Genomic DNA, 55445 nt, shown 5'->3' with positions numbered 1-55445 from the left:
TACACGCGTAAGATCGTCGGCAGCGTCAGATGTCTATAAGAGACAGCCCCAGGCGCCCCCCACCGAAGCGCCGACGCGGCTGCCCACCGAGCACCACGTTCAGTTCCCAGTGGGTCAGTCGACGCTCTCCGACTCGGAGCGTCGGAACCTGGACGCCATCGCGGACTACCTGAAGGCCAACCCGGGCGTGTCCCTGCGCATCGAAGGACACACGGACAACACCGGCCCCGAGGAGCTCAATCGCACACTGAGCCAGGACCGCGCGGACGCAGTGCGGCAATATCTCATCCAGCAAGGAGTTGAGAGCTCGCGTCTGACTGCAAAGGGTTACGGCCCCGCCCAACCCATTGCGTCCAATGACACGCCCGAGGGACGGAGCGCCAACCGCCGCGTGGAGTTCGTCACCAGCCCTACTGGTGAATGAGAACACGGCTTATCGCGGAGGAATGACGGCGCACGGATGGAGCTAAATCCGTGCGCCAGCAGGCAAATCGCGACTTCACCTGAGAATCTTTTATGTAAGAAACACTTGGATAAGTGTTCAGTGCCTAACTATAACGCCCCCCTGAGTTCAACGAGGGGCGTCCATGAGTACGGCGAAAAACAAGCAGCCATTCGAACTGCCAGACTTCTACGTTCCCTGGCCGGCGCGCTTGAATCCGAACCTCGAAGGCGCCCGGGTGCATTCGAAGGCCTGGGCACGCGAGCTGGGAATCATTGGCCGCCCGAAGGATGGCAGCGCTCCGGAAATCTGGAGCGAGGCGAAGTTCGATGCCATGGACTACGCCCTGCTCTGCGCCTACACGCATCCGGAGGCGCCGGGCCCGGAGCTGGACCTCGTCACCGACTGGTACGTCTGGGTCTTCTACTTCGATGACCACTTCCTGGAGCTCTACAAGCGCCCCCAGGACCAGGTCGGCGCGAAGGCATACCTGGACCGTCTGCCATTGTTCATGCCGGTGGACCCGGCGGCCACGCCTCCGCCGCCGACCAACCCGGTCGAGGCCGGGCTGCTGGATTTGTGGAACCGGACCGTCCCCAGCCGCTCCATGGCGTGGCGGCGCCGGTTCTTCGAGAGCACCAAGCACCTGCTGGACGAATCGAGCTGGGAGCTGTCCAACATCAGCGACCGCCGCGTCTCCAACCCCATCGAATACATCGAGATGCGCCGCAAGGTCGGCGGTGCGCCCTGGTCCGCGAACCTGGTGGAGCACGCCGTCTTCGCCGAAGTCCCGGACCGGGTCGCGGCCAGCCGCCCGATGCGGGTGCTGAAGGACACGTTCTCCGACGCGGTCCACCTGCGCAACGACCTGTTCTCCTACGAGCGGGAGATTCTGGAGGAAGGCGAGCTCTCCAACGGCGTCCTGGTGATGGAGAAGTTCCTGGACATCTCCCCGCCCAGCGCCGCGCACCTCGTCAACGAGGTCCTCACCTCGCGCCTGCAACAGTTCGAGAACACCGTCCTGACGGAGCTGCCGTCCCTGTTCGTCGAGTTCGGCCTGAACCCGGTGGAGCAGGCCCAGGTGCTCACGTACGTCCGGGGGCTCCAGGACTGGCAGTCCGGCGGCCACGAGTGGCACATGCGCTCCAGCCGCTACATGAACAAGGGCTCCGGCGGCGCGGGCGGCTTCTTCCTGGGCCCCAACGGCCTGGGCACCTCCGCGGCGCGGCTGCCGCAGTCGCCCACGGCCCTGGGGCTCACCCGCCTCAAGAACTTCTCCCACGTGCCGTACCAGCCCGTGGGCCCGGTGAAGCTGCCGAAGTTCTACATGCCGTACTCCACGAAGCCGAGCCCCCACCTGGACGCCGCGCGGCGCGACTCCAAGGCGTGGGCGCGGCGCATGGGCATGCTGGACGTGCTCCCCGGAGTGCCCGGCGGCTACATCTGGGATGACCACAAGTTCGACGTGGCGGACGTGGCGCTCTGCGGCGCGTTGATTCATCCCCACGCCACCGCCGCGCAGCTCAACCTGTCCTCCTGCTGGCTCGTCTGGGGCACCTACGCGGACGACTACTTCCCGACCTTCTACGGTCACACCAAGGACATGGCCGGCGCCAAGGTGTTCAACGCCCGGCTGGCGCTGTTCATGCCGGAGGACGCCGGCGCGGTGGTTCCGCCCCCCACCAACCCAGTGGAGCGCGGGCTGGCGGACCTGTGGGCCCGCACCACCGAAGGCGTGACGTCCGCCTCACGGAGCCTGTTCCGCAAGGCCATCCTGGACATGACGGAGAGCTGGCTGTGGGAGCTGGCCAACCAAATCCAGAACCGCATCCCGGACCCCATCGACTACGTGGAGATGCGGCGCCAGACGTTCGGCTCGGACCTCACCATGAGCCTGTCCCGCCTGGCCCATGGCGACGCGCTGCCGCCTGAGGTCTTCCACACCCGTCCCATCCGCAGCCTGGAGAACTCCGCGGCGGATTACGCCTGCCTCGTCAACGACGTCTTCTCCTACCAGAAGGAGATTGAGTTCGAAGGCGAGCTCAACAACGGCGTGTTGGTCGTCCAGCGCTTCCTGGACCTGGACCCGGCGCGGGCCGTCTCCGTCGTCAACGACTTGATGACCGCGCGGATGCAGCAGTTCGAATACATCATCGCCAACGAGCTGGAGCCGCTGGCGCGCAGCTTCAACCTGGACGGCAAGGCCCAGGACAAGCTGAAGCAGTACGTCCAGAAGCTGCAGTGGTGGATGAGCGGTGTGCTCATCTGGCACCAGACGGTGGACCGCTACAAGGAGTTCGAGCTGCGCGCGTCCCGCAAGCTGGCGCCGCGGCTCTCCTCGGGCCCCACCGGCCTGGGCACCTCCGCCGCACGCATCACCTCCCTGTTCGCCAACCTGCGCTCCGGCGCCTGATCTTCCATCTCAATCGAAAGGCCCATCATGTCGAACATCATCAAGCCGGGCAGTGACGCCGAGAAGTCCCAGTTGAGCCTGGGCACGGCCGCCGCGCGCCAGCTGGCCACGACGACCAAGTCCGTCCCGCAGATGCAGGGCATCTCCTCCCGGTGGCTGCTCAAGCTGCTGCCCTGGGTGCAGGTGTCCGGTGGCGTGTACCGCGTCAACCGCCGGCTGAGCTACGCGGTGGGCGATGGCCGCGTGACGTTCACCACCACCGGCGCCAAGGTGCAGGTCATCCCGCAGGAGCTGTGCGAGCTCCCCCTGCTGCGCAGCTACGACGACGTCGAGGTGCTGACGGCGCTGGCCAACCGCTTCGAGCAGAAGACGTACAAGGCCGGCGATGTCATCACCGAGGTGGGCAAGGAAGCGGACTGCATCGTCCTCATCGCCCACGGCAAGGTGAACAAGATTGGCGCCGGCAAGTACGGTGACGCCACCGTGCTCGGGGTGCTGGCGGACGGCGACCACTACAGCTACGAGGCGCTGCTGGAGTCGCAGGACTATTGGAAGTTCACGGCCAAGGCCGCCACGGCCTCCACCGTGCTGGTGCTGCAGCAGTCCGACTTCGAGGCCGTGATGGCCCAGTCGCCCTCGCTGCAAAAGCACGTCGAGCAGTTCAAGGCGCGCTCGAAGAAGAAGCAGGACACCACGGGCCAGGCCGAAATCGAGCTGGCCGCGGGCCACACCGGCGAGCCGGTGCTGCCGGGCACCTACGTGGACTACGAGACGTCGCCCCGCGAGTACGAGCTGAGCGTGGCGCAGACGGTGCTCCAGATTCACACCCGCGTGGCGGACCTCTTCAACGAGCCCATGAACCAGACGGAGCAGCAGCTCCGGCTGACGGTGGAGGCGCTGAAGGAGCGCAAGGAGCACGAGCTCATCAACAACCGCGAGTTCGGCCTGCTGCACAACGCCGACCTCAAGCAGCGCATCCACACCCGGCGCGGCCCGCCCACGCCCGACGACATGGACGAGCTGCTGGCCACCGTGTGGAAGGAGCCGTCCTTCTTCCTGGCCCACCCGCGCGCCATCGCCGCCTTCGGCCAGGAGTGCAGCCGCAAGGGCATCTACCCCACCAGCGTGGACTTCAACGGCAACATGGTGCCCGCCTGGCGCGGCGTCCCCATCTTCCCGTGCAGCAAGATTCCCGTCAGCGACTCGCGCACCACGTCCATCATGCTGATGCGCGCGGGTGAGAAGAACCAGGGCGTCATCGGCCTGCACCCGGGCACCATCCCCGACGAAATCGAGCCCGGCCTCAACGTCCGGTTCATGGGCATCAACGAGAAGGCCATCATCAACTACCTGGTCACCAGCTACTTCTCCGCGGCCGTCCTCGTGCCCGACGCGCTGGGCATCCTGGAGAGCGTCGAAATCGGCCGCGGCGACTAGCCCTCCTTCCGCTCGGATGACCTGAGGGAATCCACATGACGAAATTCGTGAAGACGGGCGGCGACGACACCCCGCGACTGAGCCTGGGCACAGCCGCGGCACGTCAACTCGCGACGACGACGAAGACCGTCCCGCAGATGCAGGGCATCACCCCGCGGTGGCTGCTGCGCATGCTGCCCTGGGTGGAGGTGACGGGCGGCACGTACCGGGTCAACCGCCGGCTGAGCTACGCGGTGGCGGATGACCGCCTCGTGTTCAGCAACATCGGCGCGAAGGTGCAGGTCATCCCACAGGAGCTGCTCAAGCTGCCGCTGCTGCGGGGCCTGAGCGGCAACGACGAGGTGATTGCGGCCCTGGCCAGCCAGTTCACCCAGGCGGAGTACAAGGCGGGCGACGTCATCGTCGAGGCGGGCGCTCCCGCCGAGCACGTGTTCCTGCTGGCCCACGGCAAGGCACGCAAGCTCCGCGCGGGCCCGTATGGCGAGCCCGTCATCCTGGATGTGCTGGCGGACGGCGACCACTTCGGTGACCAGGCCGTGGCGGAGTCGGATGACGTCTGGACCTTCACCGTCAAGGCCACCACGCCATGCACGGTGCTGTCCCTGCCGCAGCGGGCGTTCGAGGACCTGATTGCCCGGTCCGCCACGCTGCGCGCCCAGGTGGAGCAGTACCGGGAGCGCCTGAAGAAGCCCCAGGACAAGCTGGGGCAGGCCGCCATCCCCCTGGCCGCCGGTCACTCCGGTGAGCCGGACATCCAGGGCGGCTACGTGGACTACGAGCTCACGCCCCGCGAGTACGAGCTGAGCGTGGCCCAGACGGTGCTCCGGGTCCACACGCGCGTCTCCGACGTGTTCAGCGACCCCATGGACCAGACGGAGCAGCAGCTTCGGCTGACCATCGAAGCGCTGCGGGAGCGGCAAGAGTACGAGCTCATCAACAACCGGGACTTCGGCCTGCTCCACAACGCCGACCTCAAGCAGCGCGTCCACACCCGCAACGGGCCGCCCACGCCCGATGACCTGGACGAGCTGCTCAGCCGGCGCCGCAAGTCGCGCTTCTTCCTGGCGCACCCGCGCACCATCGCGGCGTTCGGCCGGGAGTGCACCCGCCGGGGCGTCTATCCGACGCCCGTCGAGGTCCAGGGCACGCCGTGCATGGCCTGGCGCGGGGTCCCCCTGCTGCCGTGTGACAAGATTCCCATCACCGAGCAGCGCACCAGCTCCATCCTCGTGCTGCGCACCGGCCAGGAGGACCAGGGCGTCATCGGCCTGCGCCGCACCGGCCTGCCGGACGAAGTCGAGCCCGGCCTCTCCGTGCGCCGCATGGATGTGACGGACAAGGCCATCACGAACTACCTGGTCAGCACCTACTTCTCCGCTGCGCTGCTCATCCCCGATGCGCTGGGCGTGCTGGAGAACGTGGAGCTTGGCGGCTGACGTTCCAGAACGTGACACGGCGGGTTCAGGCGCAATGCCTGGACCCGCTGTGCCGCCTGAAACGCTCGCGTGCCGCATCCGTCAACCGGCGGACCGGGTTGATTCGCTTTGCGTGACGGAGCATCGTCCGCGGCCATGAGTTCGAGCGAACAAACCCAGACAGTCATGGCCCTGGCCGAAATCTTCGTTCCGCTGGCCGTGGGCATCATCCAGGGCATCCTGGTGATGAAGTTCGTCAAGCCGCTGCTCATGGAACGGCTGGGCGGGCTCGCCGGACTGGTCCGCTCCCGGGCCAACACCTTCTTCGGCATCGTCCAGATGCTCCTGCTCCTGGGCGTGGTGGCGGCCTGCAACGCCGCCTACGCGCCGCAGACGCTCGCCTGGCTCCAGGAACGCGACATCCTCCCCTTCGAGCCCACGCTGCTCGTGCTGCGCATCACCGTCATCCTGGCCTCCTATCTGATCGGCACCAACCTGGTCCATCTGGCCTCGGCGCTCTCGGACGACACGGAGTCGAACACGCTGGAGCCGCTGCCGCTCAACGACCGGCGCCAGCGGTGACGCGCTCGATGAGCGCGAGCATCGCCGCGCGGTAGGCCTTCGCATCGCCGCCGGTGCTGATGGCCAGGGCCGCGCGGTCGAAGGCGGCGGATAGCAGGCTGGCGAGCGCCGGCACCAGCGGCCCATCCCCCAGCAAGGCGGCGAGCCCTTCTCGTAGCGAGCCCGCGGCGGAGGCCTCGTCGAGTGCCATCATCTCCGCATGGCCGAACACCGCCGGCCCATCCACGAGGAGCAGGCGCGTGCGGCCCGGGACGGCCATCGCGTCGAGGTAGGCCAGGCTTCCAGCGATGAGCGCCTCCCGCGCGCCCAGAGCCGGCGGCGTCGCCTGGTCGATGGCCCTGCGCAGCTCAGCGAATTCCCGCTCGAGCACCGCCCGCAGCAGCGCCTGCTTGTCCTCGAAGTGGTGGTAGAGCGCCCCGCGCGTCACGGCGGCGGCGGCCACCACCTCCGGCGTCGACGTCTGCGCATACCCCTTCTCCACGAACAGCGCCCGGCTCGCGCTCACGAGCGCCTGCCGCGTCGTCGCGCTGCGCTCATCGTTGCTTCTTCGCGCCCTCGATTGCATACATACAGCCTGTATGTTACTTCGGCGAAAGACAAGCCCGAAGGAGAGCGGAGCCCATGAAAATCACCAGTTACTACCCGGTCATCATGACGAACGACGTCGCAGGTACGGCGGCGTTCTACACAGCGCACTTCGGCTTCAGCCCGCGCTTCACCAGCGACTGGTACGTCCACCTCCAGTCGGACGATGCAGAGCATGTCGCGCTGGCCATCCTCGACGGCCGGCACGAAACGGTGCCGGCGGTGGCCCGGGGCACGGTGGCGGGGACCATCCTGAACTTCGAAGTGGAAGACCCGGACGCCGTCTACCGGGACGTGCAGGCCGCCGGCCTGCCCATCCACCTCCCGCTGCGGGACGAGGCGTTTGGCCAGCGGCACTTCATCACCGCGGACCCCAACGGGGTGCTCATCGACGTCATCAAGCCCATTCCGCCGAGCGAGGACTTCGCGAAGCAGTACGAGGCCAGCGCGCTTCCCGTCGGGTGACGGCCGGGGCCGGAAGCCGCCCGCGTAGAGGGGGCGGCCATTCCTGCCCACCGCCAGCAGTTCCTGGTCCGTGCCCAGCCGCTGGTTGTAGACGCGCATCTCGAGCCAATCGCTTTCACATCCCAGACAAAGACTCTCAAAACACGCTCACGAATTCGCGCCAACCCGTTCCGCACGCGCCAGCGCCACCTCGTCGCGCTCAGGCGCCAAAGCACTTCTCGCTCGCCGGTGGTTGAGGAGACTTCACCGGAGCGGGGCCGCGCCATCGGCGTCCAGGTCCCCAAGGGCCTCGGCGTTCCCATCCCCGTACCTGCCTGCTCATCCCCCCACTCCTGTTCACGGAGGTGGGAGTGGCCGGGTTCGCCTTGACGAGTCGCACGACCTGACGGGTACGCCCCAACGGCCAGCGGCATCCGCTTCGACCAGAGGCCCCCACTCCGCCATGCCGCAGGCACGACAGACACGGAAAGGCTGTGTTTCACGCAACCTCATCCAATGACTTCTCACAGCTTGAGAACGCCGATTGTTTCTCGAATTCGCCGCACCTGAGCAACCCCGAAACATCACACGGCGTATGAGACATTGGTAAAATGCGCCACGCTGGTTTCACCCTGAGCGCAGTGGCGAATCTCATCGAAAAGACACACGCGATTGTTTATAGATGCGTGCACTTTTCGACACGGCTCCGGAGTCTTCACTGAAGCGCTCGCACACCCGGGAATTCCCCACGCACGTCCTGTACTGGCTCGCCGCTGGCTTCGCCCTGATTTACGTGGTGGCCGCGGCGTTTCTCTCGTTCGGCAAGATTTACCTGCTCCCGCAGGACTTCATCAAAGGGATCCTCCGCTACGACTCCGCGCCCATCGTCCTGCTAGCGGGCGTCCCCTGCGGCCTCTATTTCATCTTCTGGCGGGCCAGCGACGTGTTCGCATGGCTGGCCGCGCCGCCGAAGCTGGTGGTGGATGAGGAGTGCCTGCGCGCGGGTGACACGCGCATCGCATGGCGGAACGTGAGCGCCATCATCACGGAGCAGAACCACGACCGGCTCGTCCTGCGCCACCGCGGAGGCACCTACCGGCTGAGGCTGAACCTGTGGAGCGACGCGGACGAGCTGTACGCCCACGTAGCGGACCATGTCGTTGATGCGCTGATTGACGGCGTGCACCGGCAGGTCAACGCCGGCAAGGCGGTGCAGTTCGGGCCCCTCACACTCAGTGACGCCGGGCTGACACACAAGAAGCGGCTGATGCGCTGGGACGACATCGAGAGCATCCGCTTCCAGGACGAGTTCGACTCAGGTGTCTCCACCCGCGAGCTGGTCATCGCCGCCCAGGGCAAGCCGCTCAAGATTGACGAGGCCCGCATCGTCAACGCGCCCGTCCTCCTGGCCTACCTGTCGCAACGGCTGGCCAGCTGACTCCCTTTCCCCTCACAGGTCGCACGTCATGGAAATCTACAGTTCCTCGCAGAACAAGCAGAAGACGCTGAAGCCGCGCGAGGTCTACTACTCGCGCACGAAGCTCATCCTCGGTGTAATCATCTGGACGGTGGCCTCGGGCCTCTGTGGCATCCTCACCTTCCGGCTGACGAACAGTCCCGGCGTGATGGCGCTGTGCGGGGCGGTCAACCTCTGCATGGTCTGGATGCTCTACGGCTGCATCAGGCCGCTGGGCAACCTGGACAAGCCCGCGCTGATTATCGGTCGGGATGGCATCCGCTTCGAGGATGGCCTGCTGATTGAATGGGCCGACATGACCGAGAATACCTATTACAGCCAGTCCTACATGGGCATCCCCACGCTCAAGATGATTCAAATCAAGACCACGCTGGACAAGCCCAAGACGAAGAAGATGCGGGTGGCGGCGCTCGACATCGACAGCGACGAATACCTGGAGCTCTGCGACACCTACAGCAAGCGCGCGGCACTGGCCCCCGCACGGGCGTAGCGAGAAACCTGGCACCGCGCCGGCATGAAGGCTGGCACGGCGCCACGTCGGAACGCCCCTGGGGAGGTACCGGCGCCCGTCGACGGCCAGAACGCATGCTCGCGGCGGGCGAGGCCACGGGTGTGAGCGTCATCGTCCCGAAGCCGGGTGAGCGCGTCGAACCCGGTGCGCCGTCCTCCCTCGAACGCTGGTGGCCCTCGCTGCCGTGGAACACGGCGGCGCAGGCCCCCATCGTCTCCACCCAGTTGGACTGATGCCCCTGCCCCGAACTGCCTGAGCGCCAGTACCCGCCGACCTGCCCTCCAGGGTGACGCCTGCCCACCCGCCCGGCCCAGGTGCCCTTCCCCGCGCCAGGAAGCACCTTGAGCGCGGGAGGCAGAGAGCGGATGAACAGACGACTCGCTTCGTTTTTCCGAAGAGACCCGGCCGAAGTCCAGGGCGCGTATTTCCTGCTGAAGGGCCTGTTGCCCTGGCTCCAGCCGAAGCGGGTCACCCGGCTTACCGGGCCCATCCGCGAAGGCTGGCTGATGAAGACGGTGGGCGGACTCGCCGGCACGGTGGGCGCGACGCTCCTGTCCGCGCACCGCCATGGCCGCGTCACGCCGGAGCTCAGGAAGCTGGGCATCTGGAGCGCGCTCACGCTCCTGATGGTCGACGTCTCCACGTACGCCACGAACCGGAAGCGGCGCTCCCCCGTCTTCCTGGCCGACGCGGCCATTCAGGCCGCGCTGCTCGCGGCGCAGTGGCGCGCGCGCAGCCGCACGCCGGTGGTCATCGACGCACGCGCCTCCAGCCTTCGCGACCCGTCGCGGCACGGCGCGGGCGAGCACGGACGGTGGAACATCCTCCCCGGCGAGTCACGCGACGCGGCGGGCAATCGCGACATCGTCGCCGAAGGCTCCATGTCTTCGTTTCCCGCCAGCGACCCGCCTTCCTACATGGGTTGACCGCTTCGCCGCTGGGTCTCCCGGAGCGGCCGGTGTAAACCGGGGAGCGTGAACGAAAGCTGGGAGCGGCGATTCCGCCGAGAGGTCAAAGAGATGGACGCCGCCCTGCGTGGCGTCCTGTCCCGGACACAGTCTGACGAAGAACTCCGTGCCGCCCTCGAGGAACTGGCGCGCCGCCCCGCCTTCCGGTCCTTCACCTGGCTGTGGGGGCCCGCCCTCCACGCCAGGGACCGCGTCCGCTTCCGCCCCCTCATACTGTCCTGCTTCTCGCCCGGCAGTGTCACCGCCGACGGGAAGTGGGGGAACCCCTGGCTCGGGGAGAATGCCTCCGCGCTGGAGGTCTGGCTTTTCGACGCGGACCGCACCGACGACGTGGAGATGTTCCGCCGCCTCCTGGACTGGAAGCTCTCGGGCCTGCGCGCCCCCCGGCAAGCGGAGTTCTGGCGGACCGAGGTGGTGCGGCGTGTCCAGAAAGCGCCCACGCGCGCGGCGCGGCACACCGAGCTTGCCAAGATGGACATCGGCTGGGCCCGGCTGGACGAGCCTACCGCCCTGGCCCTGGACGCGCTGGACGCGGAGGCCGCCCGCCCCTTCATCCTGGAGCATCTGCCGTGGAGAGGGCCTCGCGAGCGCCAGCCCATGTGGAACACGCTGCGCGAGCGGGCCCAGGCGCGGGGTGACGCGGCCCTGGCCTCCGCGCTCTACCGGCGATGCGTGGATGAGCCCACCTGGTGCCGTGATGCCCTGGCGCTCGCACGCACCGTCCAGTCCCCGGCCGAGCTGGTCGCCGCGCTGAAGGCGCACCACCCGGAGGCGCCCATGCCCGGCGCGGCGCGGCTCTTCGTGGAGCTGGCGGAGGCGCGCGGACGTGACGTGGTGCCCTACCTCCTCAGCCATCTGCAGGCGGTGGCTCCTCGCTGGGGCGCGCTGGGGCGAAAGGACGCGAAGGGCTTCCCGGAGCTGCTGGCGCTCGCGCGGACGCGGGACTGGGACGATGTATGGGGCGCGCTCCTGCGCACCTCGGCCATGGCGGAGACGTATGACGCGGAGGTGCTGCGGCTGGTGCAGGACGATGCATCGCTTCCGGCCCAGACCCGGCGCCGGCTGCTCCAACTGGCGGGCGCGGGCGGCGAATGGAATCTCCCCGGCCTGGGCCTGGCCCGGGTGCAGCCCCTGACGGACGCCACCGCCACCGCCCTGTACGCGCGCTTTCCGGAGCTGGTACGCGGCCCCTTCCGCATGCACGTCGCTTCGAGCTGGCGCGCCGCGTACCCCAAGCTGGTGATGCGCGCGCTGGAAGCGAACGACGAGGACCTGCTGGACTACCTCGCCAGCCACGCCGCCATGCACGTCCCGGCGACGGGGAGCGCGAAGGAGTGGGAGAAGGTGCTCGACGCGATGGCCGCGCACTACGAGGCCCTGCCGAAGGAGGGCGGCGTCTTCGCCCGCCGCGCCGCCAACGCACTGGGCGCCCTGCCCGCCCATTCCATCTGGACCTTCGACGCGCTGATGGAGAAGAACCGGCTGGCGCGGCTGTTCTTCCTCCGCTCGGATGACTTCTACCTGGCCGAGCCCCGCGCCGTGCGCGACCTGCTGGAGGCGCCACAGATTCACGTCCAGGCGCTCGCCTTCCGGCTGCTCGGCCGCGACTCCGCGAAGGCCCGCGAGGTGGCCGCGCAGAACCTGGACCTGCTCCAGGCGACCCTGCTGAGACCGCTGCACCGGCGCACGCGTCACGCCGCCTTCGACGCGCTGGCCAACGCCGCCGCCCACGGCGTGGAAGCCGCCCGCGTGCTGGTGCCGCGCGTGCGTGACGCCTTCGCGCTGCCGGACTCGCGCTACCCCAAGGAGTCGCTGATGGCGCTGCTGGCCCGCATGCTGGCGCGCTGGCCCGAGCTGCGAGACGCCACGGAAGTCCCCCACGTCTTCGGCCTGCCCGCGAAAGGAGACGGCGCGTGACGGCCTCCAGCTTCCTCTACGCCACGCCCTCCGTGTTCGAGTCCACCCGGGAGCGCGCGCAGCTCAGCCTGACCGCGGACGCGCACCGCCCCGTGCGTTTCCACGCGCGCGTGGCCCGGGACGTCCTGTCCCTCCGGATGGCGCTCCAGGCGCTCGGCGAGCTCATCTGGCAATCGGACGCGTGGGACGAGACGTGGGGTGGCGGGCTGCTGGACCCGCTCATCACCGTGCACCCCGACCGCGTCTTCTTCGAGGCCTTCAGCCAGGACCTGAGCGCCTACGGGCTCGTCATCGTGGACCGCGGCCTCTTCGAGCCCGAGGGCGAGGTGCGCTGCGGCACCACCAACGTGGACTTCACCGCCTGGCTGTGGGCGGCGCTGGCCGAGATGCGCTCCACCCGGGAGACCCACCTGCGCATCGGTCCGGAGGGACTCGACGTGCGCACCACCGGCGCGGGCGGTCGCTTCGAGCAGAAGGTGGACGTCCCGGAGCCCTGGGTGCGGGGCCTGCTCCAACTCCAGGGCGGCATGGCGATGCCCGGCACCCGCCTGACCGCGCGGCCGGTGGACCTGCTCGCCGCGGTGCGCTTCCTCAGCCACACCAAGGCCAAGGTGTCACCGCGCGCGCTGCGCTACGAACTCCACCCGGGCGAGGACGCGCGGCTGATGCTGGAGCCTTGGGAGCACCCCGTGCCCTTGAAGGGCGCGGCCCACGGCTACACGGCGCCTCGCATCATCCGGACCTGGGGCCGCCGGCGGCTGCGGCTGCTGGAGCCGCTGCTGCCCTACGCGGAGCGGGTGGACATCTACCTGAAGGGCCGCGCGCTGCCGCACTTCTACGTCGCGCACCTGCCCGGCGGCGTGCGCTTCCTGCTGGGCCTGTCCGGGTGGACGGCGAATCACTGGACGAACACCGCGGGCATGGACCTGCTGCTGGAGCCGGCGCGTGACAGCGCGCTGGCGGAGCGTGTGCTCGGCGTGCTGCGCGAGCGCTTTCATGCCTCGACCGAGGACGTGGCCACCGCCCTGGGCGTGGACACGGCGCGGGCCGCGGGCGCCCTGGCGGCGCAATGCGCGGCCGGGCGCGCCATCTTCGACGTGGAGGCGCGGCGCTGGCGCCACCGCGAGCTGTTCGCCACGCCGGTGGACCTGGGCCGTCTGTACCCGCCTGACGCCCGCCGAGAGGAAGCGGAGCGCCTGGAGGCCGCGGGCGAGGTGGAGGTGACCTCCGCGGCGCCGCGAGAGAAGCGCAAGGTACGCACGCTGCCCACGCCGGAGGGGCCCGTCACGCGCGAGGTGGTTCACCGGGACTGGGTGGTCCATGGCCGCGCGGGCCCGCAGTCGGGCGTCGAGCTGGTGATGAACGACGAGGACCGTGTCCTCTTCGGCCGGTGCGGCTGCGAGTACTTCAGCGAGCACCTGCTGAACCAGGGCCCCTGCGCACACCTGCTCGCGCTCAGCCGCCTGGCGCGAGCGCAGCGCCGCGAGCTCCGCAGCTCCGAGCCCGCCTCCGCGGACGCGCTCGCGGCCCGGGCAGCGGAGGCGGGCGCGCGGCGGCGGCCCACGGAGACGCTTGACCCGGGAGACGACGAATGACGATAACGGCAGGTGCTCTCGGGAGAGGCCAGGGCTCGCAGATGAGCCATGAGTACCGCGGTGTTTCGCCGCGGGGGTGTTCTGTCCCCATCTCTTCGCCAGGGTCCCAGCGTACGCAACGCAGGGAGCCCCGGGTCCAACGCCTCGCAGGTCGTCCCCTGGCCTCTTCCGGAGCACCATGAGCTGGTTCGACACCACCCTCTCCTGGTTCAAGGGGTTGTTCAGCCGTCCCGTGACGCGAAGCACCACCGGGCTGGACGTGCCGCTGGATGCCCACGGCCGTCCCCAGGACATCGTGACGGAGACGGTCTCCACGTCGGGCCCCCTGAAGCCGGGGCACCTGCGACAGGTCCGCCGGGATGCGCGGCTGCTCCCCAAGGGCGTCCGCCGCTACACCCCGGGCCGGAAGAAGTGGATGGAGGCCACCGAGGCCCGGCGGCTGTTCTCCGCCACGCTGCGCACGCGGAACCGGAACCTGAGGGACTTGCTGCCCGACGAGGACCAGCTGGCGCGCTACGGCCTGCCGGTCTGGCGCACGGAGGAGGACGTGGCAGCGGCCCTGGGCGTCTCGGTGGGCGTGCTCCGCCACTACAGCGTCCACCGCCCGCGCGAGCGGGTGCGGCACTATGTGACCTTCGCCGTGCCCAAGCGCTCCGGAGGCGTCCGGCTGCTGCATGCGCCCAAGCGGCGCCTGAAGGCCCTGCAACGCCGGATGCTGGCGCTCCTGGTGTCGAAGCTCCCCGTGAGTCCACAGGCCCATGGCTTCGTGCCCGGCCGCTCCATCAAGACGGGCGCCGCGCCGCACGTGGGCCGGCGGGTGGTCCTGAAGCTGGACCTGAAGGACTTCTTCCCCTCCGTCACCTTCGCGCGGGTGCGAGGGCTGCTCATCGCCCTGGGCTACGGCTATCCCGTGGCGGCCACGCTCGCGGTGCTGATGACGGAGTCCGAGCGCCAGCCCGTGGAGCTGGAGGGCACCCTCTTCCACGTTCCCGTGGGCCCACGCGTCTGCGTGCAGGGCGCCCCCACGAGCCCCGCCCTGTGCAACGCGGTGCTGCTGCGACTGGACCGGCGGCTGGCGGGACTGGCGCGTCGGTACGGCTACACGTACACGCGCTACGCGGATGACCTCACCTTCTCCGGCGACGACGTCACGGCGCTGGAGCGAGTCCGCGCGCTGGCCGCGCGGTACGTGCAGGAGGAAGGCTTCGAGGTCAACCGCGAGAAGACCCGCGTGCAACGCCGGGGCGGTGCCCAGCGCGTCACTGGCGTCACCGTGAATACGACGCTGGGCTTGTCACGCGAGGAGCGGCGGCGGCTCCGGGCGATGCTGCACCAGGAGGCGCAGTCGGTGGACGACGAGGCGCACCGCGCGCACCTCGACGGCCTCCTGGCCTACGTGAAGATGCTCAACCCGGAGCAGGCGGAGCGGCTCGCTCGCCGGCGCAAGCCGCGCGGAACGTGAGCGAAGGCTCAGCTCCGGATGGGCCAGGGCCTGTCGCGCGTCCCGGCCTCCCAGTTGTCATGGCGGCCGTCCCAGTACACGACCTTGAGCTCACCGGGGTCGACGTCGTCCAGGCACTGGATGTTGACGGACCGGAACTCTCCACCGAGCTCCTCGACGAACCCGGCGGAGAAGCAATGGATGCCGCAGTGCTTGCAGAACGAGCGGAAGTTCGGGCTCGAGCCCTTCCGGAACTCACCCAGGTGCTCCGCGCCCGCGGTGACGCGGAAGGCGCTCGGCTTCGGGTAGGCCTGCGTGCCGCCGACCTTGGTGCAGATGCTGCAATTGCAGCGGCTCACGGGCTCCGACAGATCCATCTCGGCCTCGAAACGCACCGCTCCGCAAAGACATCCTCCGGTGTACTGCTTCAGCTTGCTGTCCTTCGACATGACGGCATCTCCTCGAGCGAGTGAAACGACGCCCTTGACTTAGACAGCCCGCATGACAGGGGTATGTCAGGTATCTACCGGCCCGCCCCGGCGGCAGGGACTCCCCGGCTCGAAGCCTGGAGACAGCAGAATCCCCGGCTTTCGACACCTTGCGTCACGCCACTGCGGACGCAGAGTCACTGTGAATTGCGACGCAAGGTGGAATCCAGGCTGCCCGTTCGCCCCTGAGGGATGACACTTCGCACCTCGGCGTGGTAACCGGACTCTCCCTCGTTGGTGGTCAAACGGTGTGCGCTCACGCCCGGCCACCAGCCAGGGTGGCCGCTGTGGACCTCGTGGCCGCCCTGACTACCGCAGGAGAAACGAGACATGAGCGTTATGTCAAACGCAGCACTGGCTCTGTCCACAGGTCGCCGGTACCGCGCCTACACCACCCGACATCTGGACGAGCTGACGACTCGGGCCGGGCTCTCAGCGGATGAACGGCTCGCGGTGCAAGCGGTGGCGCACGTGCTGCCCTTCCGGACCAACAGCTACGTCGTGGACGAGCTGATCGACTGGGCCGCCGCGCCCGCCGACCCCATCTACCGGCTCGTCTTCCCGCAGGCGGACATGCTGCCCACGGACGACGTGGCTCGCATGGCAGACCTGCTGAGCTCCGGTGCATCCCCCCTGGAGCTGAACGCTGCCGCCAACGAGATTCGCGCGCGGCTCAATCCGCACCCCGCCGGGCAGATGCAGCTCAACGTTCCCAAGCTGGCCAACGAAGAGCCCGTCCCGGGCCTCCAGCACAAGTACAGGGAGACGGTGCTCATCTTCCCCAAGCAGGGTCAGACGTGCCACGCCTACTGCACGTACTGCTTCCGCTGGGCGCAGTTCGTCGGCGACGCGGACCTGAAGTTCGCCTCGCGGGAAATCGACCCGCTGGTGAACTACATCCGCGCGCACCCCGAGGTCACCAACGTGCTGTTCACCGGTGGCGACCCGATGATCATGACCGAGGCCGTGCTGGCCAAGTACATCGAGCCGCTGCTGGACATCGAACACCTGGAGGCCATCCGCATCGGCACCAAGGCGCTGGCCTACTGGCCGCAGCGCTTCGTCACGGATTCAGACGCGGACGACATCCTGCGCCTGTTCGAGAAGGTGGTCGCCTCCGGCAAGAGCCTGGCCTTCATGGCGCATTTCTCTCATCCCAACGAGATGGTCCCCGAGATTGTCCAGGAGGCGGTGCGCCGCATCCGGGGCACCGGCGCGGTCATCCGCACCCAGGCGCCGCTCATCCGCACCATCAACGACACCCCGGACACCTGGGAGAGCATGTGGCGCACGCACCTGCGCCACGGCATGGTGCCGTATTACATGTTCGTCGAGCGGGATACCGGGCCGCAGGACTACTTCGCGGTACCGCTCGCCGAGGCCTACGACATCTTCCGCAACGCCTACCAGAGCGTGTCCGGACTGGCGCGCACGGTGCGGGGCCCGTCGATGTCCGCCACGCCCGGCAAGGTGTGCGTTGACGGTGTGGCGGAGATTGCCGGCGAGAAGGTCTTCGTCCTCCACTTCATCCAGGCGCGCGACCCGGAACTCGTCGGCCGGCCCTTCTTCGCGAAGTACGACGAGAAGGCCTCCTGGCTGTTCGACCTCAAGCCCGCGATGGGCGCCACCCACTTCCCGTGGGAGGAGCCGTCCGCGTAGTCGTAGCCACCACGCGGCGGGAGGCCCCAGTGGCCGGCCTCCCGCCCCGGGCACATGCCCTTGGCAGCGGACGCGGAGGGTCCACGTCAGCGTCAGACGCTTGGAATCCGGAGGCATCCACCAGCATCCGCGGGTACGGCCGCGGGTTGGGAACCTGCGGCCGGGCGGTGCGCAAACCCAGCAGAGTCGCGCCCTCACCTCGCATCCGCTCTGGAACCCCCAGATTCGACTCCCGTCAGGGCCCTCGACGTCCAGCCATGTTCCAGCGCGTTCCGCAGGGTCATGCGACGTACGTGCAACATGGCGGGGGGTCAGGCGGAGACGGTCTTCACCCCACGTAGAGTGGGGGCAACATCCATGCGGGTTTCGTCGTCCAGCTCGCGCACGAGCACATTCCCAACCCTGAGCTGTCCGATTTGACGGGGGCAACTCCACTCACCCCTCGGCGGACCCGCGCCCCGTATCACTGCTGGGTAGCCAGGATGGGACAGTCTGGGCCGCAGGGCTCCCTCTCCCAGACGAGGATGAGGCCACCGTCGTCGCAGCCTTTGCACCCCTCTCCGTCGCATTCCGGGCAGTCCCGCGCGTCTAAGTTGTGCTTCTCTTGCAGGTGCTCAATGCCCATGAGCGCCGCTGACTTCGCCGGGGCTGAGGTATCAAGAGAGAATATCGCGGTGACACGTTCCTGCTCGTCATTCACGTCGCTGTCGTTCCCCTGGACGCGTGACGAGAGGAACTTGTGGAGAACCATCCTGACGCCGTCGAGGGCGAACAGCACCCCAAATAGAACGAGCAGGAAAATCCCCTGGTTCTGCACCAGGTAATCCAGGTCGATTCCGAGGAACTTGCTCGTCCATGCGGTTTGCACGATGAACACGGCGAGAAACACCACGATCATGGGGCCCCGTTGCGAGAGAGCAATGGTTGCCCACCGGGAGATTCTTTCCGAAGTCGTTTTCATGTCGCGTGGTCCTAGAGCGTGCATTCTCTCGTCGCCGAGAGCCTGCGCAGGCGCGCCAGGGGCTTAGCACAGGGCCCAGGGACTGGCTCCCATCCTGCTCAAGCGGCGCGCCGCACCTCTGCTCGCTGTGGCGCGAGCGTGAGACGCATGGCGGCGTCCCATCGTTCCGAGAGCACCAGGGCACGCAGGTCCAGGATGTGTTGGCCGGCCCCCTCCTTCCAGCGTGCCCCCGGGCGCCTCATGCGCAGGGCGACCAGCGACTTGCAGGTGGCCTCCACGTTGCCGCTGCCGATGGGCAGCCCCTGCGCTCGTGCCTCGGCGTAGTGCATCCGCTCGCCGTGGCTCTCCATGTATGTGATTGCCTCGTGCATCGGCCGCCGGCCGCCGAGGACGACGTCCTGCTTGCCGCTGGCGTGCAGCGCACTGTGGGCTCAATATCCGACGGCAGCCGGGCGACGACTTCGACGTCCTCGGACGTTGCCGTCACAATCTGCTCGACGTGGATGGGAACCTGGGCCCGGTTCGCGGCCTCGATGAGCGCCCTCCGCTCGGCGTCAGTCGAAGCGGTCATGCAAAGCTTGTGACTTCCAGCATCACACGCCCGTGGCGCCTCCCTGGCCAGGCGAGCACCCACCCGGCACCTTCCTCCTGGGGCGCACGGTGCATACCGTGGCGTCATGCTCGGCGACCGTTCCTGGGAGGCGTGGATTTCGGAGTACTCGAAAAGCCACACCCATGCAGTCAACCGTCTGTGTCATACGGTGGGCATTCCGATGATTGCGGCCTCGGTCCCCCTGGCCGCCGCATCCCCGTTCGTCCCTCGCCTCTGGAAGGTGCCCGCCGCGCTCTTCGTCGTCGGGTGGAGCTTCCAGTTCGTGGGCCATGCCTTCGAGCGCAAGCCCCCTGAGTTCCTCAAGGACTGGCGCTTCCTCTTCGTGGGCCTGCGGTGGTGGGCCGCGAAGGTGGCGGGCAAGGCTTGACGCCCACCTGAATCGCTCAGGCCCTGGGAGGCGCCGCTGGCGTGCGCACGTGTTCGGGCCGTACGCCCATGCCCACCAGACGCGCCGGAATGCGCCGCAGGAAGGGGACGTGCTGAATCAGCCACAGCGGCAAGGGAAGCGCGGTGGACGCCGCCGGGCCTCGCAGGGCGGGCCCGAGCACGCGATTCTGGATGAGGACCTGGGCCCGCTGGGTGACACGCGTGGGCCACTCCCGGCGCTCCTGGACGCGCCGCAGGTCCATGGGCGTCACGTGCCGGGCGAGCAGTGGCCCCGCGAGGATGTTGGCGGCGGCCACCGCGTCCTGCACCGCCAGGTTGATGCCGACCCCGCCCACCGGTGACATGGCATGCGCCGCGTCACCGATGCAGAGCAGGCCCGCCTGGTACCAGGTGCGCAGCCGATCCACTCGCACGGTGAGCAGCTTCACGTCGTCCCACGTCGCCAGTTCGTGGGTCCGGTCCGCCAAAAAGGGCGCCATCCGGGCGAAGTCGTCTCGGAAGGCCGCCAGCCCGGCCTCGCGCAAGGTATCGAAGCTGCCCTTCGCGATGACACGCCCGCACTGCCACGAGTCGCCCCGGTTGATGAGGACGAAAATCTGTCCCTGCTCGAAGCGGCCCATGGGGTCCGCGGGGTCTTCGGGCTTGCGCGAGACACGGAACCAGAGGACGTCCATGGGCGCGCCCAGGACCTCCACCTCCAGGCCGGCGCGCTGACGCACGACGGAGGTCCGGCCATCCGCCGCCACCACCAGCGACGCACGAACCTCCAATGAGCCCTCCGGCGTCCGGGCCTGGACGCCGACGACACACCCCTTCTCACGCAACACATCCGTCACTTCCGCACACCGGCGCAGGTGGAAGCCCGGGTACTCGGCGGCCTTCCGCGCGAGGAAGTCGAGCAGGTCCCACTGGGGCATGAACGCGATGTAACGCGCGCGCGTAGGCAGGTGAGAGAAGTCTCCGACGACCACGTCATGGGCACCGCGCTGGAAGCGCAACATCGGCGCCTTCTGATGCGGCAAGGCCAGGAGCTCATCCAGCCACCCCAGCTCGTGCATCAGCTCCAGAGTGGAGGGGTGAATGGTGTCGCCGCGGAAGTCACGCAGGAAGTCCGCGTGCTTCTCCAGCACCGTCACCTCCACCCCCGCCCGTGCCAGCAACAAGCCCAGCATCATCCCCGCCGGGCCTCCTCCCACGACACAGCACTGCGTGGTGCGCACCTCGTCGGCCATGTCAGTCCCCCGCCCTGTCAGCCTCAGGCAGCAAGATTCTACGAACGCCCCACCCGGAACGACCAGCCCCTCCAGGACCGAACGTCTCTCCCTGACAGCAGCGCGCTTCAAGGGGGCGCTTCTCTGCGCCCAAGAAACAATGTCATTTCAGCCAGAGAGTGCCTGAAACAATGGCTGACAAAGTTCTATGGATTCGAATGGAATTCACGGACGCCGCCCGCTGGCTCGAAACCCGGTGCGTGTCCGCGCGAGTGGGGCGGCCCTGGCCGGAGGTGAAACATGGGGTGCCCGGCTCGTGTTCGACTGCCCCCAAGACGGCCTGCGTCAATTCTCATTCCGTGAGACTTCAACTCAACGAGCATGGCATCCTGCAACGCCGCGCTCCCGAATCCCAAGAATCCCAGAGACACTGGCGGGAATTCGAGAGCCGCCGCCCGAGCGAGCGCCTGGCGAAACCGCCCCGCACCGGGAATGACAGAGCCATGAGTTAGGGTCTCGCCCTGCTGGGAGATTCTTCCCGGCATCCAACTTTGTAGAGGTTTCCTGATGCGTTTTCCTGCCTGGGCGCGCACGTTGCGCACGACTTCAATTTGCCTCGTGGGTGCCTGCTCGCTGTTGACGGCTTGCGACTCCAGCGAAGATCCAGGGCCCGGCAACGAGCCCCCGCCCGACACCACCCCTCGTACGCTGACGCTGCTGCAGACGAGCGACCTGCACACGAACATCTTCCCGTGGGACTACTTCTCCGGGAAGCCCGACGCGAAGCGCGGCGTCGCCAAGGTGGCCACGCTCGTCAAGCAGGAGCGGGAGAAGAACCCGAACTGCACGCTGCTCGTCGACACGGGCGACACCATCCAGGGCTCGCCGCTGGGCACCTACTATGCCCTGGTGGACAACACGCCCCAGCATCCCATGGCCGCCGCCATGAACGAGATGGGCTATGCCGCCATGGCCCTGGGCAACCACGAGTTCAACTTCGGCCTGGACGTCCTCAACAAGTTCAAGAACGAGGTCAACTTCCCGCTGCTCGGTGCCAACGTGCGCAACAGCGCGGACGGCTCCGAGGCCTTCACGCCCTACGTCATCAAGACGGTGTGCGACGTGAAGGTCGGCATCCTCGGCCTGGTGACGCCTGGCGTGACGACGTGGGAGCGCGCGGAGAACATCGCCGGCCTGCGCTTCGACGACCCGCTGCAGACGGCGAAGGACTACGTGCCGCGGATGAAGGAAGCCGGCGCGGACGTGGTGGTGGTGGCCATCCACAGCGGTCCCGACCGGCAGCCGACCGGCAGCGCGAGCAACCCCGATTCGTGGCTGGCCGACTACGCGGATGATTCGAAGTGGGCGGACCGGGGCAACCTCCCTGGAGAGAACCAGGCCGTCCAGATTGCCCAGCAGGTCCCCGGCGTGGATGTCCTCCTCACGGGCCACACGCACCAGCCCATTCCGAAGATGCTGCTGCGGAACGTGGACGGTAGCGAGGTCCTCCTCACGCAGCCCAACCGCTGGGGCAGCCACCTGGCCGACGTCCAGCTCCAGGTCACCTGGGATGGCGAGCGCTGGGGCGTGAACACCCATGACGCCCAGCTCCACGTCGTGGATGACACGGTGGCGGCGGATGCCGCCGTCACCCAGAGCACCCAGGTCCACCACGACACGACGGTCGCCTACGTGAACCAGAAGATTGGCACCACCACCGGCGTGTTCCCGGGCGGCTTCGCCGGACGCTACGTGGACGGCCCGCTGGGGGACCTCATCAACATCGTGCAGGAGCAGGCCGCGCTCGAAGCCGGTTTCGCCGTGGACCTGTCCCTGGGCGCCATCTTCACCAACGATGTCTCGCTGCCCGCGGGAGACGTCACCCTGCGCGATGCCTACAGCGTCTACATCTACGACAACACGCTGTACGTGATGGAAATCAACGGCTCCATCCTCCGGCGCGCGGTGGAGATGAACGCCAACTACTTCACCACCATTGACCCGGCCAACCTGCCCCAGACGCCCGCGGAGGCGAAGGCCGCCTCGCCTTCTATCGCGGACTACAACTGGGACCTCTACTCGCACATCGAATACGGCTATGACCTGACGAAGCCCGCGGGTTCGCGGACCACGCACCTGCGCTTCAAGGGCAATGAAGTCACCGACGACCAGGTCTTCATCGTCGCCATCAACAACTACCGCGCGGGCGGTGGTGGCGGGTACAGCATGTTCAAGGAAGGCCGCGTGCTGTGGACGTCCGCGGATGGCGTGCGGGACTACGTCGCGCGCTACCTGCAGGAGAACCAGGGACTGTCGCCGGACGCGGTGAACACCTGCAACTTCACGCTCGGGCCCGACCTCTACACGCCGTACTACGCGGCCACGTTCGGCCCGGCGAAGTGCCTGACCGTGGAGACCGTGGAGTAGGCACACGCTGATTTCACGCGGGGCCGGGCGCACGCCGTTCAGGTGCGCCCGGTCTCCGGCGCGAAGCTCACTTGCGCCGGGGTGGAGCGGGTGGCGCCTGCTCCTGCGTGCCTGAGATGTCCTGTGGGGTGGCGAGCCGCATGTCTCCCTCGGGCGTGATGACCACATCCGCGCCCAGGCAGGAGACGAAGAGGCGCCCATCGGATAGCAGCCCTGAGCGTCGCGGCGCACCCGGGAGTACCCGCCACGGCTCCGCCACGTAGGCACCGTCACGGGGAACAATCCGGTACAGCATCCCGTTGTTGGTGACGATATGGGACAGGCCCGTCACCGCGACGATGTGTTCGCCGACCTTGTGGAGGCCAGTGGCGTTGGCGTCCAGAATCTTCTTCGCGGCGGCGTCAGTCGGGAGGTGCATGAGTTCTCCTCCCCACTCCCCCCGGCTTGCCCCCACCAGATGCCCATTCGAAACGCGCAATCCGAATCGAGGTGTCTGTTTGATGGGAGTGCGGCGCTCTCCATCCACCCCCACCGAGCGGACCTCGGTCTCGTACGTCAATGGCTCGAATGAAGCTTCAGGGAGCTCATCCGGTGCCGCGACCAGTGCCGGTTCGAGGGATGCTTGCTGGGCGAAGCGCATGCGGTCGCCAGCGAAGTACTCAAACGCGAAGTTCGGGTTGCCCGCCGCGTATGTCTCTTTGCCATTGATGACCTTCGTGGCCTTGCGAGCAGCCTCGCGGACAGGAGGTGCCCAGTGCTTCGTCGCGACGGCCTTGAGCGGTGCCAAGGCCCGCGTGGCACGGAGCCTTCCGAGCGATTCGGCCGAGGCAAAGGCCATCCTCCAGTCCCTGACATCGCCCAGCATCGTGATGAGCGCGTCGGTCGCGTCTGTGAACTGGATGTAGCCAAGCGTCCGCGCCGCGGCGAAGCGCAACTGAGGGTTCTCGTTCTTCAGAAGCGCGACAACCGCACTGCCCGCCCCCTTCCCCCGCTCGCGGAGTTCCGCCAGGTCGCGAAGCAGGTACACCGTGGGCTTCGTGCGCAGGTGCTCGACGAAGACGGGAATGGCGGCAGCAGGCCCCATGCGCATCAGCGCGTCATCAACCGTCTCTCGCAGGGTGGCATTCTTGCGCAACGCCTGCAGCGCGGGCACCGCCGCCGTAGCGGAGGGACCGATGCAGCCCAGCACCTGAATGGCATGGGCCCGATTTTCAGGGAAGGACTCGCCCCCGGTCACCACCCTCAAGAGGGGCGCAACGGCGGGCCCCGAGTTGGGCCCCATCTCCTGGAACACTTCACACACCGCGCTGGCGTAGCGTTCATGCACGGGCGACGCCGCGCCAAAGGGTTCGGCGAGCAAGGCGGCGGCCTTGCGGCCCGCGATGACCAGGGCATGAGTCAGTTGCGATTGCGTCTGGGGCTCATCCTTGAGCTCTTCGACGAGGAATGCGATGGCGCGGGGGGTTCCAATGCGAGCGATGGCGGGAGGAATCCATCCGTCCCCATGAAGCCGGGCCTGGATGAGGGCATCGAGGTGTTCCTCGGTCAGCCCTTCGAGGTCACGCAGGACGTAGCCCGCGAAGTCACGAATGGGCTCCGATTCCTCCCTGAACAGCGGGAGGAGGTACGGAATCGCCGCCGCGCCATGCGCCTGGATGCGGCTCGCGAGTGCTTGCGCGTCCGTGCCGACGCCGCCGCTGTCATCGACGACCTCGGGGATGCGCTCCACGAGCTGCTGGAGCGAGGTGCTGCCGCCAGGCACGGGTGCGCTGGCCAGCGCGAGCGCGACGATGAGCGCGGCGTTCATAGACATGCCTCCAGGACGTGAGCGCGGGATGCCCCCCTCCCGACGCCAACATTCTGCCAGGGTTCCACTGCATCAACGGGCTCCATTCAGTGGCGACAAGCCCTTCCCGCGCATGCCACGCCCTCGTCGACCCGTTGCATGACCAGATAGGCGAAGGTGAACCTGGTCAGAGACGCGGCGGACATCCACGAGGAACTCCAGCCCATCCTGGTGGAAACACGGCGTGAACATCGCGTGTCGCCGAAGCTGCTGAAGTCGCGCGCAGCCCGCTCGCGGTCGTGCGCACCTTGGTCTCCAGGTGCGCCATGTGGGGCTTTCCGGGGAAGAACGCGCCCACGCAGCGCGGAAGAATCAAGAAAGCGTCGGACTCTCAGAATTCTTCCGCACTATGAGGCAGACACAGCGCCACCGTGGGGGCCGGCTCGGTCTCGCTTGCGGGAAGTGTGGTACGAGAAGCCAGTTTCCGCGAACCGGAGGATTGCTTTGACGTTGTTTCGAGTGTGTCTGACTTCGCTGCTGGTCTTCGTGGCCGCCTGCGGGGGGGATTCGGATCCCGTAGTGACTCCTGACGCCGGCCAGACGCGGCCGGACGCGGGCGGCCAAACGCCGGACGCGGGCGAGGAGACGCCTGACGCCGGTGAGGAAACGCCGGACGCGGGTGAAGAAGCGCCGGACGCGGGCGAGGAAATCCCGGACGCCGGCAGCGAGACGCCCGACGCGGGTGAGGAAACTCCGGACGCCGGCAGCGAGACGCCGGACGCGGGCGAGGAAATCCCGGACGCGGGGAGCGAGACGCCCGACGCCGGTAGTGAGACGCCTGACGCGGGCGTGGAGCCCGAGCTGAGCGTCATCGACAACTGGGGCTTCGAAGAGTGGCCCGGTGCGCTTCCGGAGATGTGGCTCGGGAGCAAGTCGAACATCACGTCGGACAGCGTGCAGAAGGTGACCACGAACGCCTACGAGGGCGTGAACGCGGTCCGCCTGACCAACACCTCGGGGACGCACCGGCGCTTCACCACCGGAGCGAAGTCGATGCCCGCGGGCCGTTACGCCTGCACCTTCCAGGCGCGGGGCACCGGCGAAGTTCGAAACGCCTTCTTCGACGACGACTACTCCAGCTATTCGTCCTACACGGCCGTCGACAGCGCGACGTGGACGCAGGTGGCGTACAGCTTCAACCTCGCCAACGACGTCTTCGACACCTTCGAGCTCATCTTCAGCATCCGCAACACCAGCGGCGAGCACCTGAGCATCGATGACGTGCGCTGCACGCGGGCCGCCGAGCCGTGTGATGCGGTCAGCTGCGAGTCCTGGGAGCGCTGCGTGAATGCCACCGCGACCTGCGAGCCGCTCGCCGGCCGGTGCAACGCTGCCGAGGACTGCAGCGCGTGGCAAGCCTGCGACGAGACGAACACGTGCGTGGTCGCCGCCGGCCGCTGCACTCGCCACGCGGATTGCGCGGGGACGCCGGAGACGCCGGTCTGCGATACGGCCAGCCACGTCTGCGTCGAGGGCGACCCTTGCGCCGGCGTCGTGTGCAACCACCCGGCGACGAGCTGCAACCCCACGAGCGGCGTGTGCGAGCTGTCCGCGGGAGCCTGCTTCACCACGTACGACTGCGTGGGTGAGCTGCCGGCCTGCGACACGGCGACCGGACGCTGCGTGTCCGCTGACCACCCCGCCAACATCATCCCCAATGGTGGATTCGAAAGCTGGAGCACCACCTACATCCCCTACCACGGCAACCATCTCATCCCGGACTACTGGTACGGGCTGGACAACGGCGTCGCCGACCCGGGCACGGAGATCAGGCCGTCGCGACTCGTGCGCTATACGGCGGCGGTGCATGGCGGTTCGTCGGCGCTGCAGTTCGTGGTCCCCATCGAGGTCGCGGAGCGCTTCACGCTCGAGAAGTTCAACATCCCGAGCGGCAACTACTCCTGCTCGTACCGGGTGCGGGGCCACGGCACCATCCGGCATCGCAGCTACTCGAGCGCCGGCTGGAGCCCGGCCACCGACTTCCTCACCGTCGACAGCGACGAGTGGCAGCCGGTGTTCTTCCGTATCACGGGCAACGTGCGTGACTGGCGCCTGTTCTTCTATCCGAGCCGCAGCGAAGCCGACCGCGACCACCTCCAGGTCGACGACGTCGTCTGCACGAAGGACTAGCGAGCCGCGGCGAAGGACCGCGGGCCTCCAAGCCCGCGGTCCTCCTCGCCCCCGCCTGGTGCCCTCAAGAGGGCAACCTGCCTCCGGCGCCCCCCGGCTGAAGATGACGATCCCCGCGAGTGCCGTACCGCCAACTCGCCCCCCCTGAGCTGTCCGATTTGACGGGGGCAGAGCAACACATGTCACAGCCGCAACGGCGCTGAAGCTGCCACAGTGAATCATTTGCATCCGGGTCCATGACACCTCAGACCTGGGTCAGACACTGTCTCTTGCGTGTCTTTCGTTACCCATCTTCCGCGCGCCCGTCTCTCGTGGTCTTGCAGGGATGCCGTGGCAACAGACTTCTCCCCCGGAGCGGACGACAGGCGTCCTCCCGGCGTCACGGCTCAGTTCCCCCGCTGAGAAACGGAGTTCGTGATGAAACACCCTCTCTTGAGCATGTTCGGGCTCGTCGGCATTGTCTGCGCCTCGGGTGTGCCTTCCATCGCTGAGGCACAAGTCCCACCTCCGTCCTGGGTGCGCCAGCTCGGCGCCCACCTCGACGAACAGGCCCACGCCGTGGCCGTCTCGGGCACGAGCGTCTACGTGGCGGGCCAGACGACCAGCCAGCTCGGTGCCGACCCGCAAGCCGGCGGCCAGGACGCCTTCATCGCCCGGTACGACACCGCCGGCAACCTCCAGTGGGTCCGCCAGTTCGGCACCGCGCGGACGGACCGCGCCACCGCGGTGGCCACCGACGAGGCCGGCAACGTGTACGTGGCCGGCACCACCTTCGGCAGCCTCGACTTCTACACCAACGCAGGCGGCATCGATTACTTCATCGCCAAGTACGACGCCGCCGGCAACCGTCAGTGGCTGCGCCAGAACGGCACGCAGATGGACGACTTCGCCACCGGCCTCGCCGTCAGCGCGCCCGACAAGCTCTTCTTCACCGGCTACACCGGCGGCAGCTTCGCCAACGGCGGCAACCCCAACAACTACGACATCGTCGTCGCCCTCTACGACGCGGCGGGCAACCCGTACTGGCTCCAGCAGTACGGCACTTCCGCGAGCGACATGGCGCGCGGCATCGCCGTCACGCCCACCCACGAGGTCTACGTCGTCGGCAACACCTTCGGCAGCCTCGACGGAACCACCACGCCGGTGAGCAGCGACATCTTCCTGCTCAAGCTCAACATCCTCGGCGCCCAGCAGTGGGTCCGGCAAATCGACGCGGGCGAGCTCGATGATGCCAAGAGCGTCGCCGTGGGCCCCGACGGCGGCGTCTACCTCGCTGGCGAGACGTTCGGCAGCCTCGACGGCAACGCCAATAACGGCACTGTCGACGTGCTACTCGCCCGCTACGACAGCGCCGGAAACCGCCAGTGGAGCCGCATGCTCGGTGGCGCGCAGACTGACTACGCGTTCGGCGTCTCCGTCACCGCGAACAACGTCGTGCAGCTCGTCGGCTACACCTCCGACGCGCTCGATGGCAACCCGTCCACTGGCTCACTCGACGCCTTCCTCACCCGCTACGACGCGCTTGGCACCAAGCTGGGCACCCGCACCCTGGGCACCCCGTTCCAGGACATCGCGCGCGGCGTGGCCGTGGACGCCTCTGGCAACGCCTACGTGGCCGGCAACACCTTCGGAAGCCTCGGCGGCAACACCAACGCCGGCGGCTACGACGCCTTCCTCGCTCGCTTCTGATTCAACTGGAATGCCACACGGCCCGTTCCGGCGCGTACTCCGGACGGGCACCGGCAGCGCCCTTCGTGGCAGCCCGATGCGGAGGGTGCGGCAGCCTCGCGGCATGCACCGGCATCTGCTCCTGCCCCTTCCCGCGTTCGCCTCGCTCCACTGTTCGCACACCTGAAAACGCCTGTGGTGTTCGCAGCGTCGGACCTCAGGGGCCTTCCGTCCCAAGCCAGAACCCGGCCCCCTGCCAGCCCTGCCCTCCCACTGCAGGGCCCGTGCCCGCCCCCCCGAGCCTGCCTCCAGTTGCGACGCGAGGGCGTGTAGCAGCGCTGCTGTCGCCATCCCCCTCGTCCGCGAGGGAGCACTCCGGTTGCGCCTGGGTCCGCCCAGCCTCAAAACGTGAGGGGACGGGGCGCAGGGGGCCCATCGCGAAGGGGAGCGTCGTGGGCTGAGACAGGGGGGAACATGCGAGCAAGGCTCAACGCGCGGGCGGGCACCTGCCTCCTCGCAATGGTGCTGGGAGTGTGGAGCGGAGGGGCGTGGGCCGGGGCGCCAGGGGCGCGGACGGTCGTCACGCTGGCCTTCGATGACGGACTCGAGGAGCAGCGCCAGGTGCTGGATATGCTTTCGGCTTCGGGGCTGAAGGCGACCTTCTTCATCATCAGCGGGCGGGTTGGCCAGACGGGATACCTGAACCTCGATGACCTGCGCCGCCTGGCCGCGGCCGGCCACGACATCGGGGGACACACGCTGCAACACTCGGAGTTGGCGGTGCTGACGCCCGAGAAGCAACGACAGGAGATTTGCGAGGACCGCTTGCGGCTGCTCAGTTGGGGCTTCTCGCCCACCTCCCTCGCCTTCCCCTTCGGCTCGAACGATGCGGTGGTGAACCAGACAGCAGCGGCGTGCGGTTACAACGCCGCGCGCGACGTGCGGGGACTGGTGGACACGTGTGGCTCCTGCCCCACGGCCGAGACAATTCCTCCGCTCGACCCCTACGAAATCCGCACGCCCGCGACGGTGACGCGCGACGACGGACTGGAGCAGTTGCAGGCGTGGGTCACCTCGGCGGAGGCCGCGGGGGGCGGCTGGGTGGTCGTCGTCTTCCACTTCGTGGCGCCGGACTGCACCAAGCGCACCTATTGCGTGAAGCCCGACGTCCTCCGGGAGTTCATGGGCTGGCTCGCGCAGCGGGCACCGATGGGAACAGAGGTGCGCACGATGCAGGAAATCCTGGGCGGTGCGGCGCGGCCCGCGGTGCACCCCGTGTCCCAGCCGCCCACGGCCACGCTGAAGAATCCCTCGCTCGAGGACGACGCGAACGTCGACGGCGTGCCCGACTGCTGGCAGTTGGGCCCCGCCCACGGTGGCGCCGTGCGCGCCGAGCGCTCAGCCGAGGCGCACAGCGGCGCCTGGTCCTACCGGCTCGAGCGCGTGGAAGACTCCGGGGGCGCCGCCTCGCTCCATGTGCTGCGCGATGACGGCACCTGTGCACCCGCCGTGACGCCTGGGGGCGGTTCGCGGGTGAGCGTCTGGTACCGCTCCAGTACGCCGCTGCACCTGGAGGCGGCCGTGAAGGGGGCGGATGGGACGTGGAAGGTGTGGAACCGCGGCCCGAGCCTGCCACCCGCGGAGGCCTGGACGGAGGCGTCGTGGGAGCTGCCCATCGCGCTGCCGGCCGACGCGTTCGGCCTGAGCGTGGGCGTCGCCCTGGAAGGGGTGGGATGGGCGCTGGTGGATGACTTCGGGCTGGCGGATGCGACGGCGCCCGCGGCGCGATTGGTGCTGGACGCACCGGCCGGCGGAGAAGACTTCGTCGTGGGCCAGGACGTGGAGGTGAGGTGGTCCACGCTCGGCGACGTGCGGACGCTGGACGTGGCGTACTCCACGGAGGCGAGCGCCAGTTGGGTGCCGGTAGCCACCTCGGTGGAGAACACGGGGCACCTCATCTGGCGCGTGCCCGACGTGCCGAGCCATGAGGCGCTGCTGCGCGTCGCCAGTACCGAGGATGGAACGGTGTCGGGCACGAGCGCGCCCTTCCGCATCCTGGCAGGGGACCCGCAGCCCGGCATCGGGGAGACGCCATCCGAGGAACAGCCGCCAGGGGAGCAGCCTCCCGAGGAGGACCTTGGTGACGGGCAGGTGAATGGCGCGAGCGGGGGTTGCGGGGGGTGTGAGGGCGGCGGTACGGGGCAACTGTTTCTCGCGGTGGTCGGCGGACTCTTCGCTCTCTCGCGTTCGCGAACCAGAAGGAGGCAGCGGAAAGAGTGACGCCTGACGTAACGGAGCGCGGCCCCTCCACCGGTGCCGCGCTCCACCTGACTGGCTGGCCTCCGTGATGCCCACGCCGAAGGTCAGCGTCGCTCGACTTCGCTCGAAAGGCGCGGCTAGAAGAGGCGATGGGGACATTCACACATCGAACCGCGCTCGTGACTGGGGCTGCTTCTGGCATCGGGCTGGCGACGGCACGACATCTGGCAGCAGAAGGTGCCACACGACTGATTCTGGTCGACCTCGCGCAGGAAGCATTGGAGGCGGTGACGCTTCCATGCGCGGTCGACCGGGCCGTGGGGGATGTGCGAGACGAGGCATTCTGGGAGGCGCTGGCGCCAAGGCTGGCGGGGCTTGACCATGCCGTGGTCAACGCGGGTGTCGCGGGGGCAGCGACCATCGTCGACCATGGCTTCGACGAATGGCGGCGCATCCTGTCCATCAATCTGGACGGTGCGTTCCTGACGCTGCGCGCTGCGATGCGTGCGATGCGGGGGCGTGGTGGCTCCATCGTCGCGACGGCGTCCGCGGCGGGCGTGAAGCCCGAGCCTGGCGTCGCGGCGTATGGCGCGTCGAAGGCGGCGTTGATTCACCTGGTGAAGGTGGCGGCGAAGGAAGGCGCGGCTGACCGAATCCGTGTCAACGCCATCGCGCCCGCGGGCGTCGAGACACCGGTATGGGATGCCGTCCCCATGTTCGCGGAACGAGTGGCGCAGGTCGGGCGCGATGCGGCGTTCGCCGAGCTCGCCGCCATGGCGACGCCCCTGGGCCGCTATGCCAGGCCGGAGGAGGTCGCGCGCCAGATTGGCTTCCTGCTGTCGGATGACTGCGCGCTGATGACAGGCACGACCTTGCTGAGCGACGGCGGTTACACGCTCTGAGTACGCGGCCGCTCCTCCGGAGCTCATGGCCCGCGGTTCGAACGCTCGACTCGGCCTGTCCGCGCAATATTCCTTGACTGGAATATACCCCGCGAGGAATATATATCCTCGTGATTGAGACCTTCACGGCGCTCGCCGACCCGAACCGCTTTCGCATCGTGGAATACCTGCTGGGGGGCGCGCGCTCGGTGGGAGCCATCGGAGAAGCGCTGAACCTGAACCAGCCGCAAGTGTCGAAGCACCTGCGCGTGCTGAAGGAGGCCCGGCTGGTGGACGTGGAGGCGCGCGCCCAGCAGCGTCTCTACGGCCTGCGGCCCGAGCCACTGCGCGAGCTGAACGCGTGGTTGGAGCGCTACCGCGACATCTGGGACGAGCGGCTGGGACAGCTCGACTCGCTCATCGAAGAACTCAAGACGCAGGACATGGAAGCAGCGCAGCGACATGCTCGAAAGAAGAAGGGATGAAGTGATGAGCCTTACGTCAGTGGAGTTGGAGTCGGACCGCACCATCGTCATTTCTCGCAAGTTCAATGCGCCCGCGCGCATCGTGTTCGACGCGTGGACTCGCGCGGACCTGGTGAAGCGCTGGTGGGCGCCGAAGACCCACTGCGTCACCATGGTGAGCTGCGAGGCGGACGTGCGCGTTGGCGGCGGCTACCGCTACGTGCTGCGCAATCCGGACGGCAGTGAGGTGGCCTTCTCCGGCCAGTACGCTGAAATCACTCCGCCCTCGCGGCTCGTATACACGCAGGTCTTCGAACCGATGGCGGACGCGGGTTCGGTCACCATCACCGTCACCTTCGACGAGCGCGACGGCAAGACACACATGGTCTCCCGCGAACTGTATCCGTCCAAGGAAGTGCGGGAGGCCGTCCTCGCGTCCGGCATGGAGCACGGCTTGCGCGTAACGATGGATCAGCTCGAAGCGCTCGTGTCGTCGCCGGGCCTCGACTGAGCCGGTGCGCCGACGTCATCCGTGCGCGTTTCGCGTTGCAGCGGGGGCATGTCCCTTGGAATGTGACGGTCTGCCCCTCTTGCCGGATGACGTCACCGCCCTGCCCTCTCCCGTCCATGCCGACCCTCCTGGCGATACTGCACATCGTAGGCTGCGTGCTGCTCGCGGCCGTCTTCTTCGCTCCCGCGGGAGTGCCCACGCTCGTCCACCTGCTCAAGGGCATCGTGCGGGAATACAGCCTGGTGATGCTGTTGCCGACGCTCCTCACCGCGCTGGTGGCCGTCTGGATTTCCCACGTGGACGTATGGAGATGGCTGCGCTGGGGGACGGCGGCATGCGCACTGCTCGTCGGCATCCTCGCGGTGTGGCCCGCAGCCTCCGCGTGGCAGATGGCCAGGGCGGCTGACATTCCACTCCGCCTCCGAGAGTATTTCCGTCCCCTCGTCGGAGCCCGCCCCCTCCCGAGCCACACCGTTCGTTTCGCCGTGGTCGAGGGACACGAGCTGCACGCCGACGTCTTCCTTCCCGATGCCTCCGCCTCCAGGGCTCGCCCCGGGGTGCTCTACTTTCACGGGGGCGGCTGGCGTGGCGGAGAGCGCGGCTATGCCCGCGCCTGGGCCGACTTCCTCACCGCGCGGGGATATGCGCTCATCTCCTTCGACTACCGGCTCTTTCCTCCTGCCACTGGCCTGAAGGCCCCAGGGGACGTCAAGTGTGGCATCCGCTGGGTCAAGGACCACGCAGCCACCTACGGTATCGACCCGGACCGGCTCGTCCTCTTCGGAGAGTCCGCAGGCGGGCACCTCGCGACCCTCGCGGGGTACACCGAGGGAGATGCTCGCCTTCCGTCCTCCTGCGCCCCCGGGGACACGTCGGTGGCGGCCATCATCAGCTTCTACGCGCCCAGCGACCTGGTGGCCTACGCCGCGAGCGCCCCTGCACCGCTCGTGGGCTTCACGGGTGTGCCGCTGGAAGGCCACCGCGAGCTGTACGAGTTGCTCTCCCCCATCAACCACGTCGGGCCACGTTCCCCTCCCACACTCCTGCTCCATGGTGGGGCCGACAGCGTCGTGCCGCTCGACGCCTCGCAAGCGATGGCCGCTCGACTGGCCCAGGCTGGCGTTTCCCATGCCCTCTTCACGCTGCCCTACGCGGAGCACGGCTTCGACATCTGGGATGGCGGCTTCGGCCGTCAGCTCGCCCGGGCGCAGGTGGGGCGGTTCCTCCAGCAGCACGCGCCCGTCAATTGAGGGCGTTCCCTCTCGCCGTAAGCAGATAGGACGCAGAGGGACCATGTCGAGGAAACGTGAGTACCGGTGCGCACCGCGACGACGCATGTCCCGGAGACGCCAGCGCCCGGGAATGGACACGAGCGGCGACCCCTGTGTCCTGGCAATCCGCTAGCGCCGAGCAGGCACTGGCAGGTTGCCGGTGGCGTCAGCACCTCACGGTGGAGTCAACGTGGTTGGAGTTGGCGAGAAAGCCTTCTCGCGCTGTCTCTCTTGCAGACAACCACTTCCTTGCGACCCAAACGAACACCGCCCGGCGGAAGAGAGGGGCGTTCGCGAGGTGGCCGCATTGGCCAGACTGGATGGGCCACCTGGGCCGGCGTGTGTCCAGCGGGGGCGATACAGCCACTCCGTCCCGCCCAGATGCCTCGCCGCCCCACGCTTCTCGCCAGTTCCTACCGAGGATGTAGTAACCCGGGTGGATGGACAAGCTCCTGAGCAGTTGCAGGCATTCGTTCAAGGACCTTCCGGTTCCGCTCGTCGATAACGCGAAAGTGGCGGTTTACGTCTCCGAGCCCGAGGCCGGGCTGGGTGGAGGAATCATCTGTACCATGACGTTCGCGTTCAAAGACCCGGCAGGGAATTGGGAGTCCGTCTGCGAGGATCCGATAGAACTCGTTCCCTTCGAGTATCTACACGACGAGCGCCTTCCTTCATACCTCCGAGCCGTGCCGCGCGCAGTGACTGAGCTCATGAATGGGCGAGGATGCCTGTGGTTCACGCCAGCGCTTGCGCTTCACTCAAACGCGACGACCGAGGACGCGCTCGTGGCTGAAATCGTCGCGCGCAGCGAGCCGATGTGGTGACTGTGCCTATCCAAGATAGCGGCGCAGACGCAGCGACCGGACACCTCAAATGCCTCCTCTCGAATGGATGAGACAGGCCGGGCGACACCGTTGCATTGAATCGTCGGAAAAAATCGCGGTCCGGGACGCATGGCTCGGGGCGCCCTACGCCGGGCACGACATCACGAGCGAGCGAGGCTTTTTAGTCGACAAGTGAGCCGTGAATAATCCACCCTGAGGTGCGTCCAGGTGGGCCAGTCGGTGAATGACTCCCCGCGCCCCAACGCGGCCCACCGGCTTCTCAAATAGAAAGAAAAAGCTCGATGAACTCGATTGCTCGCGCAGTGATTGCCTCATCCATGTTCGCCGCTTCCTCCGCCTTCGCCCAGGACGTCGAGATGAACATCCATGCCGATGACATTGGCATGCCGTCGACCAGCATTTCCGTGGAGGGCATGTCCCCGGATGGCAACGCAGCGGGCGTCAACATGGAGATTCGTGGCGGCGGCACTCGCATGGAGGTGAACGTGTCGGGAACCGGAACTCCGCCGCCGTCGGGGCGACATGAGCGCCGAGAGCGCCGTGAGCATCGCGAGGAAGTCGCGCCGCGCGAGACGCCCGTCCGACATGTGCGGCACCACTCCGAGCCCGCGTTCCGTGACTGTGGGACGAACCAGGACCCGGGCTGCACCATGCAGCGCAACGGCCATTTCGCGATGGACGCGGAGACCTTCCACGGCTTCATGCAGTCCCTCAGGAGCACTCACAACGAGCTGACGCGAGAGGACATGGTGGAGAAAGTGATGAAGCGGGCCTTCCTCACCGCGAAGCAGTTCGGCCTCGTCCTGGACCTGTTCCAGAACGAAATCACCCGCCTGGACGTGGCGAAGACGGCCGCGCCCCGCGTGGTGAACCCGCAGCACGCGCTGGGGTTCTCTTCCAAGTGGAGGAACTCCATCTCTGCTGACGAGTACGTGGAGATCATCACCGAGCAGTAAGCCACGGGAGTCCGCTTCGCTGACCGCGACTCAGGGGTCAGCGAAGCTGGCGGGGTGTTGTTCCACAAGCAGTCGCGCTGCTCCCTTGAATGGATGGATGGATGAGCCGCCTTCGGCGTGTGCCCAGCGGGGGGCTGTCAGGCCACTCCACCGGACTGGCGCACAGCTCAAGGGCCGTGTCAGACACCTGCTCAGCCGGGTCGGTCAGTACCAGTAGAACCAGGGTCCATCCTGGGCGGGCCGGCTCCCAGGCGCAGTGACGTGCTCGACCGCGGCTCAGTAGTAGTCGCGTAGGGTGAGCCGGCGCTTGCTGCCGTCTTTCAAAGTGAGCACCACCGTCTGACCTGCTGCGCGATATCGCCAACGCGCGAGTTCCGTGCCCGCGTAATCGGGGCCAATGGGCTTGCCATCAATGGCAGTGATTTCGTCCCCCACCTTCCAGCCCGAGCCGGCGGCGGGGCTCCCAGGGGCCACCAGCTTCACCACGAGCCGCCCCTCCGCCGGGAGGGCAATCAGGCCGGACCGGTCCTTGCGGAAGGGCTGCCGCAGCGCGCGGGCATCGGGGACCAGCATCAGCGTGTCCGTCGCATAGTCAGTTATCATCCGGAAGCGGCCGAGGACTGCGAGCCCCAGGTTGCCGAGGAGCCGGTCCGAGGCGGAGATACTCTTGCCCGCGTCGTCGAACACCGTGGGCACGTCCTTCAGGGTGATGCCCGCCAGTTGAATGTCCTTCAGCGTCGCCACATCGCGCTCCCGGAGTCCGCCCACGGCTCCGGACAGCGTCCTGGAGCTGCGCCTTCCCGTGAGCAGCCCGGCTTGCTGCCAGTAGGCGGGGAAGAGCGAGAGTGCTCCGCCATTGCCCACGTCGAAGAGCACCGGAATGGGGGGACGGCCCTCGATGGAGATCTGGACGGCACGCTGCCCGCCCGCGGATTCGACCAGCGGGAGCCGAACCGCTCGCGGCGGAGCCTTGAAGCGGGACGCCTCATGGAAGGCGACACGCCGGTTGGGGAAGTCCACGTCCACGACGAGCTGATTGAAGGACTCCTTGCCCAGGACGACAGGCAGCGGGTGGCCTATCAAGCGTGCGACCTCGGACAGGTCGATGACGGCGACCGTCAGCCCCGTCAGTCGCAGGTTGCCCAAGGTGATGTCCACGCCGCCCGCGAGCTGAGCCTGTGCATGTCCTCCGCTGCCGACCGCCGCGAGCTGCCCCTGCGTCTTCAGCCCCAGTTCACGCGCATAGGCCGTGTCGACCACCGTCATCTCGGCGCCGCTGTCCAGAAGCACCTGCGTCGCATGACCATTCACCCGCGCTGGAATGTAGACGCGGTTCTCGTCGAAGAACTCGAAGGGGATGAAGCCGGTGCTGTGGTGACCTTTCGCGAAGATCGCCTTGCGGACGTCCTGGGGGCGTTCGAAGACCGCGGACGGAATGGGTACGTTCAGCTCCAGCGCCTCCACCACCGTTCGTGAGTCGGAGTCCGGGTTGTCGGTGAACACCTCCTCCAAAAAGGGCATTCGCACGCCCTGGACCTTACGCCAGTCTCCCAGTCGCACGAAGCGGGTGACGTTGTTCTCGCGGATGCGCAGGCCGTGGAGGGCTCCGTCGGCCTCATTGAGGAACAAGTCGTAGAGGTCTTCATCGCCAAAGGTGACGCGCACCACCTTCCAGGAGCGGCCGTCGCGCTGCGCGTCGGGTTGCAGCGCGAGCGTCGCGCCGGCGCTCCCCCGCAGCGCCGCCCCGAAATCGAGCGCCACCTGGTGCCGTACATCGCGCGCGTCAGTGGACGACGCATCTTCGACCTGTCCGCTGGCGTTCAGCTTCCAGCCACCATCTGGGGTGATGGTCATCGACTGACGCATCACTCCGTAGTCCTCATCCCGGCGTGCCCTCCCGTCCCGGTGGCTCCAGGACTCCATCCGGCCCTGGAGTCCGCCTGTCTCGGACTTCCCTTTCGCGTGGATGCTCTCCAACCGCGTGAAGGCGTCCCCGCCACGCCACGCGAGGTGGCGCGTGAGGAGCGGCTGCAGCGCCTCTGCCCCGGCTTCAGAGGGGCCAACCAGGAGGGGCAGGGTCAGCAGAACCGCGAAGAGGGCTCTCATGGGGTGTCTCCGCGCTTGGAAGAGGAACGGGGCTGTCGCCCGACGAGCTGGCGCAGCCCCGGAGGGCTCGAGTTGATGAGGGAGAAGGACCGCGCCAGCCGCGTGCGCGCGGATGGAGGAGCGCTCAACTGGATCTCCGCGGCCAGTCCACTGTGTTGCAGACAGGAGAGATAGACGCTGTCACTCCAGATGGCCTGCTTGACGCCGGTGCCGTCCGGCGTGAGCAACGCCACCAGGAACTCGCGGGCATCCACCACGAGCGTGAGTTGCGCGCCCGGCCAGCGCTCCCGAACGAATTCCGCGCTGGACGAGCGCACGCAGGCGAAGGGAGCCTTGGGGGGTTCGTCATAGACAAGCCCCACGATGGACACGCGTCTGGCGCTCGCCTCCGTGAGCGCCGGGGTGAGGGCCGCGAGGGGCGGCGGGAAGAGGTCGAAGAGGAGTCGCTCGGTGGCGCCGGCAATCATCGCCCGCGCGCGCTCCATCACCTGTGCGTGGCTCTTGAGGTGGTAGATGCGGTCGTCTTGCACCGGGGCGTGGAGCTTGCGCAGCGCGTCCGCGGCCTCGCGCCTGCGCGTGTCGAAGCCACGCTGGAGCGCCGTGAGCACTTCGTCCGGAGGAACGGGCCGGAAGGAGCGGGGCTCGCCCTCCTCGACGAGCACCGCCCCCTTGTGCTCGAGCGAGGCGAGCGCCTGGTAGATGCTCGGAGGCGCCTTCCCCAGTGCCTGCGCGAGCCGGTATCCGGTGGCGGGCGCACCCTTGAGCAGCTCGCAGTACACCCGCGCCTCCACCTCCGTGAACCCAAGGGCCACGAGCCCTTCATCCGCGTCCATGGAGGGGTTGTTATTACTGGATGGTAATAATGGTCAAGAGACAGAGGGTCAGGGCATGCGCCGTCGCGCCAGGCGCCCTCTCCAGCGGCGCTTTCAGCCCTCTGCACCACCCTGCCCCTCGAACAGGAAAAGCCCGGCAACCCTTCGCGGGTGCCGGGCTCTTCACACCGCGCTCGCGGCTCCAAAAAGGCCTAGCAGGTCTTCTTGTAGAGCGCGAGGCAGTTGTCGACGAACTGCTTGGTTGTGCACTTGCCATTCTGCTTACAGGTCGCCCAGTCGTTGTAGCGAGGGTCCTTGCAGTACAGGAGCGTGACCCAACAGTTCGGGCCCATTGCGGAGACCTCACCGTCCGCGTCACCCATCGACGCCAGCGGCTCCTCTTCCGAGGTCAGGGGGCTGTAGTCGAGGTTGATGCTCTCACCGGACTCGGTCGTCACCGTCTCCACGGTGTCCGTCGGCGCATCCTCCGCGCCCACACCACAGCCCACGGCAGGAACCACGGCCAGCATGAACCCCAGGAGTAGCTTCTTCATTGTTGTTCTTTCTTCCTCAGAAATTGAAACGCCTGAGGAGGGCGTTGCCATGTGAACGCGTCCCGTCCACGCCCACCACCCTACGACGAAGACAAACCAGCCTCAAAGCCGCAAAACATGAATTGCAATCAATCGCACAAATTCCAGCACCCAAATGTCAACTTCAGACAGCCTCCGGCCTGGGTACCAACGCGTGCGCGCCTTGATGCCTGGAGGCCATGCGGCCTCTGGAAACCATCACCGCCTGCACCAGCAGGTGCGCACAATGCCTATCATCCTCGGACAGGGATTCCATCCCTCCTGCAAGGAATGCCAGGTCCGGCCCCCCGAAATGCTGTGTGACCACGGCAAGGAATGCGCCTGAACCATGGACGAACTCCTTGCATTGCTCGGGCGCTACGCTCCCGGCCACAGCGGTCAAATCGAAGGCTACCTGGGCTTTCTCGTGGACGAATTGGAGGACGTCTTCGGTCGCCCGCTCACAGCCGACTACCGTCACTTCGCCGAGGTCTTCGGGTCGCGTGAAGGGCCGCTCCGGGCCCATTGGCATGCAGCGCCCCGAGGAACTGAAGCGTTTCCAAATGTTCCTCGAGGACAACACGGACCTGGGAAAGTCCCTGTTCTAATCAAGGGCACGGTGGTCCCACCCATTTCGTCTGCCAGGCAGCGGCAACCAGGGAGGGCAGGCGCACTACCGACAAGGCCGAAGCAGGCGTGCCATACACGACCTCAGTGGCATCATGCCCAGCGCGACGACACCGCGCGCGATACCAGTGCCGCTCCCGCCCCCCGAGCGGTAGAGCCGCGACACGCGGGACCGGACACCGGCGGGCCCCGTCCGCCTCGGCCCCAATCCAATCCGCCCCCCTTGCAGTGCAGGAGTTCCGGCGCATCAGATGCCTCCTTCACGCGGCATCTACCTTGACGCTCACCGCAGCCGCCACCGGCGCCCCTTCCACCCGTGGCGGAGCGCCGGACGGCCAGAGCCGCTACTGCGGATCCCACCCCGCGTTCACCGTCATTCGGTCCAGCGCGCGCACGGAGACGTAGGGGACGAAGCCCGCCGCGCGTGAGCGGGTATAGGCGTCCGCGACGTGCGCGGCCTGAATGGCGTAGTCGGTGGAGAGCACCAGCTTACCGGCCGCTCGGACCCGGGCGGCGTTCGCCCGGTTCTCCTCGCACCAGCCCTCGTCGCAGGCGTTGTCGTCGGACCAGTACATGTCCTCCATGCCCAGTCCGTCGATGGCGGGCAGGTAGGCGGGGTCATCCACCAGCTCGGGGGAGTTCTGGGGCATCACCTTGAAGGCCGGGTTGCGTGCCTTGGCGTACTGGTTGATGCGCGCAATGAGGGCCACCATCTTCCGCGCGAGGTCGGCGCGGTTGGTGCCCGCGGAGTTCGCGGGAATCTCCTCATACGTCACCACCATGTCCAGGTAGCACCCGGTGAAGCCCGCGGCGAGCGCCTGGTCGATGCGGCCCTGGACGATGGGCCACCAGCGCTCGTCCCAGTACTTCACGTACTGCTCGTCAGGCCAGCCGGCCACGGGGCCGAGCTTCAGGTCGTCGGGAACATGGGGCCACTCGGGGCGATACTCCTCGATGGCGCCAATCTCGAAGTACGCGAGCACCTGCTTGCCCTTGGCCTTGAGCGCGCTGATTTCGGCAGCGGTGAACCAGCCATCGGAGCCGTCACGCGACAGCTCGACGATGGCGAGGTCGAACTTCGAGTCGGCGATGGTGTCGAGCTTCCCCTGGGGATAGTTCGTGAGCTGGTAGGTGAAGCTGTGGACGCCCTCCCACGACACGGGCGTGCCGGCGTCGGTCCCCGTTCCCGCGTCGGAGGAGGTGCCCGCGTCGCCAGGGGTGCCCGCGTCCGTGGGAGTCCCGGCGTCGCTGGGCGTTCCCGCGTCCGAGGCGGCGACCTGGATGCGCACCACGAGCAGGTCCAGCAGCGACGCATCCGCCGTGGACGTCGTGCGGTAGCGCAGCTTCACCGGGCCTCCACTGACGAAGCGCTGGGGAGACGTCAGCGCGAGCGACGTGGCGGTCCACCTCCAGGACTGCGCGAAGGTGTTGTCGCCCACCAGCACCCACGCGCCCGCCGTGTAGTCCCACGCTTCGAACAGCCAGCGCATCTGTGACTTGAGGGGCCCTCGATAGTTGATGCCCACCTCGGCGGCGACGACGTCGGCGGCGACCACGTCCGCGGGAAGCGAGTACGTGCACGTGGCGGAGGTGCCGGGGAAGAACTCGACGTACTCCGCCCAGCGGTCCTGCGTGCCCGACAACGTCTGCGTGTGCAGCCCCTGGACGGTCTGCCCCGAGCCGATGGAGCCGCTTTCGACCTGGAGACTGGCGCACGTCAAGGTCCGGGTATCCGCGAGGACGGCCGTGTCCTCGCTCCGCTCCGCGCTGTTCGCGCTTCCGGAGGAACCACCACAGGCGAACAGCGCGATGCACCACAGACTCGTCCACCCTACTACCGCGACTCGCATGTGCGCTCCCTGTCGCCAGAGCCGGGCCCCGCCCCGATGTCGATGCGCTCGGCGAACGTAGCGGGCTTTAACTGCAGGCGCCTGGAATCAGCAACGCGATGTGGCGCGCGGCACGTGACATTCAGCCATGTCCTGGAACATTCGTTCCTGTCTGGATGGAGTGGTGCGTCGCAGGTGATGGGGCCTGGCCTCGGGTGGAAGGTACACGCGACCGCCGGAGCCAACGAGGCCGATGCTGGCCTCGGACGGGAAGTGGAATAGGCTTGCCCCAAGGCAATCTCTCTCAGGAAGACTCCTCTTGGACCTCCCCTTGACTCCTGCCCTGCGCATCAACCTGGGCAAGCGCGCTGGTGTCACCGGCGGCCTGCTGGGCGTGCTGTGCGTCTGCGTCGAATTCTGTTTTCTGTTTCCCCACTTGCTGGTGTCCAACGACGGCCGGGCCTTCTACGTGGAGCACCTGGGCGTGTTCCGGGGCATCCTCCAGGCCGCCATCGTCGCCACCTTCGCGCTGGGCGCATTCAGCGTGCTCACCTTGCGCTCCAAGGCGCATGGCGGCATCGCCATGCTGCTCGCGCTGGTGGCCATGCTGCTGGGCGGCAGCCAGGCGGAGCCACTCACCCACCAGCCGCGGGCGCTGAGCGCGGGCCTGGACTATTTCGCGCTGGAGCTCCTCGTGTTGGGGCTCCTGTTCATCCCCATGGAGCGGCTGTGGGGGCTCCACCCGCAGCGCATCTTCCGCGAGGGCTGGCAGACAGACCTCAAGCACTTCTTTGTCAGCCACGTGGGCGTACAGCTCATCTCCTTCTCGGTGATGATTCCGGTGCAGGTCTTCTTCTCCTGGGCGGTGCGCATGGACTTCCAGGCCCATGTGGCCGCGCAGCCCGTGTGGCTGCAATTCTTCGAAATCCTCCTGGTGGTGGACCTGGTGAGTTACTGGGTGCACCGCGCCTTCCACCAAGTGCCGTGGATGTGGAAGTTCCACGCCATCCACCACTCCAGTCAGCAGATGGACTGGCTGGCCAGCTCGCGCTCTCACCTGGTGGACGTGCTCGTCAACCGGTTCGCTGGGTTCATACCGGTGTTCCTGCTGGGATTCAGCCCGGCCGCCATCTACGGCTACCTCGTTTTCGTGTCCTTCCACGCCGTCTACATCCACGCCAACGTGAGCCACCGCTGGCCCTATCTCCGTTGGGTGTTCGCGACGCCCGAATTCCACCACTGGCACCACACGTCCGACGAGGAAGGCATCGACAAGAACTTCGCTGTCTTCCTGTCCTTCATTGATACGATTTTCGGCACCGCGCATCTGCCCGAGCACTGGCCGTCGCGGTATGGAACGACGAAGTTCCAGCCTCCAGAGACCTACCTGGGTCAGCTCGCCTATCCGTTCCAACGGCACGAAGAAACGCCTTACGGATAGAAATGGAACTCGGTTCCGGGTTCAAACGCGCTGGCCGTCTTCAGTGTCGTCGGTGTCCGCATGGACGCCGGCCCCGCCCATTCCGACGCCTCCAGCGCCGGAACCTCCGCCGCCGCCCCCTCTTCCGCCACCCTTGTCGCCGCCCTTGCCCCCTCCTCCGCCGCTGGGACGCACTGGGCCCTGGTCGGGAATCGCGAGTCCGTGGGGGATGGGCTCGAGGTCGAGCGCCCGGCGGATGAAATCGCGCAGCGATACGACCAGCCGCGCGGTGCCGACCTTGCGCCCGGCGACCATGTCCGCGGCAGCCTCCGCGGCGAGCCGCACCTGCTCCTCGGTGCCGAGCAGCATCACATCCGACAGCGCGGCCTCGACCGCGTCGCGCGTGCGCCGACGGCGTTCGAGCGCCGGGTGGTCGAGCGACGACGCAAGCACGAGGCCCTGGTCGGGCTCCTGTTCGAGTGGCTCGCCAGCCGCGAGCCGACGGCGCATGTCGCGCAGATGGGTCGGGTCCACGACGAGCTCACCGGTGAATGAGCCGCCGAGTGTCTTGTATGCGGAGATCAGCGTCTTCAGCCGCTCGTTGATCTGACGGTTCTCGCGTTCGCGCCGGCGCTGCACGGTCTGCATCACCAGCAGGCGGATGCTGACGATGACCAGCGACACCAGCACGAGGCTGGCCAGCGTCGCCGCGAGGCCACGCCAGGAAGTGAAGTCGAGAGAGCTCATCATTGGCGCGACGATAGCGCGTCCATCGCACGGTCGCCGCGACGCGCTCCCGTGTGCCGCTGCCCCGTCGTGCAGAGGAAGTGCTGCCACGGTGGAGTCCTTCCCCCAGCAGCCCCCTGTGGCCGTAGTAGCGGCGGGCACTCACAAGCCGGACCCGGAGCGCTTCAGCCTCTAGGTGAAGCAGAGCCGCTTCTGGTTGTGGCTCAACGAGGAGGGCACCGTGCGCGGCCAGGTGGAGCTGGGCTTCGTGGAGTTCGCCAAGGCCCCGCTCACCGTGCAGGCCCTGCTGTGACTGCGCATCGCACGGGCGGAAGAGCCGCGAGGGCGTGAGCGTGCTGGCTACCGGGCTCACCTTCGCGAGCACTGGGGGCGCCGAGGGCAGTGAGGCGCTCACCGCCCATGTCGACCTCTTCGCCGAGCGGGCGTAATCCCAATCGCCGCGCTCCGGGTGAAGCAGGCGTGGTGCCGAGCCTGGCGCAGCCACGCCCCACAACTCTCTGCCGCCCTCCTCAAGCAAGGCGGCCAGGGACGTCAGCGCGCCCGCGTTCTGGCGGAGGGCTTCTTCGCGGTGCTCTTCTTCCTGGCCGAAGCGACCTTCGCCTTCGCGACTGCCGGCTTCCCTTCGCCGCGCGGTGCCTTCGCCTTTGCGGCCGCATCCATCGCTTTTCGGGCTTCGGTCTTCTCACCTTTCCGCAGCGCGAGCGCCGCGGCGATCCACTCCGGTGCGTAGCTCGAAGTGCATCCCTTCGGAATCGGTCGCGGGTCCCAGCGACCGAGGCGCTCGCCGATGGCGATGGCCTCCGAGGTGTACGCGGGCAGGTGGAGGCCGATCCAGACCAGGCAGAAGTTGATGCCCTCCTTCACCCGGTACGGTGCATCCGGAAGCTCACGCTCGATGCGCTCGAGCGTCGCGCCTACGTCGAGTTCCTTCTCGAGGCCTCGCGCAATGCGCCCGGCAAGAAGCTTCCATCCGGCGCGGCGAGGGAGTTCCTTGCTGCCGTCCATCCACTTCTCCTGAAGCCTCGGGGCGACGGGCGCATGCACGAGCACGCGACCGACGAGTTCGTCGACCAGGTTCGGGTTCGAGAGTGGCTCGAGGAGCCCGCGTGCCTCCTTCTCAGTGAGCGCCGCGGGGTCGAGGAGCATGCACGCGAGGATGCGCGCATCGTGATTGCCGGTCCCCCACAGCTCCAGTCCGAGCCCGTGGTTCGTCCCCAACGTCGCTGCCAGGCCACGGATTTTGCCGAGCAGCACACCAAAGACATTGTCGACCACCCCGTCGCGCACGTAGCGCTGGCGCACCTTCTCGTCACCATGGCTCTCAAGCAGCTTCATCACCTGGGACAGCGACATTGTTTTCGGCATGGGGAGCACCTCGACGGGCGGTGGATTGAGAGCGGCCAGAAGGGTGGCACGACAGGTGCCTACGGTCGAGGAACGCTTCCCCAGTCGATGCCAACGCGCAGCTACGGAAGCTAGGGTGCGGCCATCCGGATGTGGCACCGTGGCCACGGGAACCGAAACGATGCCACTGGGCGCGCGTACCCGGCACGTGCGCAGACCCACCGCCTGGAAATCATCCTGGCGAGCGGCCCCCCGCCCCTGCCGCCACTCAAGGCGGAAGCAAAGGACGGACAGGCGCCCTGGCGAGGTTCGGGGTCGCCAATCGCCACCCATGCACTTGGCCCTTCTCCTTCTTGGAACTGTTCTCCGCCCTCAGGCACCCGATCCTCGTATAGGAGTGCGAGATATCGAGCAGATGCCCGCCACCATCGAACTGTTGGAGGTGGCCCCACCACCTGGAGTTCTACAAGCCGCAGGAGTACGAGCGGCTGGTAAAGGCGGCGGTGAGGCGGGGCTGCGGAACCAGGAAAACTTCACCGTGAGCGTGGAGTACAGACGCCAAGATGAGGGCGACGCGGAGCCCTGCAAGCTCAAGCAGGCGTTCGGCCAAGGAGAATCCGTTCCCTCCTGCAAGGAATTCCAGGTCCTGCCCCCCCAAAATGCTGTGAGACAACAGCAAGGAATGCGCCTGAACCATGGATGAACTACTTGCACTGCTCGGGCGCTACGCTCCCGGCTCCAGCGATCAAATCGAAGGCTACCCAGACTTTCTCGTGGATGAATTGGAGGACGTCTTCGGTCGTCCGCTCCCAGCCGTCTACCGTCTCTTCGCCGAGGTCTTCGGGTCGCGTGGAGGGCCGCTCCTGACCCATGTGCGCTCCTTCGACCCCATCCTCGATGTCGCCGAACTCTATCGGGTCGTACCGAAGGGAGAGCTGCCCTCCAGGCGTTTTCTCTTCATCTTCGGAGACCCCGACCCACTGGCCCCTCATCATTACTGGCTCGATCTGGAGTCCCCTTCCGAAGAAGGAGACTGTCAGGTCGCGCGCATGCCCTTTGGTGCGGACGCATGGAAGACGAAGCTGCACCGGGAGGCCATCAGCTTCCGGGAGCTGCTCTTCCTCTGGGCCATGGAGCACGTCCACCTGCCCACCCTCCCTCATCAAGCCAGCTATGTACGTAGGGAGGGACACTCGACTCCCAGCGCCGAGGACCTCGCGCGTCTCATCGAGAAGATGGGCTTCGCCCGGCTCCCCTATCCCCGCTACAGCCTACTCTTCGAGCGGGAGGGGGCCGCAGCACGACTGTACCGCCCTCCTGATAGCCCCCACTTCAACCTTCGCGTGGGCATGCAGCGTCCCAAGGAGCTGGAGCGATTCCAGATGCTCCTTGAAGACAACACGGACCTGCGGAAGTCCCCATTCTAGTCGGGGCCCCTGCACGGGCTCTCAGCACGTCGTTGGCCCGACGCTTACGGTGCTTCAACGCTGCCGCAATGGCCTCGCACGCTGGTCTTCGTCCCAGGACACAGCACCTTCCCCCTGTGTCAGGGATGTTGTCGCGTAAGAGGGTGAGCCAATCCGAGTCGTGCCTGATTTGGCGGGGGTAGCTCCATTACCAGACCCGCGCGGCGGCGTTCTAACAGCGATCTGATGGAGTCCGGGAGAAGTCACGCCATCCAGATGCGATGCTCGGTCACCTGGCCGGATGAATCCCTCTCCAGTCGCACTCCGTACGCATCCCGTAGTCCGCAGTGACTTGCCGCGTACACCGCAGGCTCGCGACGATACGGAGCGACTTCAAGCACTCCGACCCTTGTCGCCAGTGGGGAGTACAAGGAAGAATGCTGCATGGAGCGGTGGCGCAGATAGCGCCACACGTCATGACGAACGAAACAGGAGTCGCTCAGGAACCAAGCCCCTAGCAGCGGCACAGCAATCCTGAGGCGTTCAAGTTCCTCATCACTCTCGATAGCCCCCCACAGCAGAACCCAGGTCCCCCAAGGACGCCTCCGCTCATCACGTGACGACCAGTTGGCCACCAGCATCCGGACCGCCTGCGCGATGAGCCATCGTCCTGGGTTTTCAAAGTCAGTCATGGGAGTCAGTGAAGTCTTGGCTCCAGGCGTCGAGAGAGCAATCTCGTCCACGGCTCGTTGTACCGATGACCCACTCCAACAAACAGGGCTCCCATCCATCCTATACTTCGCGCCAGCAAGCTTCGGATTAACGGGGCAATCGGCACGACCACGAAGAGCCGTTTGATCGCCAACCCCAGATTCTTGACGTGACGCCCGACATCGAACAGCTTCACCAGACCATCGCCCAAGGCGTGTACAACAAGCTGACGACGGCTGGGTTCAGGCCACCTATTCGTACCTGGCCATCACCCTCTTCTCCGAAGAAACCGGCGGGTACCGCCTCGCCGACGGGCAGCAGCGCTCCTTCGCCGCGACAGACGAAGTCACGGACGCCTTCGACGAGTTGAGGACCCGGATGGCGATACTCAGCAAGAACGGCCACAGTTCGAAGTGGTGCCATCTGCCGGCAAATGAGCCGATGAATTCCGCACCTACCCGCGCCAGGAACTCCAGGCTCGCGTCCCCGTCCAGCCCAGGTGACCCGAGGTTCGCGCCCGCAACCGGTCGGCCAGAGCCGCGAGGACTATCGGCTCAAAACGAAACGGGCTGGAGACCTTGCGATCTCCAGCCCGCTTCATGACGTGGTCGGGGAGACAGGATTTGAACCCGTGGACACGGGGTGCCCTAAACCCGCGACGGCACACGCCTTTCGCTGAATCGTGAGTGAGTCCGGGCACTTCGAGTCCACGGGTGAGTCCTCGGCAGTCCCACTTGTCGCCCGGAGTCCCCTCCAGTTTTGGAGACATTCTGGAGACAAAACCAAGGGCGTACGGTGCTCCAGGGAGGTTCGCAGGAGACCAATGGTAGCGTGTTCCTTGGCGAGGTGTGGCTGAGAAGGCGCCCGCCCAGGCCCGGTCGCCATCCGCTGAGTGCCGCCCCCGGCTCTTCTAGGAGCAGCCGAGGTGCAGTGGATCACCGCAAGGACCGGGCTCGTTTATGCTCCGAATGTACGAAGTACAGGTTCCGCTGAAACAGCGCTGTGCTTATGAAAGGTGAGGAGATGGGACGACGGCCAAACAAATTCCAACGCATCAACCAACGCCGTCGTGACACCTATAAGGAAACTACGGCGTTCCCGCCCGACGTCCACATCAGACCGCGTGTGCCGCTACTGGGGTACGAGAGACGTTACGAGATCACGGACTTGGGACACGTCTACTCCCTGAATCGAAAAGAGTTTATCCGGTGGAAGTTCAGCCTAGATACTAGGCCCTATATTTCCATCCAGGTTGACGGCCAAAAGCGCACCCTCGGCAATCCTACGGTGGTGGCTAAAAGAAGTTGGGCAGCCGCGGATGCTGAGCGTGTGGAGCAGGCATATACCCAACATGAGGAGGAGATAGAGAAGCTCATACGAACTCAGGCCGAGATACCGGAAACGGACCGGGAAGCGCTCGCGAAGGCACGCCGTGGCCAGGGACTCTTCCGGGAGAATGTGGCCAGGGTGGAGAAGGCCTGCCGCATCACGGGGGTGAGTATTCTCAAATTCCTCATCGCTAGCCACATCAAGCCCTGGCGATGCAGTTCCAACGAGGAACGGTTGGATGGTAGCAACGGCCTACTGCTGAGCCCCAGCATCGACTTTCTGTTTGATAGGGGCTTCATCTCATTCGAGGACAATGGTGATCTGTTGGTATCCCGCGAGGTTGACCCAGATATCATGCAGCGGATGGGGGTGGAGCCTACCAAGACGCCCAACGTGGGGACATTCAGCCCAGAGCAGCAGAATTATCTACGCTTCCACCGCGCCAAACTGTTCCGCAGCAGCCAAGGCAGGTAGAGGCATGAACTGAGGCACTCTCAGTTTCCTCGGCAACGGGCGAGAACCTAGCCGGCTGCTACGCGATGGTGGCAACCTGCGAGGCCAACGGCGTCAACCCGAGGAATACTTGGACTTGGCCGACGTGCTGCTGCGCGTGCAGACGCACACCAACGCACGCATCGGCAAGCTGCTGCCGCACGAGTGGAAGCGCCTGCGCCCGGCCGATTCCTCCTGAGCTCCGTCGCTGGAGCCCTTCCCTTCAGTCCGCTCACGTCCCGGCTCGTAACCTCCGTCGAGCACAGCCCCCGTCCGTCTTCAAGCCGTCCGGCACGGCGTCCGCCAGTCGGATACTCTACTCGGGTCTGCCAAGAGGACCGCTTGGAAGGATGACGAAATCGCGGACGGCCAACAGGCTCACCTTGCCCCCGTGCTTCTCAAGGCGACCGACGCACGTGACAAGGCGTTTCTCCTTATACGCAGTAATCGCCTTCTCGTTATCGGGGCCACTCAAGGTCATGTGCACGCGCTTAACTCGCCCCCCGCGCTCCTCAAGAAGCTCTACACGGCTCGTGTCCTTACCTTGATTCTTCAATACATCAACGACGCCGACAACGCGGAAATCATCAATCGGTACGTTCTCTCGAAGGTACTCAGCTCCTGCGCGGATATTACGAAGAATTTGAGGACTGAATTTGATTTCTTGTTGCAGGTTTGGCGGCGCGATTGTCCACGACCAATGCCATTTGAAAGAAACCCCGTGAAGGCTGCTGCTCCTACCAAAGCGGCCGATTGCAGCGCACAAGTTCGCGCTGAGACCGAATTCAATGCGCTTACGGAAAGCCGCTTCCGTATCCTCGATGCCTGCCTCATGCGCGGCTTGCAAGGCGGTAGCAAGGCGTCGCATTACCCTTCGGGGGTGGGGCTCAGGTGCATCGGGAAAGCCTGGAAGTGCCTGCTCCTGAAATGGGATTTCTGTCACAACAGACAAAACAAAGCTCCCGCGCTGGGTCTGAGCAAGACGAGAGCCCTTGAGGAGCCGCTTTGTTTCTTCGTAGCTGGGCGAGGAATAGACCGGCTTGGGACCCTTTTCTGCGATCGCCGAGTACAGCAGCAACTCCTTCATGCTCTGAAATGCGGCAGCCCCATCGACGAGATCGATGGAACCATCACGACTACCATCGTCTTCAATTCGAGCTTGAAGCGAATCGAACCGGCCTTGCAACAGCGTCAGGGCGATCGCTTCTCCGGAACGGCGTTCAGCGTCCGAAAGCGTCGCCACAAGGTCGAGGATTCTCGCTGAATAATCGCTGAATGACCGCTTCAGTGGAACGGTGACTACATACTGACGTCCGGTGTCATCCAGCGTCTTGGTGTATCGCGCGATGCGGTCTGGCTGCTCGTCGACAAGCTGCCACCCAGTCAAGCCGAGGTAAGACCGGACATCCTTGACGTCGATCTTAGCGAGCAGGTCCTCGTCTGGAATCACCGGTGTCATGGCACACCCCCATTGTTCACCCTCAACATCAGGGCTTCCAGTGCGGCGGTGTCGAACTTGTTCTTTCTTGGCACTCGGACGGTGACGGTTTCCTTATTCGTCGTCGGGGGTTCACCGCGGAGCGAGTGCCAGTACGCGCAATTCCGTGCGAGCATACGGCTTTCGTCGATGTCGAGCCATTCATGAGCGTTCTTCGGAACAAGCAGCACGATAAGAATTCTTGGCACGGACAGATTCTCATCGCGGAGATCGTCGTAATTCTTGATCGGTAAAGGGAACCCAAAGTCGTGCTCATCGAGTTCGAAATTCGACGTGCACTTCAATTGTACGTTGACCTCCGGGCATCGCGGATACGCCGGTGGCATTCCGGTAAGCTTGATATCGACGCTCAAGCGGTCCACGTGGCTCATTGTACTCGTTATCACGCCCGCAGCCGACGCGATGGCGTGCACGTACGCGATGCTGAACTGCTCTTTGCGATCGTTAAGCTGCATCGGCGGTCGACTTCTCTAGAATCCACGGGGATATCACGCTTTCGCCCGTCGATATAGCTCAGAGGACGGGTCCACGACGAGTGTGACGGACCGCCCTATCGGATCATCCCCAGGTCACCCATTTGGATCGCAGTCTCGATCAGACGGGGGGCCCGCGTGCTCGGGAGCATCGAGGGTCGGCTTCGCCGAAACCTGAACGATTCTGCGCCCTTGCCCCTCCCTCCGCACGCGGGTGCATGGCGACCGGCCGCAAGCGGCCAGTCCTGATCGATCAAGTGTCGCGATCCGCTTGGCCGACCCGGGCGCGATCCATTTACCCGGCCCCTGACAGTCCTCCTCGGTCCCTCAGCGCCAAACCAGGGGCGCACGGTGCTCTTAGGGATGTTCGTAGAAGCCCATCGTACGGATGGTCACGCAGGATGAGACCGAGAGGATGATGCCCGATACGAGCCCGGGAAGGTGACGGCGGTTGAGACCAGCCAGGACGGCCCCACGGCCATGCTTGAGGCCCGCCAGGCTACGCACCAGTCGACGGCTCTGATTTGCCCGAACGCTCACCACGCTGGCACATGGACTGCGCGCGAAGCGCGTCAGTCCCAGAAGTCTCCGGTGTCGAAGTGAAAGCTGCATGACGTGCATACGTACTGCCAAGTGAGGCCGCCATACTGTGAACGGAGGTATGCCCCGGAAGTGAAAGAGCCGTCCGCGTTGCACTTGGGGCATCGAGTCGGAGTCGACGGTGCATAGTCGTAGTACCGCGGAAGCGCCACAGCAGGTGGCGGGGCATTGCGCAGTTTACGAAGATCCTCCACCAAATTGGATGGGTCGGAGTAGTACCGCAACGTGTGCGGTCCGCCCGATGCTTCCGTCGCAAGCTCAGGGTGCAACTCATCCTTCTTCTTCTGATTCGAGAAGTCGCTAGTGTTAGCGCTGCAGAACCAAACGCAGTGCTGCTTGAGTAAATCCAGCACTGCTCTCCAGATGAGGCAATCACCCACGCTGCTGCGGTTTTTCTGAACAGCCGGCGCCCGCATTTCCAAACACCGGGTGCAGGCGTCTTGGTAGTCATCAGGACCGGGGTGCCAAGACTTTGCAGCGGCCAAGATCGTGTCGACCGTAACTAAGTTATCTTCGATCACCTGCCGTTTTTTTTGAACCATCTCCTGCGCGATGCCTTGCACGCGAACCAGATCATTTCGCGTCTCCGGAATCGCTTGGTAGATGAACTTGAAGTTCTGGATGTGGGTCCTAAAGCCGCGCTCCCAAGAGTCGCGGCAACCATCGCGATTCCTATGGAACTCGGTCATGATAGGCGCCGGAACTACAAGCTGATGCGGGGGGGGCGCAACGAACTCCCGAAGAGCATCCAGCAGCGGGCGCAGGTTCGGCTTTGAGGCGAGTTCGAGCCAAACGCAAGTATCAATGACGATATAACCCATAGGCCCCGGCCTCGACTCGACTCGACTTTGCGGCTTCTCGCCGCATCCTGCTCTTGCCTGCGGCATCGGACAAGACTCGGCAACTGTGGTCCCAGTCAACATCATTGTTCGGGCACCGTCGTGGTGCACCTAGCGGGCCTGAAAGGAAGGAAAACAGGCCCACTCTGGCTCTGCTGAACGTCCTGTCTGAGACCTGTGCGCGGAACTCGCTCTCGTCGTCCAGGATGCCCTTCCCGGAGCGAAGCAACTCGGCTCTCCCCAAGCGGGGGGCAGAGCCGAACAGAGCATCACGATCTTGGCGCCGTCTGCCTTCCATACCTGTCGCGTAGGTGCTTGCGCCTCTATCTTCCCGGTGCAGCTTGCTCCAGAAAAGCTCCCCTCCCTGGCGGGATAAGGACCAAGGAGAAGGCTTCATCCCCGTACCTGTCACGGTGCGGGCGAGGCGCAATCAGTCGGGCGGGAAGGGGGTGAACGCCATGCTGAGCGCTGTGAGGAAGCTGCTGGCCTCGACACTCACCCGAAAGATGATGGCGGCCGTCGTCTTCGCGCTGGCCGAGCATCTTCGGGCATGGGTGAGGCACGGGCAGTAGTGCCTGGGGAGGAGTCCCGCTGCGGATGGAGCGGAACTCCTCTTGCCCTTGGAGAAGGCCGCATCGTCGAGGTGCGGCCACGTCACTCACCCCGGGGGAAACCGCACGATGACCAAGGCTATTAGCCTCACCGCCGAGTTGGCAGAGGTGAGATGCGCCATCGAGGGGGCGCGCTTCATCGCGGATGCACTGGCCACGCACTCGCTGGACAGTCGGGAGCAGGAGTTACAAGCGCCCGTCTCCATCACCGCCATCCTTGTGCTGGCGGAACTCCGGCTCCAGCAGGTCGAGCGGGTGCTTCGTGGTGAAGAAGATCCACAGCACCTATGGGCCCCGCACAACGGCGTCAAGCTGGGAGGTGGCGAAGGAGACGAGCAGGACGTGGTGCTCCGCCCGTGGAACCAAACCGAAGAGGATGCAGCGCGCCCGGCTCAGAAGAAAACGGAGCGCTCCGGCCCCAGGAAGCGGAGTGGGCAAGTTCCCCCACCACAGTTGGAGCCGCCAGCGGAACACGAAGGTGGCGGAGAGCAGTCACCTCCTGGCAGGACACCGAGCTGAGATGTGCCCCACTGGCAGCAGAGGCTGGCCGAGGGACGGACAGGGCCCGCGAACCCGACATGGTGCCGGCGTCCTGTTCCTTACCCCTCAGCGCATGGACGGGCCCGCGCTGGGCGACACATCAGGGCGGTCGAAGCGGTGGCCAGGGAGTTCTTCCGCTACCTACCGAACTTCAGGAGTTCACCAGGGCGCCCGACCCCTCGTGCGCGAGGAGCGAGAGGGCGAGCACAGGGTGCTGCCATCGCTAACCCATGAGCGAAGGCGGCTCCGCCCCGGTGGGCCCCGAAAAATTCGAGGCCACCCCACCACCCGGGCACTCTTGAAAATGCAGGGGCCCCTTGAAATTGGACCTGTCGGCAGGGGCCCCCTGTCTCCCGGGGGTGGGGGGCCTCTCCCGGATTCGGATAGGGCTACTGAATAGCGAGGTGGCCGAGGGGCTCGAAGCCTCGGCAGAGCGTCAGAACGAACCCGGGGCATCACCTCACCAGCCGCAGTTTCACGCGCAGTTCCCGGGCCTCGGCCTGCGCCTGGAGCGTGGTGCTGGACACCCTGGCGAGCACCTGCCCGAGCAGGTCGAGCTGGCGCTGCATGGAGGACTCCAGCAGCTTGCGGTGGCGCTCCAGCTTCTTGAGGTCCACGTCCTCCAGCAGCAACACCTCGGCGGCCAGCCGCTCACGCACCAGCCCGAGGGCGGCCTGCTCTTGGTCGAGCTTCGCGGCGAGGGCTCCCCGCGCCACCTTGGCCATGTTCCCGAGGTGCTCATAGGCGGCCTGCTCCAGGCGTCCCTCCTGGCGCGTGTCGCGGGCTTCCTGAAGCGCGAGGCTCAGCGGTCGGAGCACGGCCTCTGCAGCCCCGGCACCTCGCGCAGGAGGGCCAGGGTGCCCTCCAGGCCGCGCAGGAGAGCCTCCGTCAGCTCTGGCTCCTTCGGGACCGTTGGTCGGGTGTCCACGACGGCCACGAGGCCGGAGAGCGCCTCCAGGGCCCGGCGTGTGCTGGTGACGAGCCCGAAGGCGTCAGTCCCCTCCAGCGCCTCCTCCAGCAGTGCGAGCACCCGGCCGTCCTCCAGTCTGGACAGGCGCTTGAGCTTCCAAGCGAGGTCCGCCACCTGAACGACAACGTGCGCCTCGGGAAGGGTGGTCGGCGCGAAGCTGGAGAAGTAGCCGTCGAGGTGCTGCTCATACTCGGCGGCATCTTCCCCGGGCAGCAGCAGGTTGCGCACGCTCAGCCCATGGCGGAGGGCATTGAGCGAGGAGGTGGCCTGAAGTTGCCCCGGTTCCGCAGAGCGTTCCGCGCTTTCGCCCTCAAGCAGCAGCGCGGTGCTTCTTCTCGTAACCAGCGGGTGACTCGTAGTCGAGCGCGGAGTGGCGCCGGAGCGGATTGTACCAGCCCTCGATGAAGCGGAAGACGGCCATCCGCGCCTCGGCGTGAGACGTGAAGCGGCGGCGTGCGAGCAGTTCGCACTCGAGCGTGGCGAAGAAGTTTTCACACATCGCGTTGTCGTACGCGTCGCCGACGCTGCCCATGGATGGGCGCACGCCGGCTTCCTTGCACCGAAGCCCGAAGCCAATCGAGGTGTACTGCTCGGATTCAAGCGGTCGTCGCAACGCCGTTTGGTTGAAGTAAGTATAGATAAGGGTTGAGAGCCTCGGCAGGTGTTTTCCAGCCAAGCGTCTTGCGTGGCCGGCTGTTGAGGGCAAGGGCGACAG

At 66.5% G+C, this 55445-nt stretch carries 43 protein-coding genes and 3 pseudogenes; 28 read left to right on the top strand and 18 right to left on the bottom strand.

Translation table 11 applies throughout. The features are described 5' to 3' along the window. Window positions 1-587: 587 nt before the first annotated feature. The 4 genes from FMP39_RS23850 to FMP39_RS23835 all read left to right on the top strand — a co-directional run bounded on the left by FMP39_RS23850 (window position 588) and on the right by FMP39_RS23835 (window position 6289). Window positions 588-2855: a family 2 encapsulin nanocompartment cargo protein terpene cyclase gene (locus FMP39_RS23850; RefSeq protein WP_141592530.1), complete on the top strand. Its 2268-nt coding sequence runs from the start codon at window positions 588-590 to the stop codon at window positions 2853-2855. Between the two features lie 27 nt (window positions 2856-2882). Beyond that, on the top strand, window positions 2883-4292 hold the full coding sequence (locus FMP39_RS23845) for a family 2B encapsulin nanocompartment shell protein (RefSeq protein ID WP_141592529.1): 1410 nt from the start codon (window positions 2883-2885) through the stop codon (window positions 4290-4292). Between the two features lie 35 nt (window positions 4293-4327). Continuing rightward, window positions 4328-5728, top strand: coding sequence for a family 2B encapsulin nanocompartment shell protein (locus FMP39_RS23840; RefSeq protein ID WP_141592528.1), 1401 nt, complete (start codon window positions 4328-4330; stop codon window positions 5726-5728). A 135-nt stretch (window positions 5729-5863) separates the two neighbouring features. Continuing rightward, window positions 5864-6289 carry a hypothetical protein gene (locus FMP39_RS23835; protein ID WP_228558282.1) on the top strand — a complete coding sequence of 142 codons (426 nt, stop codon included), beginning with the start codon at window positions 5864-5866 and terminating at the stop codon, window positions 6287-6289. Here FMP39_RS23835 and FMP39_RS23830 read toward each other — a convergent pair. Beyond that, on the bottom strand, window positions 6267-6854 hold the full coding sequence (locus FMP39_RS23830) for a TetR/AcrR family transcriptional regulator (protein ID WP_141592527.1): 588 nt from the start codon (window positions 6852-6854) through the stop codon (window positions 6267-6269). The two genes, FMP39_RS23835 and FMP39_RS23830, sit on opposite strands and share 23 nt — an antisense overlap. A 56-nt stretch (window positions 6855-6910) precedes the next feature. Here FMP39_RS23830 and FMP39_RS23825 point away from each other — a divergent pair, with 56 nt between their 5' ends. The 8 genes from FMP39_RS23825 (at window position 6911) to FMP39_RS23795 (ending at window position 15248) form a co-directional block, all read left to right on the top strand. Continuing rightward, window positions 6911-7339: a VOC family protein gene (locus FMP39_RS23825; RefSeq protein ID WP_011556194.1), complete on the top strand. Its 429-nt coding sequence runs from the start codon at window positions 6911-6913 to the stop codon at window positions 7337-7339. Between the two features lie 661 nt (window positions 7340-8000). Next, window positions 8001-8756, top strand: a complete 756-nt coding sequence (locus tag FMP39_RS23820) for a DUF6585 family protein (protein WP_141592526.1) — start codon at window positions 8001-8003, stop codon at window positions 8754-8756. A 28-nt stretch (window positions 8757-8784) separates the two neighbouring features. Beyond that, complete coding sequence (locus FMP39_RS23815; protein ID WP_141592525.1) at window positions 8785-9285, top strand: hypothetical protein; 501 nt, start codon at window positions 8785-8787, stop codon at window positions 9283-9285. Between the two features lie 95 nt (window positions 9286-9380). Continuing rightward, entirely contained in the window at window positions 9381-9539 is a 159-nt protein-coding gene (locus FMP39_RS37530) for a hypothetical protein (protein WP_194858539.1), read from the top strand. Between the two features lie 132 nt (window positions 9540-9671). Next, complete coding sequence (locus tag FMP39_RS23810) at window positions 9672-10232, top strand: hypothetical protein (RefSeq protein ID WP_141592524.1); 561 nt, start codon at window positions 9672-9674, stop codon at window positions 10230-10232. Between the two features lie 93 nt (window positions 10233-10325). Beyond that, entirely contained in the window at window positions 10326-12191 is a 1866-nt protein-coding gene (locus tag FMP39_RS23805) for a gliding motility protein (RefSeq protein ID WP_228558281.1), read from the top strand. Further along, entirely contained in the window at window positions 12188-13786 is a 1599-nt protein-coding gene (locus FMP39_RS23800; RefSeq protein ID WP_141592522.1) for a hypothetical protein, read from the top strand. Before FMP39_RS23805 ends, FMP39_RS23800 begins: the two co-directional genes overlap by 4 nt. 178 nt (window positions 13787-13964) lie before the next feature. Continuing rightward, a complete protein-coding gene (locus FMP39_RS23795; protein WP_141592521.1) occupies window positions 13965-15248 on the top strand; it encodes a reverse transcriptase family protein in 1284 nt (427 codons plus the stop codon). Window positions 15249-15256: 8 nt separating this feature from the next. Here FMP39_RS23795 and FMP39_RS23790 read toward each other — a convergent pair whose 3' ends face one another. Continuing rightward, window positions 15257-15676 (bottom strand): GFA family protein, encoded by a 420-nt coding sequence (locus FMP39_RS23790; protein WP_011556204.1) that lies wholly within the window; start codon window positions 15674-15676, stop codon window positions 15257-15259. Window positions 15677-16045: 369 nt separating this feature from the next. On the opposite strand from FMP39_RS23790, the gene FMP39_RS23785 reads away from it, so the two are divergent. Continuing rightward, entirely contained in the window at window positions 16046-17374 is a 1329-nt protein-coding gene (locus FMP39_RS23785; protein WP_141592520.1) for a KamA family radical SAM protein, read from the top strand. A gap of 463 nt (window positions 17375-17837) precedes the next feature. Here FMP39_RS23785 and FMP39_RS23780 read toward each other — a convergent pair whose 3' ends face one another. Further along, the gene (locus tag FMP39_RS23780) at window positions 17838-18335 is read right to left on the bottom strand and encodes a hypothetical protein (protein WP_141592519.1); all 498 of its coding nucleotides are present in this window, start codon (window positions 18333-18335) and stop codon (window positions 17838-17840) included. A gap of 98 nt (window positions 18336-18433) precedes the next feature. Then, window positions 18434-18757, bottom strand: a pseudogene (locus tag FMP39_RS23775) (ISKra4 family transposase); the annotation flags it as partial. A 255-nt stretch (window positions 18758-19012) separates the two neighbouring features. Between FMP39_RS23775 and FMP39_RS23770 the strand changes: the two are divergent. Next, window positions 19013-19315 (top strand): Mpo1-like protein, encoded by a 303-nt coding sequence (locus tag FMP39_RS23770; protein WP_140795232.1) that lies wholly within the window; start codon window positions 19013-19015, stop codon window positions 19313-19315. Window positions 19316-19331: 16 nt separating this feature from the next. On the opposite strand, the gene FMP39_RS23765 is transcribed toward FMP39_RS23770, so the two are convergent. Further along, window positions 19332-20567 carry an FAD-dependent oxidoreductase gene (locus FMP39_RS23765; RefSeq protein WP_141592518.1) on the bottom strand — a complete coding sequence of 412 codons (1236 nt, stop codon included), beginning with the start codon at window positions 20565-20567 and terminating at the stop codon, window positions 19332-19334. A 597-nt stretch (window positions 20568-21164) separates the two neighbouring features. On the opposite strand from FMP39_RS23765, the gene FMP39_RS23760 reads away from it, so the two are divergent. Further along, complete coding sequence (locus FMP39_RS23760) at window positions 21165-22973, top strand: bifunctional UDP-sugar hydrolase/5'-nucleotidase (RefSeq protein WP_228558280.1); 1809 nt, start codon at window positions 21165-21167, stop codon at window positions 22971-22973. Window positions 22974-23040: 67 nt separating this feature from the next. Here FMP39_RS23760 and FMP39_RS23755 read toward each other — a convergent pair whose 3' ends face one another. Then, window positions 23041-24786, bottom strand: a complete 1746-nt coding sequence (locus tag FMP39_RS23755; protein WP_228558279.1) for a HEAT repeat domain-containing protein — start codon at window positions 24784-24786, stop codon at window positions 23041-23043. Window positions 24787-25278: 492 nt separating this feature from the next. On the opposite strand from FMP39_RS23755, the gene FMP39_RS23750 reads away from it, so the two are divergent. From FMP39_RS23750 to FMP39_RS23710, 9 genes are all read left to right on the top strand, one after another. Continuing rightward, window positions 25279-26949 (top strand): invertase recombinase-like protein, encoded by a 1671-nt coding sequence (locus tag FMP39_RS23750; protein ID WP_141592535.1) that lies wholly within the window; start codon window positions 25279-25281, stop codon window positions 26947-26949. Window positions 26950-27366: 417 nt separating this feature from the next. Next, on the top strand, window positions 27367-28638 hold the full coding sequence (locus FMP39_RS23745; protein ID WP_228558278.1) for an SBBP repeat-containing protein: 1272 nt from the start codon (window positions 27367-27369) through the stop codon (window positions 28636-28638). A gap of 453 nt (window positions 28639-29091) precedes the next feature. Next, complete coding sequence (locus FMP39_RS23740; protein WP_141592516.1) at window positions 29092-30897, top strand: polysaccharide deacetylase family protein; 1806 nt, start codon at window positions 29092-29094, stop codon at window positions 30895-30897. Between the two features lie 128 nt (window positions 30898-31025). Further along, complete coding sequence (locus FMP39_RS23735; protein WP_141592515.1) at window positions 31026-31778, top strand: SDR family NAD(P)-dependent oxidoreductase; 753 nt, start codon at window positions 31026-31028, stop codon at window positions 31776-31778. Between the two features lie 110 nt (window positions 31779-31888). Further along, a complete protein-coding gene (locus FMP39_RS23730; RefSeq protein ID WP_011556213.1) occupies window positions 31889-32242 on the top strand; it encodes a helix-turn-helix transcriptional regulator in 354 nt (117 codons plus the stop codon). A 4-nt stretch (window positions 32243-32246) separates the two neighbouring features. Next, window positions 32247-32732, top strand: coding sequence for an SRPBCC family protein (locus FMP39_RS23725; RefSeq protein ID WP_228558277.1), 486 nt, complete (start codon window positions 32247-32249; stop codon window positions 32730-32732). A 116-nt stretch (window positions 32733-32848) separates the two neighbouring features. Next, window positions 32849-33982 carry an alpha/beta hydrolase gene (locus tag FMP39_RS23720; RefSeq protein WP_228558276.1) on the top strand — a complete coding sequence of 378 codons (1134 nt, stop codon included), beginning with the start codon at window positions 32849-32851 and terminating at the stop codon, window positions 33980-33982. 461 nt (window positions 33983-34443) lie between these two features. Continuing rightward, a complete protein-coding gene (locus tag FMP39_RS23715) occupies window positions 34444-34827 on the top strand; it encodes a hypothetical protein (RefSeq protein ID WP_141592512.1) in 384 nt (127 codons plus the stop codon). Window positions 34828-35165: 338 nt separating this feature from the next. Continuing rightward, window positions 35166-35804: a DUF4476 domain-containing protein gene (locus tag FMP39_RS23710; RefSeq protein WP_141592533.1), complete on the top strand. Its 639-nt coding sequence runs from the start codon at window positions 35166-35168 to the stop codon at window positions 35802-35804. Between the two features lie 276 nt (window positions 35805-36080). On the opposite strand, the gene FMP39_RS23705 is transcribed toward FMP39_RS23710, so the two are convergent. The 4 genes from FMP39_RS23705 to FMP39_RS23685 all read right to left on the bottom strand — a co-directional run bounded on the left by FMP39_RS23705 (window position 36081) and on the right by FMP39_RS23685 (window position 41771). Beyond that, window positions 36081-37910: an aspartyl protease family protein gene (locus FMP39_RS23705; RefSeq protein ID WP_141592511.1), complete on the bottom strand. Its 1830-nt coding sequence runs from the start codon at window positions 37908-37910 to the stop codon at window positions 36081-36083. Next, window positions 37907-38743: a TrmB family transcriptional regulator gene (locus tag FMP39_RS23700; protein WP_141592510.1), complete on the bottom strand. Its 837-nt coding sequence runs from the start codon at window positions 38741-38743 to the stop codon at window positions 37907-37909. Before FMP39_RS23700 ends, FMP39_RS23705 begins: the two co-directional genes overlap by 4 nt. A 191-nt stretch (window positions 38744-38934) precedes the next feature. Further along, the gene (locus FMP39_RS23695) at window positions 38935-39276 is read right to left on the bottom strand and encodes a hypothetical protein (RefSeq protein WP_141592509.1); all 342 of its coding nucleotides are present in this window, start codon (window positions 39274-39276) and stop codon (window positions 38935-38937) included. Window positions 39277-40265: 989 nt separating this feature from the next. Further along, window positions 40266-41771: an endo alpha-1,4 polygalactosaminidase gene (locus tag FMP39_RS23685; protein ID WP_141592507.1), complete on the bottom strand. Its 1506-nt coding sequence runs from the start codon at window positions 41769-41771 to the stop codon at window positions 40266-40268. Between the two features lie 298 nt (window positions 41772-42069). On the opposite strand from FMP39_RS23685, the gene FMP39_RS23680 reads away from it, so the two are divergent. Then, window positions 42070-43191, top strand: a complete 1122-nt coding sequence (locus FMP39_RS23680; protein ID WP_228558275.1) for a sterol desaturase family protein — start codon at window positions 42070-42072, stop codon at window positions 43189-43191. Between the two features lie 21 nt (window positions 43192-43212). Here FMP39_RS23680 and FMP39_RS23675 read toward each other — a convergent pair whose 3' ends face one another. Both FMP39_RS23675 and FMP39_RS23670 read right to left on the bottom strand, forming a co-directional pair. Then, window positions 43213-43920: a hypothetical protein gene (locus tag FMP39_RS23675; RefSeq protein WP_228558274.1), complete on the bottom strand. Its 708-nt coding sequence runs from the start codon at window positions 43918-43920 to the stop codon at window positions 43213-43215. 528 nt (window positions 43921-44448) lie between these two features. Continuing rightward, window positions 44449-45282, bottom strand: a complete 834-nt coding sequence (locus tag FMP39_RS23670) for a DNA alkylation repair protein (protein ID WP_228558273.1) — start codon at window positions 45280-45282, stop codon at window positions 44449-44451. A gap of 674 nt (window positions 45283-45956) precedes the next feature. Here FMP39_RS23670 and FMP39_RS38145 point away from each other — a divergent pair. The 3 genes and pseudogenes from FMP39_RS38145 to FMP39_RS38140 form a co-directional block, all read left to right on the top strand. Continuing rightward, the gene (locus FMP39_RS38145; protein ID WP_228558272.1) at window positions 45957-46688 is read left to right on the top strand and encodes a hypothetical protein; all 732 of its coding nucleotides are present in this window, start codon (window positions 45957-45959) and stop codon (window positions 46686-46688) included. A gap of 1857 nt (window positions 46689-48545) precedes the next feature. Continuing rightward, the gene (locus tag FMP39_RS23655; protein WP_194858537.1) at window positions 48546-49181 is read left to right on the top strand and encodes an HNH endonuclease; all 636 of its coding nucleotides are present in this window, start codon (window positions 48546-48548) and stop codon (window positions 49179-49181) included. A gap of 26 nt (window positions 49182-49207) precedes the next feature. Next, window positions 49208-49398 (top strand): annotated as a pseudogene (locus FMP39_RS38140) (transposase domain-containing protein); the annotation flags it as partial. Between the two features lie 117 nt (window positions 49399-49515). On the opposite strand, the gene FMP39_RS23650 reads toward FMP39_RS38140, so the two are convergent. The 6 genes and pseudogenes from FMP39_RS23650 to FMP39_RS23625 form a co-directional block, all read right to left on the bottom strand. Then, complete coding sequence (locus FMP39_RS23650; RefSeq protein ID WP_141592501.1) at window positions 49516-50658, bottom strand: hypothetical protein; 1143 nt, start codon at window positions 50656-50658, stop codon at window positions 49516-49518. Beyond that, window positions 50655-51152, bottom strand: a complete 498-nt coding sequence (locus FMP39_RS23645; RefSeq protein WP_141592500.1) for a DUF4365 domain-containing protein — start codon at window positions 51150-51152, stop codon at window positions 50655-50657. Before FMP39_RS23645 ends, FMP39_RS23650 begins: the two co-directional genes overlap by 4 nt. A 590-nt stretch (window positions 51153-51742) precedes the next feature. Further along, window positions 51743-52591, bottom strand: coding sequence for a PIN domain-containing protein (locus tag FMP39_RS23640; RefSeq protein WP_141592499.1), 849 nt, complete (start codon window positions 52589-52591; stop codon window positions 51743-51745). Window positions 52592-54215: 1624 nt separating this feature from the next. Continuing rightward, window positions 54216-54578 carry a hypothetical protein gene (locus tag FMP39_RS23635; RefSeq protein WP_141592498.1) on the bottom strand — a complete coding sequence of 121 codons (363 nt, stop codon included), beginning with the start codon at window positions 54576-54578 and terminating at the stop codon, window positions 54216-54218. Next, window positions 54563-54958 carry a hypothetical protein gene (locus FMP39_RS23630; RefSeq protein WP_141592497.1) on the bottom strand — a complete coding sequence of 132 codons (396 nt, stop codon included), beginning with the start codon at window positions 54956-54958 and terminating at the stop codon, window positions 54563-54565. The genes FMP39_RS23635 and FMP39_RS23630 overlap by 16 nt, the downstream gene beginning before the upstream one ends. A gap of 82 nt (window positions 54959-55040) precedes the next feature. Beyond that, a pseudogene (locus FMP39_RS23625) lies at window positions 55041-55445 on the bottom strand (integrase core domain-containing protein); the annotation flags it as partial.

Source organism: Myxococcus sp. AB056, assembly GCF_006547365.1.
Classification (GTDB): Bacteria; Myxococcota; Myxococcia; order Myxococcales; family Myxococcaceae; genus Myxococcus; species Myxococcus virescens.
The sequence above is the reverse complement of the archived record's forward strand: the minus strand, read 5'-3'. Positions and strand labels throughout refer to the sequence as shown.

Bases quoted from the DNA above. Each gene is read 5' to 3' on its own strand.
- FMP39_RS23850 (WP_141592530.1), top strand. From the start codon at position 588: ATGAGTACGGCGAAAAACAAGCAGCCATTCGAACTGCCAGACTTCTAC.
- FMP39_RS23845 (WP_141592529.1), top strand. From the start codon at position 2,883: ATGTCGAACATCATCAAGCCGGGCAGTGACGCCGAGAAGTCCCAGTTG.
- FMP39_RS23840 (WP_141592528.1), top strand. From the start codon at position 4,328: ATGACGAAATTCGTGAAGACGGGCGGCGACGACACCCCGCGACTGAGC.
- FMP39_RS23835 (WP_228558282.1), top strand. From the start codon at position 5,864: ATGAGTTCGAGCGAACAAACCCAGACAGTCATGGCCCTGGCCGAAATC.
- FMP39_RS23830 (WP_141592527.1), bottom strand. From the start codon at position 6,854: ATGCAATCGAGGGCGCGAAGAAGCAACGATGAGCGCAGCGCGACGACG.
- FMP39_RS23825 (WP_011556194.1), top strand. From the start codon at position 6,911: ATGAAAATCACCAGTTACTACCCGGTCATCATGACGAACGACGTCGCA.
- FMP39_RS23820 (WP_141592526.1), top strand. From the start codon at position 8,001: ATGCGTGCACTTTTCGACACGGCTCCGGAGTCTTCACTGAAGCGCTCG.
- FMP39_RS23815 (WP_141592525.1), top strand. From the start codon at position 8,785: ATGGAAATCTACAGTTCCTCGCAGAACAAGCAGAAGACGCTGAAGCCG.
- FMP39_RS37530 (WP_194858539.1), top strand. From the start codon at position 9,381: ATGCTCGCGGCGGGCGAGGCCACGGGTGTGAGCGTCATCGTCCCGAAG.
- FMP39_RS23810 (WP_141592524.1), top strand. From the start codon at position 9,672: ATGAACAGACGACTCGCTTCGTTTTTCCGAAGAGACCCGGCCGAAGTC.
- FMP39_RS23805 (WP_228558281.1), top strand. From the start codon at position 10,326: ATGGACGCCGCCCTGCGTGGCGTCCTGTCCCGGACACAGTCTGACGAA.
- FMP39_RS23795 (WP_141592521.1), top strand. From the start codon at position 13,965: ATGAGCTGGTTCGACACCACCCTCTCCTGGTTCAAGGGGTTGTTCAGC.
- FMP39_RS23790 (WP_011556204.1), bottom strand. From the start codon at position 15,676: ATGTCGAAGGACAGCAAGCTGAAGCAGTACACCGGAGGATGTCTTTGC.
- FMP39_RS23785 (WP_141592520.1), top strand. From the start codon at position 16,046: ATGAGCGTTATGTCAAACGCAGCACTGGCTCTGTCCACAGGTCGCCGG.
- FMP39_RS23780 (WP_141592519.1), bottom strand. From the start codon at position 18,335: ATGAAAACGACTTCGGAAAGAATCTCCCGGTGGGCAACCATTGCTCTC.
- FMP39_RS23770 (WP_140795232.1), top strand. From the start codon at position 19,013: ATGCTCGGCGACCGTTCCTGGGAGGCGTGGATTTCGGAGTACTCGAAA.
- FMP39_RS23765 (WP_141592518.1), bottom strand. From the start codon at position 20,567: ATGGCCGACGAGGTGCGCACCACGCAGTGCTGTGTCGTGGGAGGAGGC.
- FMP39_RS23755 (WP_228558279.1), bottom strand. From the start codon at position 24,786: ATGTCTATGAACGCCGCGCTCATCGTCGCGCTCGCGCTGGCCAGCGCA.
- FMP39_RS23745 (WP_228558278.1), top strand. From the start codon at position 27,367: ATGAAACACCCTCTCTTGAGCATGTTCGGGCTCGTCGGCATTGTCTGC.
- FMP39_RS23740 (WP_141592516.1), top strand. From the start codon at position 29,092: ATGCGAGCAAGGCTCAACGCGCGGGCGGGCACCTGCCTCCTCGCAATG.
- FMP39_RS23735 (WP_141592515.1), top strand. From the start codon at position 31,026: ATGGGGACATTCACACATCGAACCGCGCTCGTGACTGGGGCTGCTTCT.
- FMP39_RS23725 (WP_228558277.1), top strand. From the start codon at position 32,247: ATGAGCCTTACGTCAGTGGAGTTGGAGTCGGACCGCACCATCGTCATT.
- FMP39_RS23720 (WP_228558276.1), top strand. From the start codon at position 32,849: ATGCCGACCCTCCTGGCGATACTGCACATCGTAGGCTGCGTGCTGCTC.
- FMP39_RS23715 (WP_141592512.1), top strand. From the start codon at position 34,444: ATGGACAAGCTCCTGAGCAGTTGCAGGCATTCGTTCAAGGACCTTCCG.
- FMP39_RS23710 (WP_141592533.1), top strand. From the start codon at position 35,166: ATGTTCGCCGCTTCCTCCGCCTTCGCCCAGGACGTCGAGATGAACATC.
- FMP39_RS23705 (WP_141592511.1), bottom strand. From the start codon at position 37,910: ATGAGAGCCCTCTTCGCGGTTCTGCTGACCCTGCCCCTCCTGGTTGGC.
- FMP39_RS23700 (WP_141592510.1), bottom strand. From the start codon at position 38,743: ATGGACGCGGATGAAGGGCTCGTGGCCCTTGGGTTCACGGAGGTGGAG.
- FMP39_RS23695 (WP_141592509.1), bottom strand. From the start codon at position 39,276: ATGAAGAAGCTACTCCTGGGGTTCATGCTGGCCGTGGTTCCTGCCGTG.
- FMP39_RS23685 (WP_141592507.1), bottom strand. From the start codon at position 41,771: ATGCGAGTCGCGGTAGTAGGGTGGACGAGTCTGTGGTGCATCGCGCTG.
- FMP39_RS23675 (WP_228558274.1), bottom strand. From the start codon at position 43,920: ATGATGAGCTCTCTCGACTTCACTTCCTGGCGTGGCCTCGCGGCGACG.
- FMP39_RS23670 (WP_228558273.1), bottom strand. From the start codon at position 45,282: ATGCCGAAAACAATGTCGCTGTCCCAGGTGATGAAGCTGCTTGAGAGC.
- FMP39_RS38145 (WP_228558272.1), top strand. From the start codon at position 45,957: ATGGATGAACTACTTGCACTGCTCGGGCGCTACGCTCCCGGCTCCAGC.
- FMP39_RS23650 (WP_141592501.1), bottom strand. From the start codon at position 50,658: ATGACACCGGTGATTCCAGACGAGGACCTGCTCGCTAAGATCGACGTC.
- FMP39_RS23645 (WP_141592500.1), bottom strand. From the start codon at position 51,152: ATGCAGCTTAACGATCGCAAAGAGCAGTTCAGCATCGCGTACGTGCAC.
- FMP39_RS23640 (WP_141592499.1), bottom strand. From the start codon at position 52,591: ATGGGTTATATCGTCATTGATACTTGCGTTTGGCTCGAACTCGCCTCA.